43 protein-coding genes and 1 tRNA gene (1 of these 44 only partly in view) are annotated in these 41,310 nt (G+C 63.3%); 18 read left to right on the forward strand and 26 right to left on the reverse strand.

What is annotated here, in order from left to right:
• Window positions 1-799, forward strand: the 3' portion of a protein-coding gene (locus tag LB516_RS25240) for a GMC oxidoreductase (protein WP_224597957.1). It extends 641 nt beyond the left edge of the window; only the last 799 of its 1,440 coding nucleotides appear in the window; the start codon falls outside the window, past its left edge; its stop codon occupies window positions 797-799.
• 68 nt (window positions 800-867) lie between these two features.
• On the opposite strand, the gene LB516_RS25245 is transcribed toward LB516_RS25240, so the two are convergent.
• On the reverse strand, window positions 868-1,035 hold the full coding sequence (locus LB516_RS25245; protein WP_015314421.1) for a hypothetical protein: 168 nt from the start codon (window positions 1,033-1,035) through the stop codon (window positions 868-870).
• Window positions 1,036-1,129: 94 nt separating this feature from the next.
• Between LB516_RS25245 and LB516_RS25250 the strand changes: the two genes are divergently transcribed.
• Complete coding sequence (locus tag LB516_RS25250) at window positions 1,130-1,621, forward strand: MarR family winged helix-turn-helix transcriptional regulator (RefSeq protein WP_015314420.1); 492 nt, start codon at window positions 1,130-1,132, stop codon at window positions 1,619-1,621.
• A gap of 17 nt (window positions 1,622-1,638) precedes the next feature.
• Here LB516_RS25250 and LB516_RS25255 read toward each other — a convergent pair whose 3' ends face one another.
• The 3 genes from LB516_RS25255 to LB516_RS25265 all read right to left on the reverse strand — a co-directional run bounded on the left by LB516_RS25255 (window position 1,639) and on the right by LB516_RS25265 (window position 4,752).
• Window positions 1,639-2,607 carry an amino acid ABC transporter permease gene (locus tag LB516_RS25255; RefSeq protein WP_015314419.1) on the reverse strand — a complete coding sequence of 323 codons (969 nt, stop codon included), beginning with the start codon at window positions 2,605-2,607 and terminating at the stop codon, window positions 1,639-1,641.
• Window positions 2,604-3,908, reverse strand: coding sequence for an NAD(P)/FAD-dependent oxidoreductase (locus LB516_RS25260; protein WP_224720559.1), 1,305 nt, complete (start codon window positions 3,906-3,908; stop codon window positions 2,604-2,606). The genes LB516_RS25255 and LB516_RS25260 overlap by 4 nt, the downstream gene beginning before the upstream one ends.
• Window positions 3,909-3,987: 79 nt before the next feature.
• Window positions 3,988-4,752, reverse strand: coding sequence for a transporter substrate-binding domain-containing protein (locus LB516_RS25265; protein ID WP_224584230.1), 765 nt, complete (start codon window positions 4,750-4,752; stop codon window positions 3,988-3,990).
• Between the two features lie 422 nt (window positions 4,753-5,174).
• Between LB516_RS25265 and LB516_RS25270 the strand changes: the two genes are divergently transcribed.
• A complete protein-coding gene (locus tag LB516_RS25270) occupies window positions 5,175-5,621 on the forward strand; it encodes an Lrp/AsnC family transcriptional regulator (RefSeq protein WP_224525312.1) in 447 nt (148 codons plus the stop codon).
• A 135-nt stretch (window positions 5,622-5,756) separates the two neighbouring features.
• Here the strand turns inward: LB516_RS25270 and LB516_RS25275 are convergent, their stop codons facing one another.
• On the reverse strand, window positions 5,757-6,389 hold the full coding sequence (locus LB516_RS25275) for a TetR/AcrR family transcriptional regulator (RefSeq protein ID WP_015314415.1): 633 nt from the start codon (window positions 6,387-6,389) through the stop codon (window positions 5,757-5,759).
• 104 nt (window positions 6,390-6,493) lie between these two features.
• Between LB516_RS25275 and LB516_RS25280 the strand changes: the two genes are divergently transcribed.
• Window positions 6,494-6,898, forward strand: a complete 405-nt coding sequence (locus tag LB516_RS25280) for a VOC family protein (protein WP_015314414.1) — start codon at window positions 6,494-6,496, stop codon at window positions 6,896-6,898.
• Window positions 6,899-6,964: 66 nt separating this feature from the next.
• Here LB516_RS25280 and phhA read toward each other — a convergent pair whose 3' ends face one another.
• The gene (phhA, locus tag LB516_RS25285; RefSeq protein WP_224597969.1) at window positions 6,965-7,801 is read right to left on the reverse strand and encodes a phenylalanine 4-monooxygenase; all 837 of its coding nucleotides are present in this window, start codon (window positions 7,799-7,801) and stop codon (window positions 6,965-6,967) included.
• 134 nt (window positions 7,802-7,935) lie between these two features.
• Between phhA and LB516_RS25290 the strand changes: the two genes are divergently transcribed.
• Window positions 7,936-8,412: an Lrp/AsnC family transcriptional regulator gene (locus tag LB516_RS25290; protein WP_224720560.1), complete on the forward strand. Its 477-nt coding sequence runs from the start codon at window positions 7,936-7,938 to the stop codon at window positions 8,410-8,412.
• Between the two features lie 109 nt (window positions 8,413-8,521).
• Complete coding sequence (bchE, locus tag LB516_RS25295; RefSeq protein WP_224720561.1) at window positions 8,522-10,087, forward strand: magnesium-protoporphyrin IX monomethyl ester anaerobic oxidative cyclase; 1,566 nt, start codon at window positions 8,522-8,524, stop codon at window positions 10,085-10,087.
• An 8-nt stretch (window positions 10,088-10,095) separates the two neighbouring features.
• Here the strand turns inward: bchE and argB are convergent, their stop codons facing one another.
• From argB to LB516_RS25310, 3 genes are all read right to left on the reverse strand, one after another.
• Window positions 10,096-10,989 carry an acetylglutamate kinase gene (gene argB / locus LB516_RS25300; protein WP_023772298.1) on the reverse strand — a complete coding sequence of 298 codons (894 nt, stop codon included), beginning with the start codon at window positions 10,987-10,989 and terminating at the stop codon, window positions 10,096-10,098.
• 154 nt (window positions 10,990-11,143) lie between these two features.
• Entirely contained in the window at window positions 11,144-12,643 is a 1,500-nt protein-coding gene (locus tag LB516_RS25305) for an amidase (protein ID WP_224720562.1), read from the reverse strand.
• Between the two features lie 100 nt (window positions 12,644-12,743).
• Window positions 12,744-13,175 carry an SgcJ/EcaC family oxidoreductase gene (locus LB516_RS25310; RefSeq protein WP_015314408.1) on the reverse strand — a complete coding sequence of 144 codons (432 nt, stop codon included), beginning with the start codon at window positions 13,173-13,175 and terminating at the stop codon, window positions 12,744-12,746.
• A 181-nt stretch (window positions 13,176-13,356) separates the two neighbouring features.
• Between LB516_RS25310 and LB516_RS25315 the strand changes: the two genes are divergently transcribed.
• From LB516_RS25315 to msrB, 4 genes are all read left to right on the forward strand, one after another.
• Window positions 13,357-13,896: a sigma-70 family RNA polymerase sigma factor gene (locus LB516_RS25315; RefSeq protein WP_140615195.1), complete on the forward strand. Its 540-nt coding sequence runs from the start codon at window positions 13,357-13,359 to the stop codon at window positions 13,894-13,896.
• A complete protein-coding gene (locus LB516_RS25320; RefSeq protein ID WP_224525468.1) occupies window positions 13,893-14,615 on the forward strand; it encodes an anti-sigma factor domain-containing protein in 723 nt (240 codons plus the stop codon). The genes LB516_RS25315 and LB516_RS25320 overlap by 4 nt, the downstream gene beginning before the upstream one ends.
• Before the next feature lie 220 nt (window positions 14,616-14,835).
• Complete coding sequence (locus LB516_RS25325; protein WP_023781802.1) at window positions 14,836-15,393, forward strand: fasciclin domain-containing protein; 558 nt, start codon at window positions 14,836-14,838, stop codon at window positions 15,391-15,393.
• 225 nt (window positions 15,394-15,618) lie between these two features.
• Window positions 15,619-16,122, forward strand: a complete 504-nt coding sequence (gene msrB, locus LB516_RS25330; protein WP_015314404.1) for a peptide-methionine (R)-S-oxide reductase MsrB — start codon at window positions 15,619-15,621, stop codon at window positions 16,120-16,122.
• Window positions 16,123-16,240: 118 nt separating this feature from the next.
• Here the strand turns inward: msrB and LB516_RS25335 are convergent, their stop codons facing one another.
• A complete protein-coding gene (locus LB516_RS25335; RefSeq protein ID WP_411969432.1) occupies window positions 16,241-17,836 on the reverse strand; it encodes a DHA2 family efflux MFS transporter permease subunit in 1,596 nt (531 codons plus the stop codon).
• Between the two features lie 85 nt (window positions 17,837-17,921).
• Window positions 17,922-19,109 carry an HlyD family secretion protein gene (locus LB516_RS25340; protein WP_015314402.1) on the reverse strand — a complete coding sequence of 396 codons (1,188 nt, stop codon included), beginning with the start codon at window positions 19,107-19,109 and terminating at the stop codon, window positions 17,922-17,924.
• Between the two features lie 127 nt (window positions 19,110-19,236).
• Between LB516_RS25340 and LB516_RS25345 the strand changes: the two genes are divergently transcribed.
• Both LB516_RS25345 and LB516_RS25350 read left to right on the forward strand, forming a co-directional pair.
• Window positions 19,237-19,956, forward strand: a complete 720-nt coding sequence (locus LB516_RS25345) for a TetR/AcrR family transcriptional regulator (protein WP_224641908.1) — start codon at window positions 19,237-19,239, stop codon at window positions 19,954-19,956.
• A 39-nt stretch (window positions 19,957-19,995) separates the two neighbouring features.
• Complete coding sequence (locus LB516_RS25350; RefSeq protein WP_140720331.1) at window positions 19,996-20,781, forward strand: tetratricopeptide repeat protein; 786 nt, start codon at window positions 19,996-19,998, stop codon at window positions 20,779-20,781.
• A 17-nt stretch (window positions 20,782-20,798) separates the two neighbouring features.
• On the opposite strand, the gene LB516_RS25355 is transcribed toward LB516_RS25350, so the two are convergent.
• The 4 genes from LB516_RS25355 to LB516_RS25370 all read right to left on the reverse strand — a co-directional run bounded on the left by LB516_RS25355 (window position 20,799) and on the right by LB516_RS25370 (window position 23,364).
• Entirely contained in the window at window positions 20,799-21,500 is a 702-nt protein-coding gene (locus LB516_RS25355) for a hypothetical protein (protein ID WP_140719170.1), read from the reverse strand.
• A 72-nt stretch (window positions 21,501-21,572) separates the two neighbouring features.
• Window positions 21,573-22,232: a ribosome biogenesis GTP-binding protein YihA/YsxC gene (gene yihA / locus LB516_RS25360; RefSeq protein WP_015314400.1), complete on the reverse strand. Its 660-nt coding sequence runs from the start codon at window positions 22,230-22,232 to the stop codon at window positions 21,573-21,575.
• Window positions 22,229-22,867, reverse strand: coding sequence for a CatB-related O-acetyltransferase (locus tag LB516_RS25365; protein WP_181173996.1), 639 nt, complete (start codon window positions 22,865-22,867; stop codon window positions 22,229-22,231). The genes yihA and LB516_RS25365 overlap by 4 nt, the downstream gene beginning before the upstream one ends.
• A gap of 122 nt (window positions 22,868-22,989) precedes the next feature.
• Window positions 22,990-23,364, reverse strand: a complete 375-nt coding sequence (locus LB516_RS25370) for a hypothetical protein (protein WP_224622863.1) — start codon at window positions 23,362-23,364, stop codon at window positions 22,990-22,992.
• A gap of 116 nt (window positions 23,365-23,480) precedes the next feature.
• Here LB516_RS25370 and LB516_RS25375 point away from each other — a divergent pair, with 116 nt between their 5' ends.
• From LB516_RS25375 to LB516_RS25385, 3 genes are read left to right on the forward strand one after another with little or no spacing between them, the layout of a single operon-like run.
• Window positions 23,481-23,945 (forward strand): MarR family winged helix-turn-helix transcriptional regulator, encoded by a 465-nt coding sequence (locus LB516_RS25375; RefSeq protein WP_140660130.1) that lies wholly within the window; start codon window positions 23,481-23,483, stop codon window positions 23,943-23,945.
• Window positions 23,938-25,230 (forward strand): HlyD family secretion protein, encoded by a 1,293-nt coding sequence (locus LB516_RS25380; protein ID WP_224720563.1) that lies wholly within the window; start codon window positions 23,938-23,940, stop codon window positions 25,228-25,230. The genes LB516_RS25375 and LB516_RS25380 overlap by 8 nt, the downstream gene beginning before the upstream one ends.
• Window positions 25,227-26,774 (forward strand): DHA2 family efflux MFS transporter permease subunit, encoded by a 1,548-nt coding sequence (locus tag LB516_RS25385; RefSeq protein ID WP_224720564.1) that lies wholly within the window; start codon window positions 25,227-25,229, stop codon window positions 26,772-26,774. The genes LB516_RS25380 and LB516_RS25385 overlap by 4 nt, the downstream gene beginning before the upstream one ends.
• 202 nt (window positions 26,775-26,976) lie before the next feature.
• Here LB516_RS25385 and LB516_RS25390 read toward each other — a convergent pair whose 3' ends face one another.
• From LB516_RS25390 to rpmH, 6 genes are all read right to left on the reverse strand, one after another.
• Window positions 26,977-27,537 (reverse strand): fasciclin domain-containing protein, encoded by a 561-nt coding sequence (locus LB516_RS25390; RefSeq protein ID WP_015314394.1) that lies wholly within the window; start codon window positions 27,535-27,537, stop codon window positions 26,977-26,979.
• 214 nt (window positions 27,538-27,751) lie between these two features.
• On the reverse strand, window positions 27,752-29,722 hold the full coding sequence (locus LB516_RS25395) for a protein-L-isoaspartate(D-aspartate) O-methyltransferase (protein ID WP_224720565.1): 1,971 nt from the start codon (window positions 29,720-29,722) through the stop codon (window positions 27,752-27,754).
• Between the two features lie 135 nt (window positions 29,723-29,857).
• Window positions 29,858-30,076, reverse strand: a complete 219-nt coding sequence (locus LB516_RS25400; protein ID WP_015314392.1) for a hypothetical protein — start codon at window positions 30,074-30,076, stop codon at window positions 29,858-29,860.
• 374 nt (window positions 30,077-30,450) lie between these two features.
• Window positions 30,451-32,271, reverse strand: coding sequence for a membrane protein insertase YidC (gene yidC / locus LB516_RS25405; RefSeq protein ID WP_015314391.1), 1,821 nt, complete (start codon window positions 32,269-32,271; stop codon window positions 30,451-30,453).
• 14 nt (window positions 32,272-32,285) lie between these two features.
• A complete protein-coding gene (gene rnpA, locus LB516_RS25410) occupies window positions 32,286-32,639 on the reverse strand; it encodes a ribonuclease P protein component (RefSeq protein ID WP_015314390.1) in 354 nt (117 codons plus the stop codon).
• A gap of 14 nt (window positions 32,640-32,653) precedes the next feature.
• Window positions 32,654-32,788 carry a 50S ribosomal protein L34 gene (rpmH, locus tag LB516_RS25415; RefSeq protein WP_008833937.1) on the reverse strand — a complete coding sequence of 45 codons (135 nt, stop codon included), beginning with the start codon at window positions 32,786-32,788 and terminating at the stop codon, window positions 32,654-32,656.
• A gap of 277 nt (window positions 32,789-33,065) precedes the next feature.
• Here rpmH and LB516_RS25420 point away from each other — a divergent pair, with 277 nt between their 5' ends.
• Window positions 33,066-34,553, forward strand: coding sequence for an ATP-binding protein (locus LB516_RS25420; RefSeq protein ID WP_140660125.1), 1,488 nt, complete (start codon window positions 33,066-33,068; stop codon window positions 34,551-34,553).
• A gap of 259 nt (window positions 34,554-34,812) precedes the next feature.
• Window positions 34,813-34,889 (forward strand) — tRNA-Arg (locus LB516_RS25425).
• 77 nt (window positions 34,890-34,966) lie between these two features.
• On the opposite strand, the gene LB516_RS25430 is transcribed toward LB516_RS25425, so the two are convergent.
• The 5 genes from LB516_RS25430 to LB516_RS25450 form a co-directional block, all read right to left on the reverse strand.
• Window positions 34,967-36,625 (reverse strand): FAD-binding dehydrogenase, encoded by a 1,659-nt coding sequence (locus LB516_RS25430; protein WP_224720566.1) that lies wholly within the window; start codon window positions 36,623-36,625, stop codon window positions 34,967-34,969.
• A 39-nt stretch (window positions 36,626-36,664) separates the two neighbouring features.
• A complete protein-coding gene (locus LB516_RS25435; RefSeq protein WP_224598012.1) occupies window positions 36,665-37,651 on the reverse strand; it encodes a Gfo/Idh/MocA family protein in 987 nt (328 codons plus the stop codon).
• A gap of 124 nt (window positions 37,652-37,775) precedes the next feature.
• The gene (locus LB516_RS25440; RefSeq protein ID WP_015314386.1) at window positions 37,776-38,351 is read right to left on the reverse strand and encodes a YceI family protein; all 576 of its coding nucleotides are present in this window, start codon (window positions 38,349-38,351) and stop codon (window positions 37,776-37,778) included.
• A 69-nt stretch (window positions 38,352-38,420) separates the two neighbouring features.
• On the reverse strand, window positions 38,421-38,993 hold the full coding sequence (locus LB516_RS25445; RefSeq protein ID WP_224720567.1) for a cytochrome b: 573 nt from the start codon (window positions 38,991-38,993) through the stop codon (window positions 38,421-38,423).
• A 59-nt stretch (window positions 38,994-39,052) separates the two neighbouring features.
• Window positions 39,053-39,943 (reverse strand): LysR family transcriptional regulator, encoded by an 891-nt coding sequence (locus LB516_RS25450; RefSeq protein WP_224720568.1) that lies wholly within the window; start codon window positions 39,941-39,943, stop codon window positions 39,053-39,055.
• A 96-nt stretch (window positions 39,944-40,039) separates the two neighbouring features.
• Between LB516_RS25450 and LB516_RS25455 the strand changes: the two genes are divergently transcribed.
• Complete coding sequence (locus LB516_RS25455) at window positions 40,040-41,035, forward strand: aldo/keto reductase (RefSeq protein ID WP_140660120.1); 996 nt, start codon at window positions 40,040-40,042, stop codon at window positions 41,033-41,035.
• Window positions 41,036-41,310 lie beyond the last annotated feature (275 nt).

Consider the following 41,310-nt stretch of genomic DNA (forward strand, 5'->3'; position numbering starts at 1 on the left):
GGAGAATTCCCGGCTGCTTTTGTGGTCCAACCGGCGCTCCAACGGCGGCGTCGTGCCGAACGCGACGGCGCTTGGCCGCTACTGGATGGAGCATCCGACCTTCGAGGGCGGCAATGCCATCCTGGCCGACGACGGCGCGTTCGAGGTCGATGCCGTCAAGGAGGCCTTCTTCTCGCCGATGGCTGCCGCGATGGAACGGCTCAGGATCATGAATTTCGGCATCAGGCTGATCGAGACTCCCTATCCGGGCGTCAAGAGCCTGATCGCTGATCTTGCCTGTACGGCGCCGCACATGGCGGAATGGGTGTCGGGCAAGCTCGACCAGAACCTGCGTTGCGCCGCTCAGCTTTATGTCGCCTGGGAACAGGCGCCGCTGGCTTCGAACCAGATCGAGCTGTCGAAAACCGAGGTCGACCATGCCGGCGTGCCGCGCATCGAACTGCACTGGAAGAAATCGGAACTGGAACGCCGCACCCTTCTCGAAGGCTTAAGGCTGTTCGGCACGACGCTTGCCCAGAAGAACCTGGGCCGGGTGCGCATTGCCGACTGGATCTCGAAGGGCGACGATTATCCGACCAACGAAGAGACGGCGGGCCACCATCATATGGGCGGCACGCGCATGGGCACCGACGTCACCAGGAGCGTGGTGGACGCCAACTGCAAGGTGCATGGCATGGACAATCTCTATGTCGGCGGCTCTTCGGTCTTTTGCACGTCGGGACAAGCCAATCCAACGACGACGATCACCGCGCTCGCCTGCCGGCTGGGTGAGCACCTGAGCAAGGTGGTCACGGTCTGAGCGCAGTCGTCGTCCCTGCTCGGATCACCACCCGTTCTGCCGACGCCAAGGATGGCGCCGGCAGAGGCTCAAAAGCCGTAGAGGGCGATGCGCACCAGCACGGCGGCGGCGGCGAGCGACACCAGCAGGATGCCGAGGCCGATAGGCGATCCCCAGCCGTACCATTCCATCGCCAGCTTCGCGTATCTGAACTCTTCCTCATGCGAGAGAGGCGTACGCTGTTGGATCAGGCTCATTTTCCACTCCTCGTTGGCGGCCGCCCCTTGCCTATCGCAAGCCGTGGCCGCATATTGCTATAATAGTCTAAATGTTAGACAGATTGATAATTAGATGATCGAACTAAATTCGTCAAGCGGAGATCGCGCCGAACTGACCGCCGCGATCGGCCTTGCCATCATGCAGTGGCAGGACGCGACGCAGGCCTATGACGATGCGGTAGGCGCGAGACTCGGCCTCAACATGGCCGAGCGCCACTGTATCGGACTACTGCATGGCGGCCCGCAATCGGCCGGCGCGATCGCGGCCGCGACCGGGCTGACGCCGGCCGCGGTGACCGCGCTGATCGATCGGCTGGAGGCGCGCGGTCTCTTGACGCGCACGCGCAGCCTCGAGGACAGGCGCAAGGTGGTTATCGAGGCAACGGAGACAACACGGGAGCTCTCGGCGCGCTATTACGGCGCCATCGCGCGGGAAGGTGAAAAGCTCATTGCCACGTTCGGCGACGCCGAGCTTGCCACCATCCGGCGCTTCGTCACCGCCGCGCTCGAGCTGCAGCGCGACCAGCTTGTGCGGCTGAAGGCCGAGGCACCGCAGCCGCGCTGATTTTAGGCGTCAAACCCCTAGCGGTCCGATCGGCCGAAGCGCCGTTCGAGATAGGCCTGGCCGAATTCCAGCGCGATCGACAGGATCCAATAGATCATCGAGGCGGTGATCAGCATCTCGATATGGCGGAACTCCGTCTGGCCCATCGTGCGGGCGAGATACATGATCTCCCAGACGCCGACGACCGACACCAGCGAGGAATCCTTCAGCATGGCGATGAACTGGTTGCCGGTCGGCGGGATGATGACGCGCATGGCCTGCGGCAGGATGACCAGCGCCATGGTCTGGCCGGGGCTCAGGCCGAGCGCCGTGGCGCCTTCGCTTTGGCCGCGCGGGATGCTTTCGATGCCGGCGCGGAAGATCTCGGTCATGTAGGCGCCATAACACAGCGACAACGCAACGATGCCGGCCGGCACCGCGCCGATCACATAGCCGACCTGCGGCAGGCCGAGATAGATGATGTAGATCTGCATCAGCAACGGCAGGCCGCGAAACAGCGACGTGTAGAAGGTGGCCAGCCCGTAGACGATGCCGTTGCCGGTCAGTTTGGCGATGGCCCCGATAAGCGCGATGGTCGTTGCGATGAGAATCGAGATCGCCGAAATGTAAAGCGTCGTGGTGACGCCCTGGGTGATCAGGAAGCCAACCTTCCTGGCAATGAAGGCAAAGGAGAGGTCGAAGGAATAGAAGAACAGCATCAGCAGCGCGAACAGCTCGATCCAGACGCCGGCGATCTGCTGGCGTCGGGGCATGAGCAGCAGCAGCTTGCAGTTCACCAGAACCAGGAGCGCGATCAACACGGCCGAGAGGGCGCGCGACAAGGCTGGATTGGCCTGCAACCAGTCGGATGCAAGCGGCATCACCGAGCCGATCCAGCTCGACTTGATGCCCATGGCGTAGAGGGCCGCGGCCAGCAGCGCGGGAAAAAGCGCGGCCGCCGCGTGGCGGGCAAGCCCTGGATGGGAGAGCATCAGCCTGCCGATCATGCCGTCACCTTGTCCTTGGTGGTGGCGCGGCGTTCCCGCCACCAGTCCTGCGCCTGCAATTTCCAGTAGGTGAGCTGCGCGGCGGCCAGGCCACCGGCGCCGCCGGCCCAGCTCAGTCCGAATGGCGCGAACTGCCGATACCGGTCCGAAGCGCCCAGAATGCCCTCGGCGACTACTTTTCCGGCAATCGCCGTGGTGTTGAGGCCATGGCCACCAAAAGCGGTGCAGTACCAGACGCCCGATTGCAGCTCCCCGATCTGGGGCATCAGATGCCGGGCATAGGACATCAGCCCCGACCAGGCCAATTCGGTCTTGAGGCCGGCGAGCTGCGGGTAGGTGCCGACCATTTCACGGCGCAATTCTCGCGCCAGCGCGTCGGCGGAAGCGGCACGCGTGGTGATGCGCCCGCCCCACAAAAGGCGATTGCCGCTCTCTACCAGACGATAATAGTCGCCGGCCCGCCTGTTGTCGCCGACGGCATCGGTGGTGGCGACGGCTTGCGCGATGAGGCGGGGAGCCGCCTCGGAAACCATCACATAGGTCGCGATGGGCAGAAAGGCGCGGTAGAGCTGGCCGAACACCGGGCCGGTATAGCCGCCGGTCGCAAGCACGATCTGGGGCGCCCGAAGCGTGCCCTGGCTCGTGCGCAGCATCTTTTGCGGTCCCGACAGGTCGCTTTGCACGACCTCGGAACTCTCATGGATCTTGCCGCCCAGCCGCTCGATCTCGTCGGCCAGGCAACGCAGATAGTTGAGCGGATGGATGTGAAAGGCGTTCGGGTCGCGCAGGCCTTGGTGGTAGCGAGCAGACTTCAGCACCGCGCGCACGTCTTCGCCGCGCAGATATTGAAGCTCGTAACCGTGGTCGCGTGCCATCTGGTCGGCATAGGCCTTCAGCGCATCGCCGCCGTCGTAGCGCAAGACGCTGAGCAGGCCGGCACGCGGCTGGGCGGCCGATATTCCGAGCGCTTCGATGGTGTCGCGCACGAATTCCATGCCTTCGATCGACAGCCGGTGCAGATCGCGCGCTGCCTCCCCGCCGACACGTGCGGCGATAGTGTCGCCGCCGGTGGCGAAGCCGGGCGTGACGAAGCCGCCATTGCGTCCCGAAGCGCCGAAACCGGCGACCTGGGCTTCCAGCACGACGACGTGCAATCCGGCGCGCGCCAGCTGCAGCGCTGTCGTCAGCCCGGCCAATCCGGCGCCGACGACGGCCACGTCACATCGCGTCTCGCCTTTGAGCGGGGGCCGCGTCTTCCGGTCGGTCAGGGTGCGGGCGTAATAGGTGTCCGGATAGGCCATCGACGACTTTGCAGTGAGGGGCATTCATGAGGTGGGGTGACGCCCGCCGGCTGCCGAGGAGGCAGCCGGCGGAATGACATTACTTGGCGCTGTAGTCCTTGCCGTACCACTTCGTGGTCAGCGCGGCGAGCGTGCCGTCCGTCTTCATTTCGGTGATGATGCCCCCGACCTTCGCGGTCCACTCGGGATCCTTCTTCTCGGCGATGACGACGAGCGGCTCGCGGAAGGCGTACTCGCCTTCCAGGATCTTTACGGGATAGCCGTTCTTGATGGCATTCTGCGCCGTCTGTTCCGGCGCGATCACGGCATTCAGGCGCACGCCGTCGCCAAGCCGCAGGTCATCGAAGGGAAGCATGGAATCCGCGTAGGTGCGGATCTCGCCCGGCTCGAGCTTGTATTCGATGGGAGCCAGGCCAGGCGCGTCGATTTCGAGCTTGCGGCGGATGAAATCCTCCGAGGTGGTGGCAGTCTCGACGCCGATGATCTTGCCGTTGAGATCGGCGACCGACTTAGCGCCGCTGTCCTTGTGCAGGACATAGACGTAGGGGCTGTAATAATAGATGCCGGCAAAGTCGATCACCTTGGAGCGGGCTTTTGTCGGCGTGACCGATCCGACGCCAAGGTCGTAGCGTCCCTGCCAGCGCCCGCCGGTCAGCGTCGCCCAGTCGGGCGTTTCGAACGAGACCTCGACGCCAAGCCGCTTGCCGATCTCGCGCGAGACATCGATGTCGAAACCGGCGAGTTCGTTGCTGTCGTTGAGAAAGCTCTGTGGAGGCCAGGCCGCGTTGGTGGCGATGACCATCGCCTTTTTCGACGTGACGCGGTCCAGGGTTTCACCGGCCATGGCTGCCGTCGTGATGGCGAATGTCGCGGCGGCAAGAACGGCCAAATTGAGCAGTTTTTTCAAAGTTATCCCTCCCTTGTGGTTGAACTGATAGGTTGAGTGGCCGACGTCGAACCTCAGCGCTTCAGCTGCAGGTGCAACCGGATCGGTTTCGGACTTTGCCCATCACAGCCGAAGCTGATTCCCCCTGACGGACCGGCGTTCGTGACTCCAGACAGTCAGGTCGCAAAAAGAAGGGTTCCACCCGGCGAAATGCGGGATATTGGCGATCGCGCAGTCATTGCGCCCCTTGGGATGACAAAGTGCCGGATAGTTGGCCTTGTTCCGTTCGCCGCTGCCAGTATTGCGGATTGTCGCGAGGGCTGTTCAGCCGATAGGATCGCGCGGTGGTTACTAAGCGGATCGAGCGAGAGGTTTTGTTTGTGGAATTGACCGAGAAGGATCGTCAGTTGCTCGCGCTGATGCAGAAGAACGCGCGTGAGCCGGTCGCGTCACTGGCACGGCAGCTCGGCGTGTCGCGGACAGCGCTGCAGGAGCGGATCCAGAAGCTGGAGGCCGGCGGCATCATCGAAGGCTATACCGTGCGGCTGGCCAAGACGGTGGCCCAGAACGCCGTCCACTGTTTCACCCTCGCCTCCCTGAACAACAAGAGTTATCCGGACGTCTCCAGAAGGATCAAGGCGATGCCCTCGATCCAGGCGGTCTATGCCATAACCGGTGAATGGGATCTGATCATCCACCTTGCCGCCGAGACGCTCGAGAAGCTGAACCGGGAGGTGAATGCCCTGAATGAAATCAGCGGCGTCGTCAAAACCGCTTCCCACGTGGTGATGGAGACGAAGTTCAACCGGACCATCTACGCTCTGTAGGAATGGCGGAATGTCCCGGCGGCCGGCCGTTCCACTGGAACTTGTCGATCTGGTAGCCGGTGCGCATCACTGTTTGCGGGTCGAAAGGCACATGGTGGTGTCCTCGACCCCTGCAAACGTGGGCAGGGGACGCGACTAGTTCGGCTGGACTCCGTAGACGGCCAGAAATGCCTCCACCGAGGCATCCGCGTGGCGTTCCAGTTCGGCCTTGGAGCGCCGGTTGCCTCCCGTGAACATGGCTTCATTCATGGGGATCCAAAGAAGCATTCCAAAAAGATGGCTGGCTGCCAGATAGGGATCACTTGTTTGTATCAGTCCTCGACTGGTGAGTTTTTGAAAGCAGGACGCCGTCGAGGCAAGCATGCGCTCAAACCCCTTTTCGTACCAAGCGCGGCCAAGCTGCGGCATTCGATCCGCGTTGGCGATGATCAAGCGCCGCAGCTTCAACAACTCTTCATCCATGAGAACCGCTATCAGGCGTCGGGCAAGCTGCTGCAGGCCGCCTTCCATGAATTTCGCCTCGGAAAGCAGCGTCGTCACTGACTCGATGATGTCATTGACCTGGGTAGCGGTTGACAGAACGACTTCGCCAAACAGCGTCTCCTTGTCGGTGAAATGCTTGTAGACGGTCTGCTTGGAGGCCCCCGCCTTGGTGGCGATTTCCTCCATGCTGGTCCCGTCATATCCCTTGCTGGTGAACGCCGCCGTGGCCGCCTGGATGATCTCACGATCCTTGCGAGCCGATCTGGTCTCACCGTCGATTTTCATGGCGCCCTCTTAACCAGTACTAGACGGTACCGTTCTCTTGTGGTAGCCCCATGAAACGGTACTGGACTGACTAGTACCTGTCAACGAAGGCAAGGCTTAGACCGATGACCAAGATGATCTTCATAAATCTGCCGGTGCGGGATCTGCAGGCAGCGACCAATTTCTATCTCGCGATCGGGGGCACGCTCAATCCGCAGTTCTCGAACGACCAGGCCAGTTCGGTCATGTTTTCCGACGCGATCGGGGTGATGTTGCTGACGCACCAGCATTACGGCCAGTTCACAACCCGCCAGATCGGCGACGCCAGGCGTGACAGCCAGATGCTGATCGCACTCACCGCGAGCAGCAAGGACGAGGTCAATGCCACGATCGAGAAGGGCGTCGCGGCCGGCGGCCGCGCCGATCCCAACCCCGCTCAGGATCTCGGCTTCATGTTCAACCGCCACATCGAAGACCCTGACGGCAACGTCTGGGAGCTCCTGTGGATGAACCCCGCTGCCATGCAATAGCCCAGCGCGATCAAAGCGTCCAAAGCGCGTCGCGTTGAGACAGATTCATGCGACGCGCTTTATGTTTTAGACCGTCGCCGGGTCGAGCGCCGGCTGGCTCTTGCGGCGCGCGACGATCGCTTCGAAATCCGCCGTCTGGAAGGCATCGCGCAAGGCGTCGAAGGACGGCAGCACGAAATAGGCGCGCTGGAACTTGTCGATCTCGTAGCCGGTGCGCATCACCGTTTCCAGGTCGAACGGCACATGGTGGGCGTCCTTGCTCTCGACAGCGAACTGCAACTCGGTGAACGACGACATCAGACCGGCGCCAAACGCCTTCAGCTTCTGGCCGTTCTCCTGCATCAGGCCATATTCGGCCGTGTACCAGTAGAGCCGGGTGATCATCTCGTCGCCGCCCAGCGCAATGATGTCGCCGGCCTTCTTGCCATACATCTGCATGAAATCGGCAAACACCGGCTGCGAGAGAACCGGCACATGGCCGAAGAAGTCATGGAACATGTCCGGCTCGACGACGTAGTCGAGTTCCTGCCTGGTCCGCAGCCAGTTGGTGACCGGGAAGCGGCGGTTGGCGAGGTGGTCGAAGAACGGTGCGGCCGGGATGAGGCCCGGCACGGCGACGATTTCCCAGCCGGTCAGCTTGCGCAGTTTGGTGCTGACGTCCTCGAAATCGGGGATGCAGTCGAGCAGGCCGAGCTTCTCGACGCCGTCGAGATAGGAGTGATGGGCGAGCTTTTGCGTCAGCTTGGTCTGGCGGTCGCACAGCGTGCGCCACACCGCCTGCTCCTCGGTCGAATAGTCATAAGCCTGCGCCACGGTGAAATCCGCGCGGCACACCGAATAGTCCCCGCGCAACCCTTGCGCCGCGCAGTCGCGGGCGTATTCGGCAACGCTCATCGTCGTCATGGGTTTTCTCCTCGCATCAATGGTTGACGTGCCGCAAGGCTAACCCGATCTGCCGAGGCAATTCGGTTTTGATGGTGGCTCCTCCGCCACATTCGAGATACTATTCACTCACAATTCACGTGGGAGGAGTGAAAATGCCTCAATTCGACGATTTCGAGATCAAGATGCTGGATGTCCTGCAACGCAACGGTCGCAAAGCCGTTTCCGAGCTGGCGCAGGAGGTCGGCCTCTCCACCACGCCCTGCGCGCGGCGCTTCGAGGCGCTGCAGGAAGCCGGCGTCATCAAGGGCTTTGCCGCGGTGATCAGCCGCCGCGCCGTCGGCCTGATGGTCGAGGTATTCATCCAGGTGCGCCTCGTCAGCCACAGCGACGGCTCGCCCGAGAGCTTCATTGCCGCCGTTCAGCGCATGGATGAGGTGTCGTCGTGCTGGACGATGACCGGCGACCACGATTTCCTGCTGCATGTCATGGTGCCATCGGTCGACGAGCTCAACGCCTTCGTCATGCATCGGCTGATGCGGCTCGACGGCGTGCGCGACGTCCACACGCAACTGGTGCTGCAGAACATCAAGGGACCCGGCCACACGCCGCTCGCCCATCTCAGGCGGTGATGCGCGTCCGCGTTTCTGCGGAAAAGCTGCAAGCAAACTGCTGAAACGGGCCAATCGGGCGGCACTATCGCCGGCCAGCATTGCGCGGACCAACTCCATGAGGTCCGCCATGAAAATCGTCCTGATCAATCCGCCGCACACCGCCATCGGCAGCCGCGTGCCGGACGATCACCTGCCGCCGCTTGGTCTGCTGGCGATCGGCGGCCCGCTGCTCGACGCCGGTCATCAGGTGCGGCTCGTCGATGCCGAGTTCGGGCCGATGCCGCTCGCCTCGGTTGTCGCGGCAGCCCTGAAGGACTGTCCCGACTTCGTTCTGATCGGCCATTCCGGCTCGACCTCGGCACATCCGACCGCCTTGTTGATCGCCGGGATGGTCAAGGCGCGCGCGCCGGCGACGATCATCCTCTATGGCGGCGTCTTCCCCACCTATCACTGGCGCGACATCCTGGCGTCAACCGACGCCTTCGACTTCATCGTGCGCGGCGAGGGCGAGGCGACCGTGGTGGCGCTGGTCGAGGCGCTGGAGATGCGCCAGCCGCCGGCAAGCGTTGCCGGCATCGCCTGCCGCGACGATCTTGACCGTCCCTTCGCTACGCAAGCGGCGATGACCATCGCCGACCTCGACGCCTACCGCGTCGGCTGGGAGCTGATCGACCACCGCGGATACAGCTACTGGGGAGGCAAGCGTGCGGTGGTCATGCAGTTTTCGCGCGGCTGCCCGCATCTGTGCAATTATTGCGGCCAGCGTGGCTTCTGGACCCGCTGGCGGCATCGCGACCCAGTCAAGTTCGCCAAGGAGATCGCCTGGCTGCACCGCGAGCATGGCGTCGAACTGATCAACCTGGCGGATGAAAATCCGACGGTTTCTAAAAAGGCATGGCGCGCCTTTCTCGAAGCCTTGATTGCCGAGAACGTGTCGGTGCTGATCGTCGGCTCGACCCGCGCCGACGATATCGTGCGCGATGCCGATATGCTGCACCTCTACCGCCAGGCCGGTGTCATCCGCTGGCTGCTCGGCATGGAAAACACCGACGAGCAGACGCTGCAATTGATCCGCAAGGGCGGCAGTACCTCGTCCGATCGTGAAGCGATACGGCTGCTGCGGAAGCACGGCATCCTGTCCATGGCAACCTGGGTCGCCGGCTTCGAGGATGAGGGATTTCGCGATCTGTGGCGCGGCTTTCGCCAGCTCCTCGCCTATGACCCCGACCAGATCCAGGCGCTCTATGTGACGCCGCATCGCTGGACGCCGTTTTTCCGCATCGCGCGGGATCGCAAGGTCATCCAGAGGGATGCCCGCCTGTGGGATTACAAGCACCAGGTGCTGCAGATGACCCGGCTGAAGCCGTGGATGCTGTTCTTCTCGGTCAAGCTGATTGAGCTCGCCGTGCAGTCGAGGCCGAAGGCGCTGGCGCGCATCCTGTTCCACCCCGATCCCGAGCAGCGGCATTCGATGCGCTGGTACACGCAGATGGGCCGCCGCGTCTGGTTCCGCGAGATCTGGAGTTTTCTGGTGACCGACCGCCGGGTGAAAGGCGGCCCGACGCTCGCCGAATTCTGGGGCGCACCGCAGGACACCGAGGAGGAATCGATGGTTGTCCGGCGGCCAGGTACAAAGCCGGAGCTTCCCGCGGCCGTAAATCGCGGCCCGTCAGGCAGAAGATTAGCCGGCTGACAAGAGCATTATGGCACGATCAGTGTGCCGGCGCCGTGTTCGGTGAACAGTTCGAGCAGCACCGAATGCGGCGTCTTGCCGTTGAGGATGACGACGCCTTCGACGCCACGCTCGATCGCCTCGATGCAGGTCTCGACCTTGGGGATCATGCCGCCGGAAACCGTGCCGTCCTTGATCAGCGCCTTGGCCTCGGCGACCGTTAACTCGTCGATCAGCTTCTTGTCCTTGTCGAGCACGCCCGGCACGTCGGTGAGGAACAGCAGCCGCGAGGCCTTGCATGCGCCGGCGATGGCGCCGGCGAAAGTGTCGGCGTTGATGTTGTAGGTATGGCCATCGCGGCCGGGCGCGACCGGCGCCAGCACGGGGATCATTTCGGAGCGCGCCAGAAGGTCGAGCAGCGTGCGGTCGACCTCGACCGGCTCGCCGACGAAGCCGAGATCGAGCACGCGCTCGATGTTGGAATCGGGGTCGATCATCGTCTTGCGCGCCTTTTCGGCGAACACCATGTTGCCGTCCTTGCCGCACAGGCCGATCGCCCATTCGCCCTCGGCGTTGATCAGCGCGACGATCTCCTTGTTGATCGACCCGGCCAGCACCATCTCGACGATCTCGACCGTCTTCTGGTCGGTGACGCGCAGGCCGCCCTCGAACTTGGATTCGATGCCCATCTTGGCCAGCATGGCGCCGATCTGCGGTCCGCCGCCATGGACGACGATCGGGTTGACACCGGACTGCTTGAGTAGCGCGATGTCGCGGGCGAAGGCCTTGCCGAGTTCGAGATCGCCCATGGCATGGCCGCCATATTTCACCACGACCGTCTTGTGCTCGTAGCGCTGCATGTAGGGCAGCGCGCGCGACAAGAGGGCGGCCTGCATTTCGGCGGTGGCGGCGACGTCCGTCATCGGCGTGGTTCCCTGGCATTTGGTTTTATGCATGTCGGTTCCCAAACCGCTGGGCACTTTTGGGCGACATGCATCAGGTAAGGACGGCGGCGTCTTAGCGGGAATTGACGCGAGCCGCAAATGGCATTGCTGTCATAGTCGGTTCACGGTGTCGTCATTGTGACGGCACCATCAGCGGCGCCCGCCGCGTCAGCCAGCCCGAGATTTTCTCCATCTGCGCGGCGAGCGACAAAAGCGTTTCCTCGTCGCCCGGCCGGCCGGCGGCCTGGATGCCGAGCGGCAGGCCGGCGTCCGTGACATGGACGGGGAGCGCGATCGACGGCTGGCCACTGACATTGTGGATCGCCGGCCAATGCGTGAACCAAAGGCTCTTGTCCATCAACTGGCCGAACAGCGGTTTGATCCTGAGCAGCGCGGTGAGGTGAAGCTTGTCGAGCAGGTTTTCGATCAGTTCGTCGGCGCCTTTCGGATCCATGGCGCCGCAGGCGAGCGGCGGGTGCGCGATAACAGGCATCAGTACCGCATCATAGCGCGCGGTCTCCGTGATCAGTTGCCGCGAGGTGGCATGCAGGCGCTGCAGGCCGGCATAGGTTTCGCCGGCCGAGATCATCTCGCCCAACCGGCCGAGCACGCGCGTGGCGCGCTCGATATCGCCCGTCACCGAGCGGCCGACGCGCAGCGCTTCACCCCGCAACGAGCCGGCGACGGCGGAGGCGACCGTTGTGCAGAAATCGGCGAAGAAATCGCGGCCGATAAAAGGCAGATCGATGTCCTCGACCGAATGGCCGCCCTCGCGGGCGAGTGCCACGGCAATGTCGAGCGCCTTCAGCGTCTCGGCCGAAATTGGCAAGCCCAGCGGCGACTTGCGGTACACCGCCAGCGTGAGCTTGCCGGGATCCCGCGCGGCAGCGGCGGCGAACGAGCTTTTTGGCGGGCGCGCGGCATAAGGCGCGAGCGTATCGGGACCATGGGTGAGGTCGAGCAGCAGCGCGCAGTCGCGCACCGAGCGAGTGACGGTGTGATCGACGACCATGCCGTACCAGCTTTCGCTCACCAGTGGGGACAACGGGACACGGCCGCGCGAGGTCTTGAGGCCGACAAGGCCGCTGCAGGCAGAAGGCACGCGGATCGAGCCGCCGCCATCCGACGCATGCGCCACCGGCACGACGCCGGCGGCAACCAGGGCTGCCGAACCGCCCGACGAGCCGCCGGTGGTGTGGCCGGTATTCCAGGGATTGCGGGTGACGCCAAAGGCCTTGGATTCCGTCATCAGCCGCAGCCCGTGCTCGGGTGACGTCGAGGTGACGATCGGAATCAGCCCGGCGGCGAGATAGCGTTCGGTCATCACCGAGTTGAAATCGGGCACCCAGGCCGGAATGCGGCTGCCGCCATGCGAGGGCACGCCCTTGATGGCGATGCCGAGATCCTTGATGGCGAAGGGGACCCCAGCCAGCGGCAGCGAACGGTCGATGCTCTTTGCCCGGGTCCGCGCCGCCTCGTAGAGCGGCTCGGCCGTGGCATTGATTTCGGGGCGGGTGGCCTCGGCACGGGCGATCGCCGCTTCGGTCAACTCGATCGCCGATAGTTCGCCCCTGCGCACCAGACCGGCAAGACCGGTTGCGTCTTCTTCCCAAAGGATTCGTTCGACCGACATGTGCGCTCCCCCATTGCTGCCAAGCTAGTCAGCGGCAATTCCCTTGGCAATCCAGGCTGATAGTGTCTCAGTTTGGAGTTTGGCGGCGACTTTTAAACGGCTATCTCCCGGCGTTGGAAGGGGGCGCAATCGCCCCCGGAACAATGTCGGTGTTTTGGGCAACCTTTATCCGCCAGCCCGACTGTTCTTCTTTCAAAACCAGAAGCAGAATGCCTTCTCGTTTTCCGGCGGATGAGCCGTCCGGAGCGGATGCGCCGGTCAGGATCCATGAATAGTGCACCGATGCAATGCCGGAAGACAATTCAACAACTGACGAGACAACACCCTTCAATCGGCTGTCACGAAACATGGTTTCATGAGTTGCGCGGTGCGCCCTTTCGATCTCGGTGCGGTTCTTCCACCACATGCCCACGACATTGACGAAATTGGCGTCGTCGGCGAACAACGCCGCGAAGTCGTTCATATCGTGTCTATTCCAGGCATCGGCAAAGGCAGTGGCGACATCCTCAGGTTTGGCGAGCACCAATCCCATGACAAATCTCCCTTGCTTCGGCTGAAGCGTAGCATGTCGGGGGAAGCGCCTCAAACGCGATTGCCAGCTTTTGACTTCAAACCGGGACACTGTCTCGGGGCAGGTGTGCGGACGCCGAACTTTAGGTGCACAGCATATTTCCGGCGTTGCAAATACAGCGCAATTGCCTAATTTGGCGCGCATGACGCCGCAGGACATTACCAAGCTGATCGTCCGGACTTCGATGAAAGATCGGGCAGCGTTCGATCTGCTTTACCGGCACACCAGTGCGAAACTTTTCGGCGTATGCCTTCGTGTATTGAACGACCGGGGAGATGCTGAAGAAGCGCTGCAGGAAGTCTTCGTCAAGATATGGACGAAGGCGGATCGCTTTGCTGTCTCCGATCTGAGCCCGATCTCCTGGCTGGTGGCAATCGCGCGCAATCATGCGATCGATCGCATCCGAGCGCGGCGCAAGCCCGCCGCCGATATCGATGCAGCGCTCGACGTGGCCGATCCGGCGCCGGGACCTGAAGCGATGGTGGTGGCGGGCGACGAGACCGAGCGGATCCATCATTGTCTCGATGAGTTGGAGAAAGACCGGGCGGCGGCCGTCCGGGGCGCCTATCTCAAGGGCGAAAGCTATGCCGAACTGGCGGAACGCCATGGCGTGCCGTTGAACACGATGCGCACCTGGCTGCGCCGCAGCCTGATGAAACTCAGGGAATGTCTGGAAAGATGACGCTGGCAGAGGACAACGGACCGGAACGTGGAGGCGACGAGCTGTTCGCCGCCGAATACGTTCTTGGCGTGCTGCCGGTCGAAGAGCGGCAGATAGCCTCCAGGCGCATCGACGCCGAGACCGATTTCGCGCGGCTGGTCGACGGCTGGGAAGTTCGCCTGTCGCCGCTGGGCGCGGCCTATCTTGAAATCGAGCCGCCGGCTTCGGTGAAGCCGGCGATCGACCGCCGGTTGTTTTCATCCGCCGCCACCACGCCTGCCGAGCCGCGCGCAAGCCTGTGGTCCAGCCTCGCCTTCTGGCGCGGCCTTGCGGTGGCGGCTGTTGCCGCGCTGGCGCTTTACGTCGCCGTCCCTTATGTCAACCGGCCGGCTGAACAGCCGCAGGCGCGACTCGTCGCTTCGCTGGCCGCCGACGGCAGTGACGTCAAATATCTCGCCGTCTATGATTCCGAACGGCATGAAGTCAGCCTTTCGCATGTTTCCGGCGCGCTCGCCGCCGGCAAGGACTTCGAACTCTGGATGATCGAGGGCAAGAACGCGCCGATCTCGATGGGCGTCATCCCGGCGGGTGCGACGGCGCATATTGGCGTCTCGCCCACCACGCAGCGGAAACTCGCGCAGGGCGCCGTGCTGGCCGTCAGCCTCGAACCCACCGGCGGTTCGCCGACCGGGCAGCCCACCGGGCCGGTGGTTGCCGCGGGCGATTTGAAGGGCATCTGATCGAGCCTTCGCACTGGCGGCGCCTGGATAGAACAGGCTCAGTCTATCTCCGTTCCATATGTCTAAATGGACCGGTAGCCGGCGAATTGCCAAGGCAGAAAATACATCCACAGTGAAAATAAATCAAAAATCCGCGAAATATTCTGAAACTCACGCATCTGTGTTCCGTATCTCCTTGCGTCCCCAAAATGGGAAGAGAAACCCAAGGAGTTTTAATACAATGCGTAGATTCGCCACCCTTTTGCTCGCCGGCACGATCGCTGTCTCCGCGCTTGCCACGGCTGCTTATGCTGAAAACCCGATGGTCGGCGGCGCCGCCATGTTTGCCAACAAGACCATCGTCGACAATGCCGTCAATTCGAAGGATCACACGACGCTGGTCGCCGCCGTCAAGGCGGCCGGTCTTGTCGAGACCTTGCAGGGCGCCGGCCCGTTCACCGTCTTCGCGCCGACCAATGAAGCCTTCGCCGCGCTGCCTGCCGGCACGGTAGAGACGCTGCTCAAGCCCGAAAACAAGGACAAGCTCGTCAAGATACTGACCTGCCATGTGATCGGCGCCAAGGCGATGGCGGCGGATGTGATGTCCATGGCCAAGGCCGATGGCGGCACGCACAAGGTCAAGACGGTCGGCGGCTGCGAGCTGTCGCTGAAGGCCGACGGTGGCAAGGTCACCGTCACCGACGAGAACGGCAATGTCGCCAATGTGACCATCGCCGATGTCGAACAGTCCAACGGCGTCATCCACGTCATCGACAAGGTTCTGCTCCCGAAGATGTGATCGGGCCGAAGATGTAACGAGGCGCTTGTCGCGGACGAACCTGCTGCAAGAGCTCTCCGTCGATCGCGCCGTCTCGCTCCCGTGATCCGCAATCGACACGCGTGCTCCGCGCCGCCCACGATCGAAAGTGGACGGCGCGGAGTGTCGTTTGGGGCAACCGTCACCGGCTTTTGACTTTCGGGCGGCGGCATAGTTTGGCAAAACAGACGACAGGAGGAACTGGTCATGAACCGTCGCGACTTTCTTTTGAGCGGTGCCGCCGCTATCGGCGTCATCGGAACCGCGGCAGCAATGCTGCGCATGGGCAGCCCGCAGGCCGCGCAGGCCGCCGAAAAATTCGAGGTCGCCAAGACCGAGGACGAGTGGAAAGCCATCCTGTCGCCGGCCGCCTTTAACGTCCTGCGCAAGGAAGGCACCGAATATCCAGGCACCAGCCCGCTGCTCAACGAACACCGCAAGGGCATCTTCGCCTGCGCCGGCTGCGACCTGCCGGTCTATCCCTCGGAGACGAAATTCGATTCCGGCACCGGCTGGCCGAGTTTCTGGCAAGAGATCGCCAATGGCATCGGCAAGACCGAGGATCGGTCGCTGGGCATGACCCGCACCGAAGTGCATTGCCGCCGCTGCGGAGGCCATCTCGGCCATGTCTTCGATGACGGTCCGGCGCCGACCGGCCTGCGCCACTGCATCAATGGGGTGGCGCTGACCTTCAAGCCCGCCGCCGCCTGAGGACCCAAAGGCAATAAAAAAACTCCGGGCTTTGCGGCCCGGAGTTTTTTGCGTGGGTCGGAGCTTTCGGGCGTGGACTGGAGGAGCTTCCCGAAAACCGCTGCCACGATTCCTTGCTTCAGTGCCCGCCGCCTCCGCCGCCACCGGGCGCGGCCGGCTTCCTGATCAGCATGGTGAAGAACCCCAGCGTCCCGAACAGCACCGTCAGCAGATAGAACACATCCATGAAGGACAGCAGCGCCGCCTGCTGGTGGACCATGCCCGACAGCTTGGAGATCGCGGCACTGGTGGCGTCGAGGCCGGTGGTCTGCTCGAAATTGAGCGTCATGTTCTGCAGCTTGGCCTGCGCGGCGGCACTGCCCCACTGCACATGCTCGGAGAGCCGGGCATAGTGGAAGGCATTGCGGTCGATCAGCACGGTGTTGATGAGGGCGAGGCCGACGGCGCCGCCGAGGTTGCGGGTCAGATTGAACAGTCCCGACGCATTCTTCAACCGGTCCGGCGGCAAGGTGCCGAGCGCGATGTTGTTGATAGGCACCATGCACAGCATCATCGAACAGCCGCGCAGGATCTGCGGGATGAGCAGCTCGTAAAAGTCCCAGTCGGCGGTCAGATGCGTCATCCACCAGGTGCCGGTGGCGAAGCCGAACAGGCCGATCATCATCATCAGCCGCAGGTCCATCTTGCTCGACAGGATGCCGGATATGGGCGCGGTGAGGAACATGGCCAGGCCGCTGACGAACAGCGCTTCGCCGATCATCATCGAATCGTAGCCGCGGATGCGTCCGAGGAAGACCGGATAGAGATAGGTCAGGCCATAGAGACCGATGCCGATGACGAAGGAAAACAGCGAGCCGAAGGCGAAGTTGATGTTGCTGAACGCCTTGAGGTCGACGATCGGCTCCTCGGCGGTGAAGACACGCCAGAAGAAGATCACCGCGCCGATGGTCATCACGATGGCGCAGATGAAGACGCCCTGGTCCTGCAGCCAGTCATTGTTCGGGCCTTCTTCAAGCACGTATTCCATACAGCCGAGGAAGGCCGCCATGCCGGCCAGGCCCCACCAGTCGAACTTCGAGAACAGCTTGAGATTGGGCTTGTCGAAATCGATCAGCGACCAGGCAGCGGTCGCCACCAGGATGCCCGGCACGACATTGACCAGGAACAGCCAGTGCCAGGAAAAAGCGTGGCTGATATAGCCGCCGACGGTCGGGCCGATGGTCGGCGCCAGTGTCGCCACCAGGCCGATCATCGGCGAGACGATGGCACGGCGCAAGGGCGGGAAGATGGTGAAGGCCGCGGCGAAAACGCTCGGGATCATGCCGCCGCCGATGAAGCCCTGCACGGCGCGGTAGACGATCATCTGGTCGATGTTGGTGGCGGTCGCGGCAAGGGCGCTCGCCGCGGTGAAGCCCGCCGCCGCGACGGTGAACAGCACGCGTGTCGACAGCATGCGGCTGAGGAAGCCCGACAGCGGGATCATGACCACCTCGGCGATCAGGTAGGCTGTCTGCACCCACGGGATCTCGTCGGAGCTGGCGCTGAGGCCGGCCTGGATCTCGGCCAGCGAGGCCGAAACGATCTGGATGTCGAGGATCGCCATGAACATGCCGAACACCATCGCCAGGAAAGCGATGACGCGGCGCGTCGAAATCGTGTCGGGGGCAGCCGGCATTGCCGGCGGCGATCCTGCGGTGATGGTTGCGGTTGCCATTTCCTGGCCCTCCTTGGGGCCCCGTTGAGGCAGGCCGGGCGGCTCGGTGCTTCAATCAGCCACCAAGCCGCCCTCCGAAAAGCGATCAGTTACTGGTGGCGGCAGGCGCGGTACGGCTGTCGACGGCGACGACGACGCTCAGGCCCGCGCGCAGCTTGCCGGTCTTCAGCGCATCGGCCGGTACGTCGATGCGGACCGGAACGCGTTGCACCACCTTGGTGAAGTTGCCGGTGGCGTTTTCAGGCGGCAACAGCGAGAACACCGCGCCCGAGGCCGGCGCCAGCGAGGAGACGGTTCCCTGGATGGGCTGGCCGTCGATGGCGTCGACCGAGATGTTGACCTTTTCGCCGGGCACGAGCCTGGCAAGCTGCGTCTCCTTGAAGTTGGCGACGATGTAAAGCTTGTCCATAGGCACGACCACGGCGAGCTTTTGGCCGGGGCTGACCAGATCGCCCTGTTCGACGGAGCGGTTGCCGACGACGCCGTCATAAGGCGCCTTGAGCACCGTGAAGGAGAGGTCGCGCGCGGCCTTGTCGCGGCCGAGCTGCAGGGATGCCAGCGTGCTGGCGGATTCCGCGCGCTGTGCCTCGAGCACACCGATATTGGCCTGCGCGGCGGCGATCTGTGCGTCGGCGCCGACGAGCGCGGCATTGGCCTGGTCGAGCGCGGTCTGGGCGTCGTCCAGCTGTGCCTGCGTGCCGACATGGGTCTTGACCAGTTGCGCGGCGCGCTGCTGGGCCCGGCCGGCATTGTCGGCGGCGGCCCGATCGGCGACCTTCTGCGCCTGCGCCTGCTGAAGCGAGGCTTGCGCGGCCTTGGTCTGCGCGTCGATGCGGTCGAGCGTCTTGGCCAGCGTGGCGATCTGCGCCTCGGCCTGGGCGACGGCGATCTTGTAGTCGCCGGCGTCGATCGTCAGCAATGGATCGCCGGCCTTGACCTGCTGGTTCTCGCTGACGAGGACCTGGTCGACATAGCCCGAAATTTTTGGCGAGACGAACGCCATGTCGGCCTGGACATAGGCGTCGTCGGTGGAGATCATGAAGCGGCCCGTGGTCCAGTAGTCATAGCCATACCAGGCGCCGCCGCTCAGAAGGGCAAGGCCGATGATCGGCAGCAGGAAGGAGCGCACCGAGCGCTTTTTCTTGGCCGGCGCTTCCGCCGGCGGCGGTGCGACGACCGGCTGGAGGGGAATTTCCGGAGCTTCCGTCGCCGGCGCGACCTTGGCGTTGGGGAAAGGGCGGACTTCGGCTGATGTTGACGCGGTCGAGGACATGACATCTCTCTAAAGTTATAATACTGAACCGTTCGGTTCGATCAGGCCGTTGACATAGCGCGTAAAGAAGACCATATCAAGAGGCAATCGAACCGATTGGTTCGAATTATTTCGAGGTCCGACTTTTATGGTTGAGATTGTACGCAACAGCGAAACCGATCCGTGCGAAGACCTGCTGGACGGTCTGCGCCGCGGCCGCCCGGCCGCTGGACAGGACCCGGTCAAGCGCAGCCAGATCATCGATGGCGCCCGTCGTGTCTTCATCGAAAAGGGCTTCGAGGCCGCCTCGATGAACGACATCACCCGCGAGGCCGGGGTCTCGAAGGGCACCATCTACGTCTACTTCGCCAACAAGGAAGAGCTGTTCGAAGCGCTGATCGAGGAAGAGCGCGGCACCATCTTCAAGAACATGTACGACATGCTCGACCGCGCCGACGACTTGCGCCAGACGCTGGTGAAGTTCGGCAAGGTTCTGTCGATGAAGATCACCTCGGCCAGGGTCATCCAGGCGCAACGCACGGTGATCGGCGCCTCCGACAGAATACCCGATATGGGCGCTCGCTTTTACGAACGCGGACCCAAGCGCGGCCATGACAAGGTGGTGACGTTCCTCAACGCCGCCATCGAGCGCGGCCTGCTGGAGATCGACGATGTCGACCTCGCCGCCTATCAGTTCACCGAACTGTGCCTGGCCGGTCTTTTCCGGCAGTGCATCTTCGCCTATCGCACCAAGGCCCCGACCCAGGACGAGATCGACCACATCGTCAGGTCGGGCGTCAACATGTTCCTGAAAGCCTACGGCACCGAAAAGCTCGTCGAGGACGAAAAAGCCCTGCCGCAAGCGTGAAGGCAGATCGGTATGGGCGGTCCTAAGCTTCAGGATCAGATGCGGCGCATCGTGACGGACTTCAATGCCGGTCGTCACGAGCAGGCACGGCTGCTTTGCCAGGAGGCTCTTGACCGGACCGCCGACGACCCAGCTCTCAACCACCTTATGGCCGCCGTTCTTTTCGCCAAGGGAGAGATATCGGGAGCCCGCACGCATATTCATGCAAGTCTGGCGATCAGGGCTGACAACGCATCCGCTCAATTGCTCGCCGGCCGTCTGGCGCGGGCGGCACGGGATTTTGACCAGGCGTTGTTCCATCTCTCACGCGCGGCGGCATTGGCGCCTGACGCTGCCGTGCTTGTCGAGCAGGCGCGAACGCTCGACGAGGCGGGCGACCGGAGGCGCGCGCTCGAGGCGTGGCGGCAGGTGACACTTGCCGATCCCCTGTCGGCGGAAGCGGCAGCGCGTCTGGGCCGCATGCTGTTCGAGGACGGAATGCCTGCCGATGCGGCACCTTTGCTGGAGCGGGCCGTAAACGGAGACGCGCCAGCATCGGCATGGTTCGACCTCGCCCTTGTCAGGCAGGATCTGCATGATCATGTGGGGGCAGCGGCCGCCTATCGCAAAGCGCTGGAGATACGTCCCGGCGACGCCGAGGCGGCGGTCAATCTTGGGGTGGCGCTGCAGGAGACGGGCGACATGGACGCCGCGATGGAGGCCTATCGGTCGGCCTACGAGCAGCGCACCACGACTTTCGGCATTATCGCCATGGCCCTGACGTCAGCGCCGCACGGCAAGCTTTGGGTCGACCGCGAAGCGTTGAAGGGCTTGCTTGGCGGCTAGAGAGCTCCAGGAAAGTTCTAGCGGGCGCGTTTTACGCGAAACTGCTTGCGGTAGACGCCGGGCTCGGCAAGAACATCGGCGACGGTCTTTTCGTAGGAAGCCTTGCGCACGGCATCGAAGCTTTCGAAGACGAGTTCGGGCGCGGCGCGTGGCACTGGAAAGCATTGCGCAACCGGCGTGCCCTTCGCCAGTACTCCTGAGAAACCCTGGTCGGTCCAAATTGCCGGGAAATTGATGCCGGCGTCCTGGAAATGATCAGCATCGACAACACCAGTCACCAGTCGGAAAGGAAGATCATCGCGGTTGACCGGATGGGTGGCGAAGAGGGACCAGCCTTCCTCCAGCTCGATCGTCCAGAAACTGTTGAACTTTATGGCCGCAAGCCCATTCGAGAACGGTGCGCCGGCGAGCTGTTCGGCGACATGGAAGCTGAGCGGCGAACGCGGATGACCCTTGGTTGACGGCTCGGCGATGTCCCACCGCCATTCAAAGGCGCCGTTCTCCACAGTCACATCGCATGGCAGCAGGATCATGAAGCCATGTGTCATGGCATCGACGAAGGGCGGGCACTGCTTTACCGTCCGGATTTCTCGCCCATGGATTTCCGAAAAGGCTTTCGGAGGCATCTTGCGGAGCCAGTCAGGCAGCACGCCGCGCGCCGGAACCGGCCGGGGCAGCGTTTCGGCAAGCGCGGGATCACAACGAAAAACGATACGCATCCGAATGCCCTCGAACGACACTGCGATGCTGACGGATTGCCAAGGCCCGGTCAACGGATGCGCGCACGACGATTAGCCGCCATTGGCGGCGAGCACGATCGCGGCCTGCAATTCCTCCAGGCCTTCGCCTTTTTCCGATGACGTCGCCAGCACGAACGGGAACGCGGCGGGACGCTTCTTGATCTTGGCCAGCGTCTCCTCGATCAGCCGCGGCACGCCGGCGGCCTTGATCTTGTCGGTCTTGGTCAGCACGATCTGGTAGGACACCGCCGCCTTGTCGAGCAGCGACAGCACTTCGTCGTCCTTGGCCTTGATGCCGTGGCGGGCATCGATCAGCACATAGACCCGCTTCAGCGTGACCCGACCCTTGAGATAATCGAAGACCAGCTTGGTCCACTCGTCCACCTTCTCCTTGGGCGCGGTGGCATAGCCGTAGCCCGGCATGTCGACCAGCGCCATTGGCGGCAGGTCGGTGCCCTCGCCCGAAAATCCATCCGGCACGAAATAGTTGAGCTCCTGCGTGCGCCCTGGCGTATTGGAGGTGCGCGCCAGGCCCTTCTGGTTGACCAGCGCATTGATCAGCGACGACTTGCCGACATTGGAGCGGCCGGCGAAGGCGATCTCGGGCGGCCCTTCCGGCGGCAGGAACTTCATGGCCGGCACGCCGCGGATGAAGATCCACCCGCGCGTGAACAGGTCGGTGCCGATCGCGGTGCTGTTGGGAACGTTCAAGCTGCTGCCTCCAGAAGAGAAATATCGGCGCCCCTGATGGCGTCGAGGTTGCGGCCGATCTTGTCCACCGGCCAATCCCACCATGCCACCGCCAGCAGCCGCCGGACCGTCCTGTCGTCGAAACGCATCTTGACCACTTTCGCGGCGTTGCCGGCGACGATCGCATAGGGCGGCACATCGTGCGTCACCACCGATTTGGCGGCGACGATGGCGCCATGCCCGATTTCCACGCCGGGCAGGATCACAGCCTCCATGCCGATCCAGACATCGCTGCCGACCATTGTGTCGCCGCGCACTTCCTTCGACCACGTGGCTGGGTCAAAACCGTTTTCCCAGCCATGACCGAAGATGTTGAACGGATAGGTTGAAAAGCCGGACATCGCGTGGTTGGCGCCATTCATGATGAAGCGCGCGCCTTCGGCTATGGCGCAGAACTTGCCGATGATGAGCTTGTCGCCGATGAAGGGATAGTGATGCAGCACGCATTTTTCGGCGAACTTGTCCGGCCCGTCGGGGTCGTCATAATAGGTGAAGTCGCCGATCTCGATATTCGGCACTGTCACCAGAGGCTTCAGGAAGCCGACGCGTGTGTGCATCGGGATCGGGTGCTTGATGCCGGGGTTGGGTCCGTCCATGTCGAAGTCCGTCCAGGAATTGATAGCCACGCCGATCCGCAATCCGCGCGCCTGGTCAAAATAACGTGATCCGCCCTATAGCACCAATCGGCTGACGAGCGAGCCTTCCTTGCTCGCCATGCTCATTTGTCGCCGCGGCAGATCACGATCGGATTGGACAGCGCGCTGTCGAACCCACTGCCCTGATACACCTGCACGTTCGACGCTCCGGGCGGCAGCATGAAGCTGCCTTCGACGACTTTTTGATCGCCCGCCATCGTGTGTAGATCCCAGCTAAACGTGCAGAACTGCGGCGGCGCCTTGGATTCGACGTGGCTGCAATTGAGCTGTGCGCCGCCCAGCATGGCGGCGCCGCCACAACTGACCGCATCCTTGGCAGCCGCGGCGCCGGGGCACCCAATGAGAGCCGTGACGGCCGCGATCCCAATCCAATTCATCGCCAAATCCTTGCCGGCAAATCCACATCGCCAGGCGGCCTTTGCGGTGCCGTGGACCATGCGTTTTTTCCTGCCCGAGGCTTAATCGGTCTTGCGCGGCGCGTCCAGCGGGATTATGTGCATGATGATAATAAGCATGCTCACGAAAAATTGTCCATCGATCCCGATCTCCTGCCATGCCCTCTTCCCCCAATATCAGCTTCGTGCTGCACGACGTTGCGCGCCTGCTTCGCAAGCGGTTCGAGCAGCGGTCGCGCGCTTCGGGACTGACCCGCGCCCAGTGGCAGGTGCTGGCGTACCTTTCGCTGCATGAAGGCATCCACCAGAACAAGCTCGCCGACCTTATCGAGATCGTGCCGATCACGCTCGCCCGGCTGCTCGACAAGATGGAGGCCCGCGGCTTCATCGAGCGCCGGCCCGATCCCGCCGACCGCAGGGCCTGGCTGCTTTACCTGAAGCCGCAGGCCCGTCCGCTGCTCGAGATCATGCGCGGCAACGGCCAGAAAACTCGAGACGAGGCCTTCGCCGGCCTTTCGCCTGAGACACAGCAGCGTCTGCTGCAAACCCTAAGCTTGATCAAATCCAATCTGCTCGCGGCTTGCACCCAGCCGGCCGTCGACCGGGAGAAAATACATGGCTGAATCAACATATCCCAAAAAGCCCGCTGGAGACGAGACGCCATCGGGTCGAAGCGACCAGATCATCCAGCTCGACAATGAGCGGGAGCAGCGGCGGGCCAACGTCGTCATCGACAATGACGAGCTGGAAACGCCGGCCGCCCTGGAGCCTGCGGCACTCGAGGCTCCGGCCAAGGAGCCGCAGCCACGGCAGGCCCCCGCCGCCGTCGCCCCTCCTGTTCCGGCCAAACCGAAGCGCAGCCCGACACGGCCGGTCCTTTTTGCGCTGCTTCCGGTCGCGCTCGTCGTCGGTGGCTATTACTATGTCACCGGCGGCCAGCTGATGACGACCGACAATGCCTATATCCAGGCCCAGTCGCTCGGCGTCTCCACCGACGTCTCCGGCACGGTGCAGGAGATCGACGTGCATGAGAACCAGGCCGTGAAGAAGGGCGACGTGCTGTTTCGCCTGCGTCCGGCCTCCTTCGAGACCGCTCTCGCCGCCGCCCAGGCCCAGCTCGGCACCGTGCGCAACCAGGTGCTGACCCTGGAGGCGAGCTACCAGCAGTCGCTCTCGCAGATCGAGCAGGCGCAAGCCGACATCCCCTATTATGAGGCCGCCTTCCAGCGGCAGCAGGATCTGCTCAAGACCTCCACCGCCTCGAAGGCGTCTTTCGACAGCGCCCAGCACGACCTCGTCGCCGCGCGCCAGAAAGTGTCCGTCGCCAAGGCGCAGGCGCAGGCCACGCTGGCCCAGCTCGGCGGCGACGCCAACCAGCCGGTGGAGAAGAACCCCTTCTACCTGCAGGCCAAGTCGGGCGTCGACGATGCGCAGCGCAACCTCGGCGATTCCGTGGTCAAGGCGCCGTTCGACGGCATCGTCACCAATGTCGACGCACTGCAGGTCGGCAAGTACCTGCCGGCTTCGCAGCCGGCGTTCAGCCTGGTCTCGTCGACCGACCTGTGGATCGCGGCCGAGCCGAAGGAAACCGAGCTGACCTATGTCAGGCCGGGGCAGACGGCGACGATCAGCGTCGACACCTATCCGGGCGCCGTGTGGCACGGCACCGTTGCCTCGATCAGCCCCGCCTCCTCGTCGAGCTTCTCGCTGCTGCCGGCGCAGAACACCACCGGCAACTGGGTCAAGGTCGTGCAGCGCATCCCGATGCGCGTGACGATCGATGGTATCGACGGCAAGCCGCCGCTGCGCGGCGGCATGAGCGCGGTGGTCGACGTCGAGACGGGCCATGCACGCGGCCTGCCCGACTTCGTCACCAATCTCGTCGGCCTGTTCGGACAAAAGTCATGACCAGCGCGTCCGCGACAGCTGCCACGCCGGTGGTCGCCAATCGCGGCGCCATCACCGCCTGCGTGATCCTGGCCGTCATCATGCAGGCGCTGGACACCACCATCGCCAATGTCGCGCTGCCTTACATCCAGGGCAGCGTCTCGGCCAGCGCCGACCAGATCAACTGGGTTTTGACCTCCTACATCGTGGCGGCGGCGGTGATGACGCCGCCCTCGGGCTATCTCGCCAACCGCTTCGGCCGCAAGCGCATCCTCCTGACCTCGATCACCGGCTTCGTCGTCGCCTCGGTGCTGTGCGGCTTCGCGCAGTCGCTGCCGCAAATCGTCGGCTTTCGCCTGCTGCAAGGCCTGTTCGGCGCGGCCCTGGTGCCGCTCTCGCAGAGTATCCTGCTTGACATCTACAGTGTGGAAGAGCGCGGCTCCGCCATGGCGCTGTTCGGCATTTCGGTGATGGTCGGGCCGGTGCTGGGACCGGTCATCGGCGGCTGGCTGACCGAAAATGTCAGCTGGCGCTGGGTGTTCTACATCAACGTGCCGATCGGCGCCTTGGCCTTCGCCGGCGTGTCGCTGTACGTCCTGGAAACCAAGCTGGACTTCAAGGCGAGGCTGGATTGGCTGGGTTTCGGCATGCTCAGCATCACTATCGCCGCCTTGCAGATGTTTCTCGATCGCGGCGAGCAGCTCAACTGGTTCTCGTCATCCGAAATCATCGTCGAGGCGGTGATCTGCGCATCGGCCTTCTACATCTTCCTCGTCCACACCTTCACCGCCCGCAACACCTTCGTCAATCCGAGGCTGTTCCTGGACCGGAATTTCGCCGTCGGCATGATCTTCATCTTCATCATCGGCATCACCTACTTGGCCTCGCTGGCGCTGATGACGCCCTATCTGCAGACGCTGATGGGCTACCCCGTGGTGACGGCCGGCATCGTCATGGGGCCGCGCGGGCTTGGCACGATGGCCTGCATGTTCCTGGTCGGTCGGCTGATCGGCAAGGTCGACACGCGCTGGCTGCTGCTCATCGGCCTGCTGATCACCGCCTGGGCGATGTACGACATGACCGGCTGGACGCCCGACGTTTCGCAATGGACCATCATCTCCACCGGGTTCATCCAGGGGGCGGGGCTCGGCTTCCTGTTCGTGCCGCTGACCACCATAACCTTCGCCACGCTGGCGCCGGAGCGGCGCGCGGAAGGAACCGGCCTCTACAATCTGTCGCGCAACATCGGCTCCAGCGTCGGCATATCGGTGGTCACCGCGCTCCTGACGCAGAATGTGCAGATCAATCACGCCAGCATCGCCACCTATGTGACGCCCTTCAACCAGGCGTTCAACGATCCGGCGATCTTCCAGGCGATGAACCCCTACACCGCCGCCGGCCGCGCCGCGCTCGACGGCGTGGTGACGCTGCAGGCTACCATCATCAGCTACATGAACGACTTCAAGCTGATGATGCTCCTGTCGCTGGCCGCCATCCCGCTGGTGCTCCTGCTGCGCAAACCGGGAACGCCGGCCAAGATCGACCATAGCGCCGTCATGGAGTGAGACCGCTGGGAACGGTTGACGTTTGACCGCCGACCCCGACAATCCACGGTAGGCAAAAAGAAACCGGGGTCCTGTGAGGGACGACAGGACCCCGGCCTCGCCGATACGGCTTCCCAAGAAACATGGCACCTCGTCACGAGGCGGGGATGGCGGACCGAGAAAGCCCCAACGGCCTGCCAACGCCCCCTTTCGCCGGAAGCCGTTACTTCGGCAACAGCACCTTGTTGACGACGTGAATGACGCCGTTCGACTGGTTGACGTCTGCGATCGTCACCTTCGCCTCGCCGCCGGACTCGTCCATGATGTAGAGCTTGCCTTTCTTGATCTCGGCCGTGAGCGTGTCGCCCGACACGGTCTTCATCTCGTATTTGCCGCCCATCGCCTTGGCCTTCTTCATCATCTCGGCGCCTGAAATCTTGCCAGCCACGACATGCGCGGTCAGCACCTTGGTGAGCTTGTCCTTGTTCTCGGGCTTGAGCAGCGTATCGACAGTGCCGTCCGGCAGTGCGGCGAACGCCTCGTTGGTCGGGGCAAACACGGTGAACGGACCCGCGCTTTGCAACGTGTCGACCAGGCCGGCGGCCTTGACGGCGGCGACCAGCGTCGTGTGATCCTTCGACTTGACCGCGTTCTGCACGATGTTCTTGGTGGCGTACATCGGCGCGCCGCCGACATTCGGGTTCTTGGCGTGGGCTGGGGCGGCAATCGCCATGCCGGCGACAAGGGCTGATACGGCGATGGTCCTGAATGTGGGCAAGCGCATGTGGTCTTCCTCCGGGTGAGGGCTGATCGGAATTGATAGCCTTTTGGAAACGCACAAGCAGTCACGCCGCGCGGGTGCCTGCAGTTTCGCCGATCACGGGAACGTGAATGGAGGCCTGCCCAAAGAAAATATCTGGACGAACCAGGCTTTTTCGACGGGCCGCGCGATTGCGGACAGGCCGACCCGTCAGGCACTGGAAGTAAGTCCCGGACATTCAGATGCCGAAGGGAAATGTATCCGGTACCTTGCCGATGCCGTCGGTCGGCTTGCTGAGCGGCGTGACCGCGGACGTTCGATCGAACCAGACAAAGGCGTCGAACTGGCGGGAGACGGACGAGTCCATGTAATGGCTGAGCCGTTCAGTCTCAGGCCTGTAGATAACGCCGATATAGCGTTCCGGCCTCGGCGCCGCCAGGTCGGCGCCGAGCTCGCCATGGCGCTCAAAATCCAGCAGGAACGACGGTTTGCCGCTCTCGTGACACAGCCGCTCGAAGCTGCCCGGCAGCGACGGATTTACGTCCTTTACCTCCATCTCACGGTCCCAATCCGAGGCACAGGCGACAGTACCGGTATCCGTCCCGAAGCCGATCAGCGCCGCCTGGGCACCGAAGCGCTCCCGGCAGAGCTGGCCGATGTTCAACTCGTCACGGACAGTGCCCATGTCGGTATGCCGCGCGTCCCCGATATGCGAGTTATGCGCCCACACCACGGCCTTCGACTTCGGCCCATGCGCTTCGAGAAGTTGATCGAGCGTTTCAAACATGTGCCGATCGCGGAGGTTCCAGGTCTCGGCGCCACCATAATACATCACGCGGTAGTAGCGCTCGGCCGATGCGACCAGACGTGCACTCTGCTTGGCGTCGAGGAGATCGCCGTCGCCCTCCATCATGGATCGCTCGAACAGATCCATGCACTGTCGCACAACGGCCTCTTCGCAGGTTCTGTAGCCCGGCCGCAGCGCCGCGCGTCCGTAGGTGCTGGGCTCGTTCTGCCAGGGCATCAGACAGCCATAGCGCTCGCGTGCGACGGCGGCCGCTTCGGGATCGACCTTGTCCAGATAGGCAAGCACCGTGGCGATCGAGCCGCTCATATTGTAGAGATCGAGCCCATAGAAGCCTGCTTTCCGCGCATGACCGGGCACATCCCGGTTGTATTCATGCAGCCAGCCGATGAATTCGGACACCTCGGCGTTGCGCCACATCCAGGTCGGGAAGCGCTGGAAGAGCGGCTGCGCATCCGACCGCCGCTCCCCTCCGCGAACATACCGGTTGATTTGCGCCGCATCCGGCCAATCCGCCTCGACGGCCACGATGGTGAAGCCGTGTCGCTGGAGGAGGCGTCGGGTGACAGCCGCACGGGCACGATAAAATTCCGAAGTGCCGTGGCTCGCCTCCCCGAGCAGGACGACGCGCCGGCTGCCGAACCGATCGAACATCGCGCCGAAGGCCGGATCGTCGATCTGCGGCAAATCTTCGGCCGCCCTTGCAATTTGCCGCGGCAATGGAGGAGCGCGCGCCTCGCGCACCGATGCGTTTTCGTCGTGCCAGCCATGCTCGCCGATCAGCGGCACGAACATGACACCACCGAGATCCTCCTCCTCGAACTTGTTTGCAGCGATCCGCGTGACGCGAACGAGCCGCTGGGAGTAGAGGTCTTCACCGACCGGGATGATCAGCCTGCCGCCGATCTCCAACTGCTCCTGCAAGCCGAGGGGGATGGACGTTCCGGCGGCCGCGACGACGATGGCGTCAAAGGGTGCCTTTTCCTGCCAGCCCTTCGTGCCGTCGCCGATCCTGACCTCGATATTTCGATAACCGGCGGCATTGAGCCGCTGCTCCGCCTGCTGCGCGAGCGATCGATGCCGCTCGATGGTGAAGACGTGTTCAGCAAGTTCGGCCAGCACGGCCGCCGCGTAGCCCGAGCCGGTGCCGATTTCCAGCACGCGATCGGTCGCCTCGATCTCGGCGATCTCCGCCATTTTCGCCACGATGAAGGGTTGCGAGATCGTCTGTCCGCTGCCGATCGGCAGCGGGCTGTCCTCATAGGCGAATTCCTCGAAACCCTCGTCGACGAATTGCTCTCGCGCAACCCGGCGTACCGCATTCAGAACCCGCCTGTCATGCACTCCACGGCGCGCGATGTGCGCCTCCACCATCCGATGCCTGGCGTACTCGAAATCCAGCATGAGAGCCTCCAATCAGGCGATTGATCGGATCGACGTGATGTCATCTGAAGAGCGAAGGCGTTTCGGTGGCATTCGCTCTCCCGGCTCCGGCAGACCATCCGGTCTTCCTCGGCAGCCCACGTCGATCGCGCAGGCTTATTGGTTGGTTCGCCCGGTCTGCCGGGGATTGACGCCGCCTTGGGGCGTGGTGTCGTTATCGACATCTCCCTTGAAAGTGTTCTCGCCGTCCAGTTCCTCGTCCTCGTCGAGAAGATTGCCTCCCTTGATCGTGCCCCTGGAGGCGCCGATTCCGGGATTTTGCTTCAAATCCTTGTTGGTGGGCTTGGCCGTCTTTGGGTGAATGTTGCTGCTCATCGGAATGCCTCTCTGCAAGTTGCATGTGATGAGGTCGATCCGCTGCACTGCCTTGAATTTGGATGGGTGCGCCGACCTGATCCTCTCACGCGGGAGCTTAGGAAGCCTTTTGCGCGAACTCTTGAACGCAGGATAAGTTCCATGCGGAACAATCCGGCAGCGGCGAGGGCCGGCTGATTTGCCGGCAATAACGGAGACCAGGAAATGCCGACTCGGTGCCTGTTTTATCGCGTGCCGGACCACCGCATCGCTGAAACTAAAAGGCTGGGCCCTGTAGAACACAGGACCCAGCCGTCAAATCTGTTTGCTTGCCGAGACCGTCCAACTTTATGGCTCAGTCGCTGGGGCGGGCTCTCTTGCCAAAGAGGCGCCGGCTATTCCGCCGGTGACGGTTTCTTGCGGAACAGCGCCACCAGATTGTCCCACAACTCGATCTTGGCGCCCTGGCGCTTCATGATCACGCCCTGCTGCAGGATCGACAGCGTGTTGTTCCAGGCCCAGTAGATGACGAGACCCGCCGGGAATCCGGCCATCATGAAGGTGAAGATGACCGGCATCCAGGTGAAGATCGCAGCCTGCGTCGGGTCCGGCGGCGTCGGGTTCATGCGCATCTGCAGGAACATGGTGACGCCCATGATCAGCGGCCACACACCGATCATCAGCATATGCGGCAGCGTGACCGGAACCAGCCCGAACAGGTTGAAGATCGAGGTCGGATCGGGCGCGGCCAGATCCTGGATCCAGCCGAAGAACGGCGCATGCCGCATCTCGATGGTGATGTAGAGCACCTTGTAGAGGGAGAAGAAGACCGGGATCTGCAGCGCCACCGGCCAGCAGCCGGCGAGCGGATTGATCTTCTCGGTCTTGTACAGCTCCATCATCGCCTGCTGCTGCTTCATCTTGTCGTCCGCGTATTTCTCGCGGATCTCGAGCATCTTGGGCTGCACCTTCTTCATGTTCGCCATCGACGCGTATGACTTGTTGGCGAGCGGGAAGAAAATGGCTTTCACGATGACCGTGGTGGCCAGGATCGCCAGCCCGAAATTGCCGAGGAACTTGTAGAGCGTGTCGATCAGCCAGAACATCGGCTTGGTGATGAAGTGGAACCAGCCCCAGTCGATCAAAAGGTCGAACCGCTTGATATGGCGCTCTTCGGCATAGGCGTTGATCTTGCCGACTTCCTTGGCGCCGGCGAAGATTTCGGTCTCGACGGTCGCCGACTGGCCGGCCTCGACATTGATCGGGTCGGTCAGGAAGTCGGACTGGTAACGGTGGCGGCCATCCTCGAAATACGCATAGCGCGGCTGGAACGGCTGCTTCTCGGTCGGCACCAGCGTGACGGCCCAATATTTGTCGGTGATGCCGAGCCAGCCGTCGGTCGACTTGCCAGGCTGGTACTGCTTGTCCTTCTCGACCGAGGCGTATTTGTGTTCCTGCAGGCCTTCCGTGCCGGTGAAGCCGATGAGGCCTTCATGCAGCACATAGGTGCTGGCGACGGCCGGCTTGTCGTAGCGCGTGACACGGCCATAGTTGAACAGCGAAACCGCGCTCGAGCCTGAATTCTGCACCGTGTCCGACACGGTGAACATGTAGTTTGCGTCGACGGAGAAGGTGCGCTTGAAGGTCAGGCCCTTGTCATTGGTGTAGGTGAGCGTCACCGGCGTCGACGGGGTCAGCGTCGGATTGCCGTCCACGCTCCACACCGTCTCCGCACCCGGCACCGCGCCGGTCTTGTCGTTGCCGACAAAGCCGATCTCGGCGAAATAGCCGGTGGGCAGCGCCTGCGGGTTGAGCAGCTCGATCTCGGGCGAATTCTTGTCGACCGTCTCGGTGTAGTGCTTGAGCTTGAGGTCGTCGAGCCGCGCGCCGGTCAAATTGATCGAGCCCTCGAGGCTCGGCGTGTCGATCTTGACGCGCTTGGATGCCGCCAGCGCCTGATCGCGGCCGGCCACGGTGACCACGTCACCACCGGGCGCGTTGGGAATGGCGCCCGGGGTGGTCGCGCCTGGGGCCGGTGTCGATGCGCCCGGATTGGCCGCATCGGCCGCCTTCTTCTGTTCCTCGACGCGCTGCTGCTCGATCTTGGCGGCCTCGCGCTGCGCCTCGCTGCGCGGCAGCACGTAGAAGTACTGCCATACCGCCAGGATCAGCACCGACAGGGCGATGGTGATGAAGAAGTTCCGGTTGTTTTCCATCGAGAGCCCTTGGCCTATCGTGTTCCGCGAAGTCGGCGGGAGAGTTCGGCCTTCAACTGGCCGAAAGGGGCGCGCAGCGCATCATCGCGCCCGACGATGACATAATCATTGCCGGGCACCATGTCATCTGCGGCATGGACGCGGACGGCTTCTTTCAGCCGCCGCCTGACGCGGTTGCGCACAACGGCGTTGCCGACCTTCTTGGTGACGGTGTAGCCGACGCGCGGCACCCCGCCATCGCCGCGGTCGAGGACCTCGACGAGGAAAAACCGTCCGCGTCGCTTTTCACCACGACGGACGGCCAGGAATTCCGCGCGTTTCAGAAGCCGCTCGGGATTTTGCCCCACTGGCTTGCCGGTTGCGGGCAACGATCTCGTCTCGCTTAGGCGCTGAGCCGCTTGCGGCCGCGGTTGCGGCGAGCTGCGACGACGCCACGGCCACCCTTGGTGGCCATGCGGGCACGGAAGCCGTGCCGGCGTTTGCGGACGAGTTTGGACGGTTGGTAGGTACGCTTCATTTGTTTTAATACCGCGGGGTGCGGCCCTTCTTGATTCTGTCACTTTGTAACAGGAGCTTTGCCGGGCCGGTTTTGGCGCGATCGAAACCGCGCCGGGACGAATGGCCCGAGCGTGAGCGGGCTTATAGAAAGAAGGGTTTTGGAAGTCAATCCGGCGTCGGCGCCCTAAAGACGCACCTGTTTTGGAGCATCTATTTTTCCGACCAAGGGAGAAATTGGCAAAAAAGCCGTAATCGCCTAATCTTGGCTGATCAAGTGATTGTGAAGATCGAGTCGCATGAACGAAGCCAGCCAAGCAGGGGAAGGGACCGGACCGGCGTCAGCCGCTGTCCGCACGGTACCGCTGTCGCGTGGTCTGTCGACGAAGCTGCTGCTGCTCACCATCGTTTTCGTGCTTTTGGCCGAAGTGCTCATCTTCCTGCCCTGGATCGCCAGTTACCGGCTGAGCTGGCTCAAGGAGAGGCTGAGCACGGCCGCAGCCGTGTCGATCGTGCTGGTGCAGGGCGAGTCGACCTCGCTGTCGCGTACGGCCCAGAATGACGTGCTGATGGCGATCGGCGCCAAGGCGATCGCGGTGCGCGACGGCGGCGTGTCGCGGCTTCTGGTGGTGGCCGACATGCCGCCGCAGGTCGACGAACACATCGATCTCGCCAGCGTCGGCATGATCAAGGGCATGACCGGCGCGCTGGATACGCTGTTTTTCGGCGGCGACAGGATGCTGCGCGTCTTCGGGCCGGTCGGCGACAGCGACAAGGAGTTCGAGCTGATCATGCCGGACTATTCGCTCCGCAAGGCCATGCTCATCTATTCGCGCAACGTCGCTTTCGTCTCGCTATTGATCTCGCTGTTCACGGCCATGCTGGTCTATGCCGCGATCGACCTGATCATGATCGGGCCGATCCGTACCATGACGCGCTCCATGCTCTCCTTCTCGGAAGCTCCCGACGACCCTGGACGGATCATCCGCCCCGCTGCTCGTTCCGACGAGATCGGAGTGGCCGAGCGCGAACTGTCGCAGATGCAGGAGCGGCTGCAAAAGATGCTGGCCGAGCAGAAGCATCTGGCCGACCTCGGTCTCGCCGTGTCGAAGATCAACCACGACATGCGCAACATCCTGGCCTCCGCCCAGCTGATGTCGGACCGCCTGCGCCTGGTCAAGGATCCGACCGTGCAGGCCTTTGCGCCGAAGCTTCTGCGCGCGCTCGACCGCGCCGTCTCCTATTCGGAGGGTGTGCTTCATTACGGCCGCACGCAGGAGCCGCCGCCGTCGCGCCGCAGGGTGAGGCTGCGCCAACTGGTCGAGGACGTGCACGGCCTGCTCGACATCGAGCAGGGCATCGAGTTCATCAACGCGGTCGAGATGGCTTTCGAGGTGGATGCCGATTCCGACCAGCTCTTCCGGGTGCTCACCAATCTTTGCCGCAACTCGGTGCAGGCGATGGCGGCCGATACCGAAAGCGCCGTGGTGCGGCGGCTGGCGGTCTCGGCCGAGCGCATGGGCAGCGTCAGCCGCATCGCCGTCACCGACACCGGCCCCGGCCTGCCGCCGAAGGCGCGAGAAAACCTGTTCGCGGCCTTCCGCGGCTCGGCACGCAGCGGCGGCACCGGTCTTGGCCTGGCGATCGCGCATGAACTGATCAGGGCGCATGGCGGCACGGTGGAATTGGTCGAATCGATCGGCGGGCGCACCACATTCGCCGTCACCATCCCCGACCAGCCGGTGCGGCTCGACCAGGCCCGTGGCAGCCTGCGCCGCCCGGCCTGACGGCTTCCGTACCGTTGCCCCAAGATTACCACCTTGCGGACCCGTCGCTCTCTCCAACAGTTCCCGATCGCCAGGATCAGGCCGGTCACAGCGGCTCAAATGGCCGGGATGAGCGCCGGCATCGCCGCATGACAGGCTTGCGACAAAACTTTTGCCGGATCGGCTTGCTTTTCGCGAATTCAGTCGTTAGGGAACTGCACACATTCGCGGCCGGTCTTTCGGACCGGATCGCGGGGCTGTCGAAAACATGGCCTGATGCGCGCCCGTAGCTCAGCTGGATAGAGCACCAGACTACGAATCTGGGGGTCAGGAGTTCGAATCTCTTCGGGCGCGCCAAATCTCCTAAGCCGCGGTTTATTGGGTGCACGGTCGATGGCAGCGGCTCAGCCAAATGCCGGCAGCACGCCGCTGTCTCACCCCACTGAGCGTGCCGCCGCCCGGCCGGCGCTGCGGCCCGAGAAGATACAGCCGCCCAGGAATGTGCCTTCGAGCGCCGCGTAGCCATGCACGCCGCCGCCGCCGAAGCCCGCCACTTCACCGACCGCATAGAGGCCCGGCACCGGCTGGCCGCCGGCATCGAGCACGCGGCTGTCGAGATCGGTCTGCAGGCCGCCCAGCGTCTTGCGGGTCAGGATGTTGAGGCGCACCGCGATCAGCGGTCCGTTCGCCGGGTCGAGCATCTTGTGCGGCTTTGCCGTGCGGATCAGGCGGTCGCCGAGATAGGCGCGCGCGCCGCGCAGCGCGGTCACCTGCATGTCCTTGGAGAACGGATTGTCGAGTTGCATGTCGCGGGCGCGGATCTCGCGCTCGACCGTTGCGGCGTCAAGCAGCGGTTCGCCGCCGGCCAGCGCGTTCATGCGCGCGACCAGTTTCGAAAGATTGGCCTCGACGATGAAGTCCTCGCCCTTTTCCATGAACGCCTTGACCGGGCCGGGAATGCCCGACGTGGCGCGACCGAGCACCTGGCGCCAGCTTTTTCCCGTCAGGTCGGGGTTCTGCTCCGAGCCCGACAGCGCGAATTCCTTCTGGATGATCTTTTTCGTCAGGATGAACCAGGAATAGTCGAAGCCGGTGCTCATGATATGGCTAAGCGTGCCCAGCGTGTCGAAGCCGGGATAGAGTGGCACTGGCAGGCGTTTTCCCCGGGCATCGAGCCACAGCGAGGATGGGCCGGGCAGGATGCGGATCGCATGGTCTGTCCAGATCGGCGCCCAGTTCTTGACGCCCTCGACATAGTGCCACATGCGGTCGCGGTTGATGACCCTGCCGCCGGCGTGTTCCGATATGGCCAGCATGCGGCCGTCGACATGGTCCGGCACGCCGGTGATCATGCGCTGCGGCGCGTTGCCCAGCCGCTTGGGCCAGTTTTCCCGCACCAGCCGATGGTTGGCGCCAATGCCGCCGGAGGCGACGATCACCGCCTGCGCTTGCAATGCGAAACCGCCTGATACGTCGCGCGGACTCCTGTGGCCGCGCTCGACAGGGCTCGGTTGCAGGATGTCGCCCTGTACGCCGGTCACGGCTGCACCCGTCCGCGTCAGGGCATTGACCCGGTGACGAAACCTGAAGTCGATCAATCCACGCTTTTGCGCCTCGCGCACGCGCAGCACGAAAGGTTCGAGCACGCCGGGACCGGTGCCCCAGGTGATGTGGAAGCGCGGCACCGAATTACCGTGGCCGATGGCGTTGCCGCCGCCGCGCTCGGCCCAGCCGACGACAGGAAAGAATTTCAGCCCGCGCTCGATCAGCCAGGAGCGCTTCTCGCCGGCGGCAAAGCCGACATAGGCCTCGGCCCATTTGCGTGGCCAGTGGTCTTCCGGCCGGTCGAAGGCGGCGGTGCCCATCCAGTCCTCGAGCGCCAGGTCATGGGAGTCGCGGATGCGCATGCGCCGCTGCTCCTGTGAATCGACGAGGAAAAGCCCGCCGAACGACCAGAACGCCTGGCCGCCCAGCGATTGCTCCGGCTCCTGGTCGACGATGATGATTTTCTTGCCCGCTTCCGCAAGCTCGGCGGCGGCAACCAGTCCGGCAAGGCCGGCGCCGACAATGATCACATCCGCGTCGTCAGCCATTTTTCCTCCCCAGGATTAGCCGGCTATGTAATACGGGTTTCAGACGGTCTCCCAGCCGCCTGTGTCGCCGGCGCGGAAGATGGCGTCGATGACTTTCTGGTTGAGCACGGATTCTTCCAGCGTGAAGACGCGCTCCTTGCCGCCAAGAGCTGCCCGCGCGAAGGTCTCGACCTCGAGCCTGTATTGCTGCGTGCCGGGGAAGCGGAACACCTGCGCCTCGGTGTGGTTCTGGTTGTGCAGTTCGACGCGGTGATGGTCGTAGAGCCCGGCATTGAAGGGCGAGAACAGTTCGATGAAACCCTTCTCGCCGTGGAACACCATCATCTGCCGCGCCGCCATCTGCGTCGACAGGTAGAAGGACAGCTCGAAATCGCCGAAATCGGCGCGGATCGATGAATAGATGTCGGTGCCGAATGTCTTGTCGCGCTCGATCGTCGCCTGTACGCGCAGCGGCTCCTTGCCGGTCGAGAAGCGTGTCGACACGGTCGGGTAGACGCCGATGTCGGGCAGCGCGCCGCCGCCGAGATCGAGCTTGTTGCGCATGTTGTTGGGGTCGACATTGTAGTAGGAAAACGCGCCCTGCACATGGCGCAGCCGGCCGATGGCGCCGCTGGCGATGAGATCACGCACCTTGATCCACTGCGGGTGGTAGATGACCATGAAGGCTTCGCAGACCAGCACCTTCTTCTGGTCGCGCAGCTTGATCAGCGGCGCGATGTCCTTGGCATCGAGTGCCAGCGGCTTTTCGACCAGCACATGCTTGCCCGCTTCGATGGCTTTTGCAGTCCATTCGACATGCTGCGAGGTCGGTAACGGGATGTAGACGCCATCGACCTCGTTGGAAGCGAGCAACTCCTCATAGGAGCCGAAGGCATGGCGCGCGCCAAAGCGGTCGCCCAATGCCTTGGCCTTCGCTAGGTCGCGGCTGGCGATCGCCGACAGCACGCCGTTCTCCGCTTCGACGATTGCCGGCAACAGCTGCTCGCGGCCGATCTTGGCCGTCGACAACACACCCCATCGGAACATCACGCTTCTCCCTATAGATTACAGGCAAGGAGGTTTGCCTGAAATCGCTGGAAAAGCCAATGCAGGTCGCTAGGTTCCTCGCCCCACGAAAGCGGGCAAGGAATCCAGGCACCTCAGCCGCGCGCTAGCCCCTTTTCCCGGTCAGCGTCATGTCGAAATCGACGACGTTGGAATAGAGCGGCGTGCCGACATCCATGCCGTAGCGCGAGCGCAGCACCTTGCCGGTGACATGGAATTTGATCGTCCCGCCCTTCAACCCGTCGAGCTCGGCGGTGAATTTTTCCGGAAACGTCTTGCCGCGCGCCGTCAGCCTGCCGGTGACAAGGGCCGACGTGTCGCCGGTGCGGGTCACGCTGGTCGAGCGGAACTGGATTTCGGGACTGTTGGCCGCGTCGAACACCGCGTCGGAGCGCAGGAACGCATCGATGCGGCCTTGGCCGGTGCCCACGCTTTCGGGATAGATGGTCAGGTCTACCTTCGAACGGCCGACATCATTGTTGTCGATGCGGATCATGCCCTTGAAACGGGCAAAGGCGCCGTCGAACCCGCCGCCGCCGGCCTTGCCGATGGTGAAGCGGATCGCGGAGCCAGTTTGGCTGATCGTATAGCTGCCGGCGGCATCGCCGAGCACGACCGCCGCATAAACAGGCATGGCTAGGCAGGCGGCGGCAGCCGCCAATCCGAGGATTCGCGCACGCATTGGGTTGTTCCTTGTTAGGAGGAAGCGCTCTCTGGCGTCCTCACCCCACAAACGAGACCAAGGCGCGTTCTATTCCCCGGCTGACGAAGGCGTGATCATACGCGTGAGCACCCCGTCGCGAAGCAGGAAATGATGGCGCAGGGCCGCCGCGACATGCAGGGCGGCAAGCGCCGCGCCGGCATAGGCGAGATACCAGTGTGCCGACGTCCAAAAGCTTTCGGCGGCATCGGATTCGGCGAGCGGCAGGTTCGGCATGACGAACAGGTTGAACGGCATGCTGGGAATCTCCAGCGTCGAGACCGACACCAGTGCCCAGCCTGATAGGGGCAGGGCGACCTGGAAGGCATAGAGCGCCAGATGCGCCAGCGGCGCCGAGCGGCGCTCCAGGGCGCCGACAGAAGGCGGCAAGGGCGGTGCCGCATTGCCGAGCCGCCAGGCTATACGCAGGATGATGAGCCCCAGCAGCAGGAAGCCCAGGGATTTGTGCAGCTGGATCAATTCGAAGGCCGTGCGTTGGCTCGGGGTCCTGACCATGACGAAGCCGAGCATGAACTGGCCGATGAAGATAATCCCGATCAGCCAGTGGAGGACGATGGTTGCCCATCCATAGCGGGTCGCGGTGTTGGTGATTGAAGCCTGCATGCGAGGCGAACGTTGGCGCGGCCAGCTTTCTTCCCCTTGCCGACGAGGAGGAGAGTTGCCTACCCACCCGCCTTGAAGAAATCGACGAAAGCCCTCAGCGCCGGCCGCATCTGGCGGCGGCTCGGGTAATAGACGAAGAATCCCTGGAAGGGTGGGCACCAGTCCTCCAGCACGCGGATCAGCCGTCCATCGGCGAGCGGCGCGCGGACATAATCCTCGAAAACGAAGGCGAGCCCGGCGCCGTCGATCGCGGCCTGGGCGATCAGATGGTCCTCGTCGAGGATCAGCGGCCCTTGCACAGCCATTTCGACCTCCTCGCCGTCCTTTTCGAATTCCCAGCGGTAGAGGATGCCGCTGGAGAAGCGGAAGCGGATGCAGCGATGCTCGGCAAGATCGCGCGGGTGGCGGGGCCGGGGCCTGCTCTCGAAATAGGATGGCGCGCCCACCACCGCGCCACGAATGTCCGGCCCGATGCGCACCGCGATCATGTCGCGCTGCAGGCTCTCGCCGAGCCTGACCCCAGCATCGAAACCGCCTGCCACCACGTCGGTGAAGCGATCCTCGATGATGATCTCCAGCACGATGTCGGGATAGGCCGATGCAAAGGCGCTGAGCCGTGGCGTCAGCACCAGATGCGCTGACGTGCGCGGCACGCTGAGCCGCAAGTTCCCGGCGGGCCGGTCGCGCGCCTCGACGGCCGTCTCCAGCGCCAGGTCGATCTCGGAAAGCGCCGGGCGCAATCGCTCCAGCAATTGCGCGCCTTCCTCGGTCGGAGCGACACTGCGCGTGCTGCGCGCCAAAAGGCGCACGCCAAGCCGTGCCTCCAGGCTGGAGACCGCGTGGCTCACCGCGGAGGGAGCTATCGCCAGTTCCCTGGCCGCGCCGCGAAAACTGCCGCATTGGGCAACGGTTGCCAGCACCGCGAGCTGTGAGAGATGTGCTCGATTCATTGATCTATTTCATGGAATGACCTGTACGAACAAGAGCCGATTATCGAACGTGCTGCAAGGCGTTATTTCCTAGGCATCACAACAAGGAGATGCGTGATGAAAACCCGCAAGCTAGGAACTGAACTCGAAGTCTATCCGGTCGGCCTCGGTTGCATGGGCATGAGCTTTGCCTATGGCGGCCAGCCGGAAGCCGAGGCGATCGCCACCTTGCACCGCGCCGTCGAGATCGGGGTCAACTTCTTCGACACGGCCGAGGTCTACGGCCCCTACGAGAACGAGATCCTGCTGGGCAAGGCGCTGAAATCGGTTCGCGATAAGGTGACGATCGCGACCAAATTCGGCTTCAAGATCCTGGAGGAAGGCACCGGCATGGATCGCATGGCCGGTGTCGACAGCCGTCCCGAGCACGTCAAGGCCGTCGCCGAGGCGTCGCTGAAGCGGCTCGGCACCGATGTCATCGACCTCTACTACCAGCACCGCGTCGACCCGGACGTGCCGATCGAGGATACGGTCGGCGCCATGGCCGAGCTGGTGCGCGAGGGCAAGGTGCGGGCGCTTGGCCTGTCGGAGGCAAGTGCCGCCACCATCCGCCGGGCACACGCAGTGCACCCGATATCAGCAGTGCAGAGCGAATACTCGCTGTGGAGCCGCGACCCGGAAGACGAGACATTCGCCGTCTGCCGCGAGTTGGGCATTGGTTTCGTGCCCTACAGCCCGCTCGGCCGCGGCCTGCTCACCGGCACCATCGCGAGGCCGGAGACCCTGAGCGACGACGATTGGCGCCGCACCTTGCCGCGCTTCCAGGCCGACGCCATGGAAGCCAACGCCAAGGTGATCGCCACGCTGGAAAGGATGGCGATGGAGAAGGGCGTCACCTCGGCGCAGCTGGCGCTGGCCTGGGTGCTGCACCAGGGCGACTTCATCGTGCCGATCCCGGGTGCGCGAAAAATCCGCCATTTGGAGCAGAATACGGCCGCGGCTGACATCGTGCTCAGCGCGGCAGAGGTCGCGGCGATCGGCGATGCGCTGTCGCCCGACAAGGTTATGGGCAAGCGCTATACGGAGGAGTTGCTGGCGCTGGTGAATGGGTGAAGGTGGAAAAGGGCGCGCCCTTTTATGCAGCGAATTAAAGGGCGTTGGCGCGAGGCACCCCCCTCTGTCCTGCCGGACATCTCCCCCGCAAGGGGGGAGATCAGATGTCAGTTCGGCTTTCGCCAGTCTTCCACGCTGCAGGAAGGGCGTAGCGAGTGAAACTGCCAATCTCCCCCCTTGCGGGGGAGATGTCCGGCAGGTGTCCGAACCGGATAGATAGGTAACAGAATGGACCGATAGCATGGGTGACAGTTTTCTTGTCCGCCGGAGGACCG

This window comes from Mesorhizobium sp. CO1-1-7 (assembly GCF_020164885.1).
GTDB classification, from domain to species: Bacteria; Pseudomonadota; Alphaproteobacteria; order Rhizobiales; family Rhizobiaceae; genus Mesorhizobium; species Mesorhizobium australicum.

Bases quoted from the DNA above. Each gene is read 5' to 3' on its own strand.
- LB516_RS25245 (WP_015314421.1), bottom strand. From the start codon at position 1,035: ATGAGCCTGATCCAACAGCGTACGCCTCTCTCGCATGAGGAAGAGTTC.
- LB516_RS25250 (WP_015314420.1), top strand. From the start codon at position 1,130: ATGATCGAACTAAATTCGTCAAGCGGAGATCGCGCCGAACTGACCGCC.
- LB516_RS25255 (WP_015314419.1), bottom strand. From the start codon at position 2,607: ATGATCGGCAGGCTGATGCTCTCCCATCCAGGGCTTGCCCGCCACGCG.
- LB516_RS25260 (WP_224720559.1), bottom strand. From the start codon at position 3,908: ATGGCCTATCCGGACACCTATTACGCCCGCACCCTGACCGACCGGAAG.
- LB516_RS25265 (WP_224584230.1), bottom strand. From the start codon at position 4,752: ATGGCCGGTGAAACCCTGGACCGCGTCACGTCGAAAAAGGCGATGGTC.
- LB516_RS25275 (WP_015314415.1), bottom strand. From the start codon at position 6,389: ATGAAAATCGACGGTGAGACCAGATCGGCTCGCAAGGATCGTGAGATC.
- LB516_RS25280 (WP_015314414.1), top strand. From the start codon at position 6,494: ATGACCAAGATGATCTTCATAAATCTGCCGGTGCGGGATCTGCAGGCA.
- phhA (WP_224597969.1), bottom strand. From the start codon at position 7,801: ATGACGACGATGAGCGTTGCCGAATACGCCCGCGACTGCGCGGCGCAA.
- LB516_RS25290 (WP_224720560.1), top strand. From the start codon at position 7,936: ATGCCTCAATTCGACGATTTCGAGATCAAGATGCTGGATGTCCTGCAA.
- bchE (WP_224720561.1), top strand. From the start codon at position 8,522: ATGAAAATCGTCCTGATCAATCCGCCGCACACCGCCATCGGCAGCCGC.
- argB (WP_023772298.1), bottom strand. From the start codon at position 10,989: ATGACGGACGTCGCCGCCACCGCCGAAATGCAGGCCGCCCTCTTGTCG.
- LB516_RS25305 (WP_224720562.1), bottom strand. From the start codon at position 12,643: ATGTCGGTCGAACGAATCCTTTGGGAAGAAGACGCAACCGGTCTTGCC.
- LB516_RS25310 (WP_015314408.1), bottom strand. From the start codon at position 13,175: ATGGGATTGGTGCTCGCCAAACCTGAGGATGTCGCCACTGCCTTTGCC.
- LB516_RS25315 (WP_140615195.1), top strand. From the start codon at position 13,357: ATGACGCCGCAGGACATTACCAAGCTGATCGTCCGGACTTCGATGAAA.
- LB516_RS25320 (WP_224525468.1), top strand. From the start codon at position 13,893: ATGACGCTGGCAGAGGACAACGGACCGGAACGTGGAGGCGACGAGCTG.
- LB516_RS25325 (WP_023781802.1), top strand. From the start codon at position 14,836: ATGCGTAGATTCGCCACCCTTTTGCTCGCCGGCACGATCGCTGTCTCC.
- msrB (WP_015314404.1), top strand. From the start codon at position 15,619: ATGAACCGTCGCGACTTTCTTTTGAGCGGTGCCGCCGCTATCGGCGTC.
- LB516_RS25335 (WP_411969432.1), bottom strand. From the start codon at position 17,836: ATGGCAACCGCAACCATCACCGCAGGATCGCCGCCGGCAATGCCGGCT.
- LB516_RS25340 (WP_015314402.1), bottom strand. From the start codon at position 19,109: ATGTCCTCGACCGCGTCAACATCAGCCGAAGTCCGCCCTTTCCCCAAC.
- LB516_RS25345 (WP_224641908.1), top strand. From the start codon at position 19,237: ATGGTTGAGATTGTACGCAACAGCGAAACCGATCCGTGCGAAGACCTG.
- LB516_RS25350 (WP_140720331.1), top strand. From the start codon at position 19,996: ATGCGGCGCATCGTGACGGACTTCAATGCCGGTCGTCACGAGCAGGCA.
- LB516_RS25355 (WP_140719170.1), bottom strand. From the start codon at position 21,500: ATGCGTATCGTTTTTCGTTGTGATCCCGCGCTTGCCGAAACGCTGCCC.
- LB516_RS25365 (WP_181173996.1), bottom strand. From the start codon at position 22,867: ATGGACGGACCCAACCCCGGCATCAAGCACCCGATCCCGATGCACACA.
- LB516_RS25370 (WP_224622863.1), bottom strand. From the start codon at position 23,364: ATGGTCCACGGCACCGCAAAGGCCGCCTGGCGATGTGGATTTGCCGGC.
- LB516_RS25375 (WP_140660130.1), top strand. From the start codon at position 23,481: ATGCCCTCTTCCCCCAATATCAGCTTCGTGCTGCACGACGTTGCGCGC.
- LB516_RS25380 (WP_224720563.1), top strand. From the start codon at position 23,938: ATGGCTGAATCAACATATCCCAAAAAGCCCGCTGGAGACGAGACGCCA.
- LB516_RS25385 (WP_224720564.1), top strand. From the start codon at position 25,227: ATGACCAGCGCGTCCGCGACAGCTGCCACGCCGGTGGTCGCCAATCGC.
- LB516_RS25390 (WP_015314394.1), bottom strand. From the start codon at position 27,537: ATGCGCTTGCCCACATTCAGGACCATCGCCGTATCAGCCCTTGTCGCC.
- LB516_RS25395 (WP_224720565.1), bottom strand. From the start codon at position 29,722: ATGCTGGATTTCGAGTACGCCAGGCATCGGATGGTGGAGGCGCACATC.
- LB516_RS25400 (WP_015314392.1), bottom strand. From the start codon at position 30,076: ATGAGCAGCAACATTCACCCAAAGACGGCCAAGCCCACCAACAAGGAT.
- yidC (WP_015314391.1), bottom strand. From the start codon at position 32,271: ATGGAAAACAACCGGAACTTCTTCATCACCATCGCCCTGTCGGTGCTG.
- rpmH (WP_008833937.1), bottom strand. From the start codon at position 32,788: ATGAAGCGTACCTACCAACCGTCCAAACTCGTCCGCAAACGCCGGCAC.
- LB516_RS25420 (WP_140660125.1), top strand. From the start codon at position 33,066: ATGAACGAAGCCAGCCAAGCAGGGGAAGGGACCGGACCGGCGTCAGCC.
- LB516_RS25430 (WP_224720566.1), bottom strand. From the start codon at position 36,625: ATGGCTGACGACGCGGATGTGATCATTGTCGGCGCCGGCCTTGCCGGA.
- LB516_RS25435 (WP_224598012.1), bottom strand. From the start codon at position 37,651: ATGTTCCGATGGGGTGTGTTGTCGACGGCCAAGATCGGCCGCGAGCAG.
- LB516_RS25440 (WP_015314386.1), bottom strand. From the start codon at position 38,351: ATGCGTGCGCGAATCCTCGGATTGGCGGCTGCCGCCGCCTGCCTAGCC.
- LB516_RS25445 (WP_224720567.1), bottom strand. From the start codon at position 38,993: ATGCAGGCTTCAATCACCAACACCGCGACCCGCTATGGATGGGCAACC.
- LB516_RS25450 (WP_224720568.1), bottom strand. From the start codon at position 39,943: ATGAATCGAGCACATCTCTCACAGCTCGCGGTGCTGGCAACCGTTGCC.
- LB516_RS25455 (WP_140660120.1), top strand. From the start codon at position 40,040: ATGAAAACCCGCAAGCTAGGAACTGAACTCGAAGTCTATCCGGTCGGC.